At 55.5% G+C, this 57,671-nt stretch carries 52 protein-coding genes and 1 tRNA gene (1 of these 53 cut by a window edge); 25 read left to right on the forward strand and 28 right to left on the reverse strand.

What is annotated here, in order from left to right; genetic code table 11:
• Positions 1–99: 99 nt before the first annotated feature.
• Entirely contained in the window at positions 100–2,919 is a 2,820-nt protein-coding gene (polA, locus tag ACXAIA_RS01915; protein ID WP_475347852.1) for a DNA polymerase I, read from the reverse strand.
• Between the two features lie 302 nt (positions 2,920–3,221).
• Here polA and ACXAIA_RS01920 point away from each other — a divergent pair, with 302 nt between their 5' ends.
• Positions 3,222–3,983, forward strand: coding sequence for a hypothetical protein (locus tag ACXAIA_RS01920; protein WP_475347853.1), 762 nt, complete (start codon positions 3,222–3,224; stop codon positions 3,981–3,983).
• Positions 3,984–4,157: 174 nt separating this feature from the next.
• Here the strand turns inward: ACXAIA_RS01920 and ACXAIA_RS01925 are convergent, their stop codons facing one another.
• The 6 genes from ACXAIA_RS01925 to ACXAIA_RS01950 all read right to left on the reverse strand — a co-directional run bounded on the left by ACXAIA_RS01925 (position 4,158) and on the right by ACXAIA_RS01950 (position 10,593).
• Positions 4,158–5,810, reverse strand: coding sequence for a methyl-accepting chemotaxis protein (locus ACXAIA_RS01925; RefSeq protein ID WP_475347854.1), 1,653 nt, complete (start codon positions 5,808–5,810; stop codon positions 4,158–4,160).
• Positions 5,811–5,940: 130 nt separating this feature from the next.
• Positions 5,941–7,230, reverse strand: a complete 1,290-nt coding sequence (locus tag ACXAIA_RS01930) for a bifunctional folylpolyglutamate synthase/dihydrofolate synthase (RefSeq protein WP_475347855.1) — start codon at positions 7,228–7,230, stop codon at positions 5,941–5,943.
• Position 7,231: 1 nt separating this feature from the next.
• The gene (accD, locus tag ACXAIA_RS01935) at positions 7,232–8,158 is read right to left on the reverse strand and encodes an acetyl-CoA carboxylase, carboxyltransferase subunit beta (protein WP_475347856.1); all 927 of its coding nucleotides are present in this window, start codon (positions 8,156–8,158) and stop codon (positions 7,232–7,234) included.
• A 55-nt stretch (positions 8,159–8,213) separates the two neighbouring features.
• On the reverse strand, positions 8,214–9,062 hold the full coding sequence (trpA, locus tag ACXAIA_RS01940; protein ID WP_475347857.1) for a tryptophan synthase subunit alpha: 849 nt from the start codon (positions 9,060–9,062) through the stop codon (positions 8,214–8,216).
• Positions 9,059–10,276 carry a tryptophan synthase subunit beta gene (gene trpB / locus ACXAIA_RS01945; RefSeq protein ID WP_475347858.1) on the reverse strand — a complete coding sequence of 406 codons (1,218 nt, stop codon included), beginning with the start codon at positions 10,274–10,276 and terminating at the stop codon, positions 9,059–9,061. Before trpB ends, trpA begins: the two co-directional genes overlap by 4 nt.
• Positions 10,277–10,413: 137 nt before the next feature.
• The gene (locus ACXAIA_RS01950; RefSeq protein ID WP_062957346.1) at positions 10,414–10,593 is read right to left on the reverse strand and encodes a zinc-finger domain-containing protein; all 180 of its coding nucleotides are present in this window, start codon (positions 10,591–10,593) and stop codon (positions 10,414–10,416) included.
• Positions 10,594–10,788: 195 nt separating this feature from the next.
• Between ACXAIA_RS01950 and ACXAIA_RS01955 the strand changes: the two genes are divergently transcribed.
• The 4 genes from ACXAIA_RS01955 (at position 10,789) to ACXAIA_RS01970 (ending at position 15,424) form a co-directional block, all read left to right on the forward strand.
• On the forward strand, positions 10,789–11,751 hold the full coding sequence (locus ACXAIA_RS01955) for an ABC transporter ATP-binding protein (RefSeq protein ID WP_475347859.1): 963 nt from the start codon (positions 10,789–10,791) through the stop codon (positions 11,749–11,751).
• 103 nt (positions 11,752–11,854) lie between these two features.
• Complete coding sequence (locus ACXAIA_RS01960; protein ID WP_475347860.1) at positions 11,855–12,841, forward strand: lysophospholipase; 987 nt, start codon at positions 11,855–11,857, stop codon at positions 12,839–12,841.
• A gap of 147 nt (positions 12,842–12,988) precedes the next feature.
• Positions 12,989–14,725: an adenylate/guanylate cyclase domain-containing protein gene (locus tag ACXAIA_RS01965; protein ID WP_475347861.1), complete on the forward strand. Its 1,737-nt coding sequence runs from the start codon at positions 12,989–12,991 to the stop codon at positions 14,723–14,725.
• A 75-nt stretch (positions 14,726–14,800) separates the two neighbouring features.
• Entirely contained in the window at positions 14,801–15,424 is a 624-nt protein-coding gene (locus ACXAIA_RS01970) for a sulfotransferase (protein WP_475347862.1), read from the forward strand.
• Between the two features lie 16 nt (positions 15,425–15,440).
• Here the strand turns inward: ACXAIA_RS01970 and ACXAIA_RS01975 are convergent, their stop codons facing one another.
• A complete protein-coding gene (locus tag ACXAIA_RS01975) occupies positions 15,441–17,483 on the reverse strand; it encodes a hypothetical protein (protein WP_475347863.1) in 2,043 nt (680 codons plus the stop codon).
• Between the two features lie 248 nt (positions 17,484–17,731).
• Here ACXAIA_RS01975 and ACXAIA_RS01980 point away from each other — a divergent pair.
• Together ACXAIA_RS01980 and ACXAIA_RS01985 are read left to right on the forward strand one after the other, a co-directional pair.
• Positions 17,732–17,808 (forward strand) — tRNA-Arg (locus ACXAIA_RS01980).
• A gap of 92 nt (positions 17,809–17,900) precedes the next feature.
• The gene (locus ACXAIA_RS01985) at positions 17,901–18,548 is read left to right on the forward strand and encodes a 5'-methylthioadenosine/S-adenosylhomocysteine nucleosidase (RefSeq protein ID WP_475347864.1); all 648 of its coding nucleotides are present in this window, start codon (positions 17,901–17,903) and stop codon (positions 18,546–18,548) included.
• A gap of 36 nt (positions 18,549–18,584) precedes the next feature.
• On the opposite strand, the gene ACXAIA_RS01990 is transcribed toward ACXAIA_RS01985, so the two are convergent.
• The 5 genes from ACXAIA_RS01990 to ACXAIA_RS02010 form a co-directional block, all read right to left on the reverse strand.
• The gene (locus tag ACXAIA_RS01990) at positions 18,585–20,252 is read right to left on the reverse strand and encodes a thiamine pyrophosphate-binding protein (protein ID WP_475347865.1); all 1,668 of its coding nucleotides are present in this window, start codon (positions 20,250–20,252) and stop codon (positions 18,585–18,587) included.
• Positions 20,253–20,503: 251 nt separating this feature from the next.
• Positions 20,504–21,064: a polysaccharide biosynthesis/export family protein gene (locus tag ACXAIA_RS01995; protein ID WP_475347866.1), complete on the reverse strand. Its 561-nt coding sequence runs from the start codon at positions 21,062–21,064 to the stop codon at positions 20,504–20,506.
• Positions 21,065–22,267, reverse strand: a complete 1,203-nt coding sequence (locus ACXAIA_RS02000) for an outer membrane beta-barrel protein (RefSeq protein WP_475347867.1) — start codon at positions 22,265–22,267, stop codon at positions 21,065–21,067.
• Positions 22,267–22,914: a sugar transferase gene (locus ACXAIA_RS02005; protein WP_475347868.1), complete on the reverse strand. Its 648-nt coding sequence runs from the start codon at positions 22,912–22,914 to the stop codon at positions 22,267–22,269. Before ACXAIA_RS02005 ends, ACXAIA_RS02000 begins: the two co-directional genes overlap by 1 nt.
• A gap of 190 nt (positions 22,915–23,104) precedes the next feature.
• The gene (locus ACXAIA_RS02010) at positions 23,105–24,073 is read right to left on the reverse strand and encodes a DNA-binding response regulator (protein WP_475342947.1); all 969 of its coding nucleotides are present in this window, start codon (positions 24,071–24,073) and stop codon (positions 23,105–23,107) included.
• Positions 24,074–24,234: 161 nt separating this feature from the next.
• On the opposite strand from ACXAIA_RS02010, the gene ACXAIA_RS02015 reads away from it, so the two are divergent.
• From ACXAIA_RS02015 to ACXAIA_RS02025, 3 genes are all read left to right on the forward strand, one after another.
• Positions 24,235–25,419, forward strand: coding sequence for an EAL domain-containing response regulator (locus ACXAIA_RS02015; RefSeq protein ID WP_475347869.1), 1,185 nt, complete (start codon positions 24,235–24,237; stop codon positions 25,417–25,419).
• A gap of 89 nt (positions 25,420–25,508) precedes the next feature.
• The gene (locus tag ACXAIA_RS02020) at positions 25,509–25,988 is read left to right on the forward strand and encodes a putative pterin-binding protein (RefSeq protein WP_475347870.1); all 480 of its coding nucleotides are present in this window, start codon (positions 25,509–25,511) and stop codon (positions 25,986–25,988) included.
• A gap of 31 nt (positions 25,989–26,019) precedes the next feature.
• Complete coding sequence (locus tag ACXAIA_RS02025; protein ID WP_475347871.1) at positions 26,020–27,495, forward strand: sensor histidine kinase; 1,476 nt, start codon at positions 26,020–26,022, stop codon at positions 27,493–27,495.
• 63 nt (positions 27,496–27,558) lie between these two features.
• Here ACXAIA_RS02025 and ACXAIA_RS02030 read toward each other — a convergent pair whose 3' ends face one another.
• From ACXAIA_RS02030 to ACXAIA_RS02045, 4 genes are all read right to left on the reverse strand, one after another.
• Positions 27,559–28,809 carry a response regulator gene (locus ACXAIA_RS02030; protein WP_475347872.1) on the reverse strand — a complete coding sequence of 417 codons (1,251 nt, stop codon included), beginning with the start codon at positions 28,807–28,809 and terminating at the stop codon, positions 27,559–27,561.
• A gap of 15 nt (positions 28,810–28,824) precedes the next feature.
• Positions 28,825–29,298, reverse strand: a complete 474-nt coding sequence (locus ACXAIA_RS02035) for a response regulator (RefSeq protein ID WP_475347873.1) — start codon at positions 29,296–29,298, stop codon at positions 28,825–28,827.
• Between the two features lie 163 nt (positions 29,299–29,461).
• Positions 29,462–29,932, reverse strand: coding sequence for a DoxX family protein (locus ACXAIA_RS02040; RefSeq protein WP_475347874.1), 471 nt, complete (start codon positions 29,930–29,932; stop codon positions 29,462–29,464).
• 39 nt (positions 29,933–29,971) lie between these two features.
• A complete protein-coding gene (locus tag ACXAIA_RS02045) occupies positions 29,972–30,673 on the reverse strand; it encodes a pirin family protein (protein WP_475347875.1) in 702 nt (233 codons plus the stop codon).
• A gap of 246 nt (positions 30,674–30,919) precedes the next feature.
• Between ACXAIA_RS02045 and ACXAIA_RS02050 the strand changes: the two genes are divergently transcribed.
• A complete protein-coding gene (locus ACXAIA_RS02050; protein WP_475347876.1) occupies positions 30,920–31,720 on the forward strand; it encodes a CbiX/SirB N-terminal domain-containing protein in 801 nt (266 codons plus the stop codon).
• Between the two features lie 10 nt (positions 31,721–31,730).
• Here the strand turns inward: ACXAIA_RS02050 and ACXAIA_RS02055 are convergent, their stop codons facing one another.
• Both ACXAIA_RS02055 and ACXAIA_RS02060 read right to left on the reverse strand, forming a co-directional pair.
• Entirely contained in the window at positions 31,731–32,663 is a 933-nt protein-coding gene (locus ACXAIA_RS02055) for a LysR family transcriptional regulator (RefSeq protein WP_475347877.1), read from the reverse strand.
• A gap of 90 nt (positions 32,664–32,753) precedes the next feature.
• Complete coding sequence (locus ACXAIA_RS02060; RefSeq protein ID WP_475347878.1) at positions 32,754–32,930, reverse strand: hypothetical protein; 177 nt, start codon at positions 32,928–32,930, stop codon at positions 32,754–32,756.
• Positions 32,931–33,252: 322 nt separating this feature from the next.
• Here ACXAIA_RS02060 and ACXAIA_RS02065 point away from each other — a divergent pair, with 322 nt between their 5' ends.
• Positions 33,253–33,702 (forward strand): PaaI family thioesterase, encoded by a 450-nt coding sequence (locus ACXAIA_RS02065; protein ID WP_475347879.1) that lies wholly within the window; start codon positions 33,253–33,255, stop codon positions 33,700–33,702.
• A 76-nt stretch (positions 33,703–33,778) separates the two neighbouring features.
• Here the strand turns inward: ACXAIA_RS02065 and ACXAIA_RS02070 are convergent, their stop codons facing one another.
• Together ACXAIA_RS02070 and ACXAIA_RS02075 are read right to left on the reverse strand one after the other, a co-directional pair.
• Positions 33,779–35,356, reverse strand: a complete 1,578-nt coding sequence (locus tag ACXAIA_RS02070; protein ID WP_475347880.1) for an aldehyde dehydrogenase (NADP(+)) — start codon at positions 35,354–35,356, stop codon at positions 33,779–33,781.
• Positions 35,357–35,871: 515 nt separating this feature from the next.
• Positions 35,872–36,621, reverse strand: a complete 750-nt coding sequence (locus tag ACXAIA_RS02075; RefSeq protein ID WP_475342935.1) for a GntR family transcriptional regulator — start codon at positions 36,619–36,621, stop codon at positions 35,872–35,874.
• Between the two features lie 308 nt (positions 36,622–36,929).
• On the opposite strand from ACXAIA_RS02075, the gene ACXAIA_RS02080 reads away from it, so the two are divergent.
• The 5 genes from ACXAIA_RS02080 (at position 36,930) to ACXAIA_RS02100 (ending at position 41,958) form a co-directional block, all read left to right on the forward strand.
• Positions 36,930–38,015, forward strand: coding sequence for an ABC transporter ATP-binding protein (locus ACXAIA_RS02080; RefSeq protein WP_475347881.1), 1,086 nt, complete (start codon positions 36,930–36,932; stop codon positions 38,013–38,015).
• Positions 38,016–38,051: 36 nt separating this feature from the next.
• The gene (locus tag ACXAIA_RS02085) at positions 38,052–39,368 is read left to right on the forward strand and encodes an ABC transporter substrate-binding protein (RefSeq protein WP_475347882.1); all 1,317 of its coding nucleotides are present in this window, start codon (positions 38,052–38,054) and stop codon (positions 39,366–39,368) included.
• 138 nt (positions 39,369–39,506) lie between these two features.
• Positions 39,507–40,364, forward strand: coding sequence for an ABC transporter permease (locus ACXAIA_RS02090; protein ID WP_475342932.1), 858 nt, complete (start codon positions 39,507–39,509; stop codon positions 40,362–40,364).
• A 2-nt stretch (positions 40,365–40,366) separates the two neighbouring features.
• The gene (locus tag ACXAIA_RS02095) at positions 40,367–41,203 is read left to right on the forward strand and encodes an ABC transporter permease (RefSeq protein ID WP_475347883.1); all 837 of its coding nucleotides are present in this window, start codon (positions 40,367–40,369) and stop codon (positions 41,201–41,203) included.
• A complete protein-coding gene (locus ACXAIA_RS02100; RefSeq protein ID WP_475347884.1) occupies positions 41,200–41,958 on the forward strand; it encodes an aspartate/glutamate racemase family protein in 759 nt (252 codons plus the stop codon). The genes ACXAIA_RS02095 and ACXAIA_RS02100 overlap by 4 nt, the downstream gene beginning before the upstream one ends.
• Before the next feature lie 44 nt (positions 41,959–42,002).
• Here ACXAIA_RS02100 and ACXAIA_RS02105 read toward each other — a convergent pair whose 3' ends face one another.
• Together ACXAIA_RS02105 and ACXAIA_RS02110 are read right to left on the reverse strand one after the other, a co-directional pair.
• Positions 42,003–42,674 carry a FadR/GntR family transcriptional regulator gene (locus tag ACXAIA_RS02105; protein WP_475347885.1) on the reverse strand — a complete coding sequence of 224 codons (672 nt, stop codon included), beginning with the start codon at positions 42,672–42,674 and terminating at the stop codon, positions 42,003–42,005.
• 148 nt (positions 42,675–42,822) lie between these two features.
• Complete coding sequence (locus ACXAIA_RS02110; protein ID WP_475347886.1) at positions 42,823–43,635, reverse strand: sulfite exporter TauE/SafE family protein; 813 nt, start codon at positions 43,633–43,635, stop codon at positions 42,823–42,825.
• A gap of 231 nt (positions 43,636–43,866) precedes the next feature.
• Between ACXAIA_RS02110 and ACXAIA_RS02115 the strand changes: the two genes are divergently transcribed.
• The 4 genes from ACXAIA_RS02115 to ACXAIA_RS02130 are packed head-to-tail and all read left to right on the forward strand — an operon-like array spanning position 43,867 to position 48,512.
• The gene (locus tag ACXAIA_RS02115; protein WP_475347887.1) at positions 43,867–44,811 is read left to right on the forward strand and encodes a tripartite tricarboxylate transporter substrate binding protein; all 945 of its coding nucleotides are present in this window, start codon (positions 43,867–43,869) and stop codon (positions 44,809–44,811) included.
• Positions 44,808–45,359, forward strand: coding sequence for a tripartite tricarboxylate transporter TctB family protein (locus ACXAIA_RS02120; RefSeq protein ID WP_475347888.1), 552 nt, complete (start codon positions 44,808–44,810; stop codon positions 45,357–45,359). Before ACXAIA_RS02115 ends, ACXAIA_RS02120 begins: the two co-directional genes overlap by 4 nt.
• Before the next feature lie 15 nt (positions 45,360–45,374).
• Complete coding sequence (locus tag ACXAIA_RS02125; RefSeq protein WP_475347889.1) at positions 45,375–46,898, forward strand: tripartite tricarboxylate transporter permease; 1,524 nt, start codon at positions 45,375–45,377, stop codon at positions 46,896–46,898.
• A gap of 15 nt (positions 46,899–46,913) precedes the next feature.
• Positions 46,914–48,512, forward strand: a complete 1,599-nt coding sequence (locus ACXAIA_RS02130; protein WP_475347890.1) for a gamma-glutamyltransferase family protein — start codon at positions 46,914–46,916, stop codon at positions 48,510–48,512.
• A 135-nt stretch (positions 48,513–48,647) separates the two neighbouring features.
• Here ACXAIA_RS02130 and ACXAIA_RS02135 read toward each other — a convergent pair whose 3' ends face one another.
• Positions 48,648–49,187 carry a YHS domain-containing (seleno)protein gene (locus ACXAIA_RS02135; protein ID WP_475347891.1) on the reverse strand — a complete coding sequence of 180 codons (540 nt, stop codon included), beginning with the start codon at positions 49,185–49,187 and terminating at the stop codon, positions 48,648–48,650.
• Between the two features lie 118 nt (positions 49,188–49,305).
• On the opposite strand from ACXAIA_RS02135, the gene ACXAIA_RS02140 reads away from it, so the two are divergent.
• The 4 genes from ACXAIA_RS02140 (at position 49,306) to ACXAIA_RS02155 (ending at position 54,987) form a co-directional block, all read left to right on the forward strand.
• Complete coding sequence (locus ACXAIA_RS02140; RefSeq protein WP_475347892.1) at positions 49,306–50,199, forward strand: cupin domain-containing protein; 894 nt, start codon at positions 49,306–49,308, stop codon at positions 50,197–50,199.
• Between the two features lie 236 nt (positions 50,200–50,435).
• Positions 50,436–52,196, forward strand: coding sequence for an OpgD/OpgG family glucan biosynthesis protein (locus ACXAIA_RS02145; protein WP_475347893.1), 1,761 nt, complete (start codon positions 50,436–50,438; stop codon positions 52,194–52,196).
• A 56-nt stretch (positions 52,197–52,252) separates the two neighbouring features.
• On the forward strand, positions 52,253–54,370 hold the full coding sequence (mdoH, locus tag ACXAIA_RS02150; protein WP_475347894.1) for a glucans biosynthesis glucosyltransferase MdoH: 2,118 nt from the start codon (positions 52,253–52,255) through the stop codon (positions 54,368–54,370).
• A gap of 137 nt (positions 54,371–54,507) precedes the next feature.
• Entirely contained in the window at positions 54,508–54,987 is a 480-nt protein-coding gene (locus tag ACXAIA_RS02155; protein ID WP_475342919.1) for a hypothetical protein, read from the forward strand.
• Between the two features lie 285 nt (positions 54,988–55,272).
• On the opposite strand, the gene ACXAIA_RS02160 is transcribed toward ACXAIA_RS02155, so the two are convergent.
• The 4 genes in view from ACXAIA_RS02160 to ACXAIA_RS02175 are tightly spaced (at most 60 nt apart) and all read right to left on the reverse strand, a layout consistent with a single transcriptional unit that may run on beyond the window.
• Positions 55,273–56,166, reverse strand: coding sequence for an SDR family oxidoreductase (locus ACXAIA_RS02160; RefSeq protein ID WP_475347895.1), 894 nt, complete (start codon positions 56,164–56,166; stop codon positions 55,273–55,275).
• Between the two features lie 22 nt (positions 56,167–56,188).
• Positions 56,189–56,995 carry an enoyl-CoA hydratase/isomerase family protein gene (locus ACXAIA_RS02165; protein WP_475347896.1) on the reverse strand — a complete coding sequence of 269 codons (807 nt, stop codon included), beginning with the start codon at positions 56,993–56,995 and terminating at the stop codon, positions 56,189–56,191.
• Positions 56,996–57,055: 60 nt separating this feature from the next.
• Positions 57,056–57,586: an acyl-CoA thioesterase gene (locus tag ACXAIA_RS02170; protein WP_475347897.1), complete on the reverse strand. Its 531-nt coding sequence runs from the start codon at positions 57,584–57,586 to the stop codon at positions 57,056–57,058.
• Between the two features lie 55 nt (positions 57,587–57,641).
• Positions 57,642–57,671, reverse strand: partial view of an acyl-CoA dehydrogenase C-terminal domain-containing protein gene (locus tag ACXAIA_RS02175; RefSeq protein WP_475347898.1) — the 3' end only. The gene runs 1,755 nt beyond the window's last position; 30 of the gene's 1,785 nt are visible here — the last part of the coding sequence; its start codon lies off the right edge, out of view — the gene reads right to left on this strand; its stop codon occupies positions 57,642–57,644.

Genomic DNA, 57,671 nt, shown 5'->3' on the forward strand with positions numbered 1-57,671 from the left:
GAACCATTCAAACCAAATTAATAGGTCCTGAGCCTAATATAAGAAGACCCCGCTGCAAGGATCTGCAGCGGGGTCTTTTTTGCGTTCAGAAGCCTAAGATCAGTGCGCATCCGCCCAGCTGTCGCCAATGCCGGCATCGGCAATGAGCGGTACCGACAGGTGGGCCGCGTTTTCCATGACTTCGCGGATGGTCTTGATCGCCTTTTCGGTTTCGTCTTCCGGGGCTTCAAAGATCAATTCATCGTGGACCTGAAGCAGCATGCGGGTTTTAAGCCCGGCATCACGCAAGGCATCGGGCACGGCGATCATCGCACGTTTGATGATGTCAGCCGCCCCGCCCTGAATGGGCGCGTTGATGGCAGCACGCTCGCCAAAGCTTCGACGCATGCCGTTTTTGTCATTGATGCCGCTGATATGGATGTGACGGCCAAACAGGGTACGGACAAAGCCGTGCTTTTTGGCGAACTCCTTGGCCTCATCCATGTAATCGCGGATGCCGGGATAAATCTCGAAATAGGCTTCGATGAATTCCTTGGCTTCCTTCTGGGCAATGCCAAGCTGGTTGGCGAGCCCAAAGGCCGAGATGCCGTAAATGATGCCAAAGTTGATCGCCTTGGCCTTGCGACGGACCATCGGGTCCATGCCCTCGATCGGGACGCCAAAGACCTTTGATGCGGTCGCGGCGTGGATATCCTCGCCGTTCTTAAACGCATCGCGCAGCGCTTCGATCTCGGCGACGTGGGCGAGAAGACGCAGCTCAATCTGCGAATAGTCGGCAGAAATCAGCTTGTAACCCGGCTCGGCGACAAAGGCGGTGCGGATTTTGCGGCCTTCTTCGCTTCGGATCGGGATGTTTTGCAGGTTCGGGTCGTTCGATGACAAACGCCCGGTATTGACGTTGGTCTGACCGTAGCTGGTGTGCACCCGCCCGGTATTGGGATTGATGTGATGGGCTAGCGCATCTGTGTAGGTGCTTTTAAGCTTTGAAAGCTGGCGCCATTCCAGAAGCTTCGCCGGCAGGTCATGACCCTGGGCCGCAAGTGCTTCAAGCACATCCGCCCCGGTTTGCCAGGCGCCGGTTTTGGTCTTTTTACCTCCGGGCAGGCTCATTTTATCAAACAGGATTTCGCCCAGCTGCTTGGGACTGCCGAGATTGAAAGGCTCACCCGCCATTTCATGAATGGTTTCTTCAAGGGCGGCCATGCGTTTGGCGAAATCATCGGACAGGTTTTTAAGGATTTCGGCATCGACCTTGACGCCAAGGCCTTCCATTTCGGCCAGAACCGGGACTAGTGGACGGTCAAGCGTTTCATAGACGCTGGCCATATGTTCCTGGGCGATCCGGGGTTTGAGCAACCGATGCAGACGCAGAGTGATATCGGCATCCTCGGCCGCGTAATCCAGCGCCTTGTCGAGCGGCACCTGATCAAAGGTGATCTGGGTCTTGCCGCTGCCGCAGACCTCCTTGAAGGAGATCGGTTTGTAATCAAGGTGCAGTTCGGCCAATTCATCCATGCCGTGCCCGTGGCTGGTGCCATCAAGCACATAGGACAGTACCATGGTGTCATCCATGGGCGCGACCTTGATGCCATGGCGGGCCAGAACGATCATGTCGTATTTCAGGTTCTGACCGACCTTGAGCACACCCGGATCTTCGAGCAGCGGTTTAAGGAGCTCAATCGCGCGTTCAAGCTTGATCTGCTTGGGGGCGTCCTTGCTTTCTGCGGGACTGTCGCCGAAATCAAAGCCGCCCTGGGCCTCGCCGCTGACATGGCCGAGCGGGATGTAGCACCCATTGCCCGGCTCGGTCGAAAGTGAAACGCCGACCAGTTTGGCCGTATGGGCATCAAGCGATGTGGTTTCGGTATCCACTGCGACGGTGCCAAGGTATTCAGCCTCGGAAATCCAGTGCTTTAGACGCTCTTCATCCTGCACCAGTTCATATTCGGCCTTTTCGACCTTGATATCATTAACGCCAACACCGGCGGCCGTTGGGCTTTCAAACTCGACATCGCCACCGAATTTCGACTTTACTTTAGAAAGCAATGATTTAAAGCCGTGACTTGCCACAAAGCTTAAAAGAACTTCGGGATCAGGCTCGCGCAATTCGAAGTCACCGAGCGGTTCGACCACCGGGACATCGGTCTTGAGCGTCACCAGATCACGTGACACGCGGGCAAGTTCGGCATTTTCGATCAGTTTCTCGCGGCGCTTGGGCTGTTTGATTTCGCCAGCGCGCTCCAGTAGAGAATCAAGATCACCATATTCATCAATAAGTTGGGCGGCGGTTTTAACGCCAATGCCGGGCACACCGGGCACGTTATCAACGGAGTCACCGGCAAGCGCCTGAATATCAATGACCTTGTCCGGATTGACGCCGAATTTCTCAAGCACTTCGGCCGCGCCAATGGTGCGATTCTTCATCGCATCAAACATTTGCACCCGATCGGTGACAAGCTGCATGAGGTCCTTGTCCGAAGACACGATAATTACGTCAGAACCCTCCGCCTCCGCCTGGCGGGCATAGGTCGCGATCAGATCGTCGGCCTCATAGCCTTCAAGTTCGATCGAGGGCAGGTTGAAGGCGCGCGTCGCATCGCGGATCAGGCCAAACTGCGGGACCAGTTCTTCGGGGGGCGGCGGACGGTGTGCCTTGTATTCCGGGTAAAAATCGTTTCGGAACGACTTGCCCTTGGTGTCAAAGATCACCGCCATATGGTCGGGTTTGGTATCTTCGCGCAGCTTCATCAACATGGTGCAGAAGCCATAAACCGCATTGACCGGCGTGCCATCGGGGCTCGTCATCGGTGGCAGGGCGTGAAAAGCGCGGAAAATAAAGCCGGAACCGTCAACCAGAACGACGCGACGCGGGGCGTTGTCTGCGGACGAACCGGTATTGGACGGGGCGGAATCTGTCATGCGTCTCGTGCTCTTGTATGCGTTAAAATGATTGGCCCGAAGAATGCCCGATCCGGGCCCTTAAGTCGAGTACCGCCTGCCGATTTCGGGCAAAAACCACCAAGCCTCCTGACAGAAATGCGCATGTATTTAGTGGCCAAATCAAAGCAGGGATCGTTCATCGTTTCGATTTCGAAACATGAAGGATAAAGCCCTCATTTGCCGGGTTTTTTACCATCATTCTTCTTTGTGCTTATCAGCTTGCCCCGGGATTGCTATGGTAGCGGGTAAATTCATCCCAAGGGACATGGGAGATCGGGTTCGTGGCCCGGAAAACAAGCAAGCCGGAATTTATGCCAAAAGGCATCGGCGTGGAAACTGCAGGTCCGGCGCGTGAGCTTTCAGATGACATGAAGCTCGCCTCCCGGAAACGCAAACAGCAGCAAGACCGTCGCAAGGCGAACGGTTCAGGATGGCGCAGCTTTTTTAGCGTCAGCGTCTGGCTGCGCTTTATTCTGACCTTTGGCCTGTTTGGCCTGATCGTCCATGGTTTGTTTGTTGTCTTCGGGATTTACGAGCGCAATCAACGGCTTGCCAATTTTGATCACTTCATTTTGCTGATCAAACTCGTGGTGTTTGTCGCGCTGATGTATCTGTTCTATGCGATGCTGATGCATTACGGCCCGATCCGCCACAAGGTGCGCGGCATCTTCTTTTTGGCGCTCGCGCCCGTGGCGGCGCTTTGCATCTTCATGATCTATGGCGGTGGGCAGATTTTTGGCAGTTTCCTGCCGGTTTTGCAGTTCCTGACTCTGACCGTTGGGGTGGGTGGATTTCTGCTTTATGTGCTGGGTTATACCTGGCTCACCGGGCGCAAGGTTAAACGCGAGGCCGCCAAAAATGGTGACCCAGGCCTGACCAAAAACAATGCGGCAAATAAAGGCAGCAAAGGACTGCCGCCGCCGGTTCAGGGTGATCGTCGCCGCGTGCACAAGGCAGGCAATCTGCGCCTGCGCAGCACGGATGGCGGTGATGGGCCGTCAAATGGCACGCCACGTCGCAAGATCGAGTTGCCTGACGTCTGAGAACACTGTTGAAACATGATTTCAACAGCTTGCAGAAAATCCGTAACGTCAAATATTAGAATTATTGGATAATCACCTGCGAAGGCGGCGGGAGTTATGACCAGTCTTTATCGTAGGTGATTATCCGGATTTTGAAATCGAATATATATCAGTGTTTTATGATGTTTTCTTCATTCAGCTTTTCACCAATGCATCGAGCAGTCGAACAACTTCACGCGAGGCGGCTTCGACCTTGCCATAAAGTTCCAGTGCGCCTTCGACATCCCCGTCGTTATAGCGTTTGACGGCCTCGATCCCGCATTCATGCACGATCTTGTGCGGACCTTCGATTTCCTTATAGGCCGCAGAGTCAGCAAGCGCCTTGCCCTCGGGGCTGTAGTACCATTTGCCCAACCGGCAGCTCATATGGCTTGCCAATTCATCGGCATAAAGGGCCTGACGACCGGCAAGCATGTCTGCTAGACGTTTCTTCCATATAACGTGGTCAGACTTGGCAATGCGAATGGCCTTCTTGGGAATGTCAAATTCGGCCAATGCACCAATTTGCTGACCAACCTTGGTGACGACAGAGTCCGTCGCACTAATGCTGGTTTCGATACGTTTGACGTTATCGGCGGTATCGGCGGCGATATTTGCCACACGGTCTGAAACTTCTGCTGCGACCTGTTCCTGTTGTTCGAGAATAGCGGCGATGTCGCCCATGCGGTCGGTAACGTCTGATACCATGTCGCCAATGTCGTTCATCGAGCCGACGGCATCATTCATTGAGGCATCGCCAGCCTCGACAGCCTCGGCGCCAGTGCGCATTGCTTCGACAATGCCGCCAATTTCTTCGCGCAGCATGACGATATTGTCGCGGATATCGACCGTGGCCTTGGCCGTCTGGCTTGAAAGGTTTTTCACTTCACCGGCAACCACGGCAAAGCCTTTGCCCGCTTCACCGGCGCGCGCTGCCTCAATCGTGGCATTAAGCGCAAGCAGGTTGGTTTGCGATGCAATGTTTTCGATGGTTTCAACCATCGCACCGATCTTTTCGGAAGTTTCGGCAAGCGATTCGACGCGTTTGGTCGCGTCATTAACCGCATGTGCCACCCGGCGCATGTTTTCCGCCGTGTTGGAGATGGTTTCTGCACCATCTTGCGCTGTGTTGCGCGCGCTTTGTGATTTTTCGGCGATTTCGCGGGAATTCTCGCTGATGGTTGTAATGCCGGTCGCCATTTCTTCAACGGCAGCTGCGATGGACTGGGCCTGACCATCAATGTCAGCCATTTCCTTCATCAGGGTCGAGTTAATTACAGCCACTTCGTTGATCGACATAGATAGTTCAACGTTCTGATCAAGCATCTCGTCGGCAAACTTGTTGCTGGCGCTGTTTTGAATTTCGGCAAAGCGCTGCTGACACAGGGCATGTGTGAGGATTTCCTGTGACTGCAGAAATGCCGTTTGTGATGCGTTGATCATGGCTGCTGCCTGGCCAGGTTTCCAGCGGGATCCGGCAAGAAGGATCGCCGTGACTTTTTCAAGTGCTGCGGCATAGACATTGGCGATATCACTGCCGTCGATCTCGGACTTGAAGAAAGTTTCAGCAAGGCGATCGACCGCCAGGCTTTGATTAAACTCGCTGTCATAGCCAAGAACGGACATCCAATAGGGAAGCAGTTCGTGACTGTCTTCGTTGATACCAAACCGTCCGGAAAAGTCGCTGACAACTACAACAAGCGCCTTTTCAACGTTGGATTTGAAGGTCACAGGCAAAGACGCAGAAATAACTGCGACCGAGCCGGATGGCACATCAGTGTGCGCGCTTGTTTTGGCAAGAGTAGACATTCTTGGCGTTCCCTGTGCGTCGGTTTGAATTTGTACCGACTGATATATTGTTTTAGTTGAGTGATTACACTCCCCGAATGGGGAGGTTGTTAAAGTTAAAGGATAGTATCAATCCAAACCGTAGGATAATTCAGGAATGATTGTCCAGAACCAGACCGGCTAGATAAAGCGAGCCGAGAATAAGCACGCGCTTGGGGCGCGCGCAGGCATCCAGAAGCGGGGTAATGGCCGCTTCAAAGCCGTCAGACGAAAAGGCCGGGCTTATCCGGCAGGCAATTGCCGCATCACGGAGTGTCTCAGGCCGGTGGGCCTGATGTTCGCCGGGAATCGGCACACCGGCAAAGGCCGTGATGTGGGTTGCAAGCGGCTTCAGGAAGGCTTCGGCATCGCGGTTATCAAGCATGCCCATAATGACGACGGTATCGCCAGCCGGTTGGCGTGACAGCCAGTCGGCAATGGCTTCGGATGCGGCGATGTTGTGGCCGCCATCCAGAACGAGCTCACAGCCATCTGGCAGGGCCTCGCAGAGCGGCCCGGTGGTGAGCTTTTGCAACCTGGCAGGCCAGCTTGCGGTTTCAAGGCCACGGGCGAGGATATCCGTAACCATGCCGTCACAGCCGGGAATGCGGGCCTTGCGCACCGTGGCAATCGCGGTGGCGGCATTGGTGTATTGATGGCGTCCGGGCAGGGCCGGATGGGGCAGATCGATGTGATCGGTGCCAATGCGAATGGCAAAGCCGTCTTCGCGTTCCTCGGTGACCTCAAAATCATTGAAGATCGGGGCGGAAATGCGATTGGCGTAGCATGCCAGCTTGTTAAAGGCCTCAAGGCATTGCGGCGCGGTAATGCACGGCACGCCGGTTTTCATGATCCCGGCTTTCTCGAACGCGATCTTGGCGATTGTGTCGCCCAGGAAGCCCTGATGATCGAGCGAAATCGGCGTGATCACGGTTGCCGCCGGGGCATCAATGACATTGGACGCATCGACACGCCCGCCAAGCCCGGTTTCAAGCAGCAATACATCGGCCGGAACCCGCGAAAAGGCAAGGAATGCGGCAGCTTGCGTGATTTCGAAAAAGGTAATGGATTCCCCGCCATTGACCGCTTCGACTTCTTCAAGAAGGTCACACAGCGCGTCTTCGGAGATCATGTCCCCGGCAAGCGTGATGCGTTCATGGAAACGCACCAGATGTGGCGATGTGGAGCAATGGACCCGAAGGCCGGCCGCTTCATAGATCGCACGCAGATAGGCAATGGTCGATCCTTTGCCATTGGTGCCGGCAATATGAATGACAGGCGGAAGGGCAAGGTGCGGATTGCCCAGCTTTTCAAGCAGCCGGGTAATCCGCCCAAGCGAAAGGTCGATGACTTTCGGGTGCAGCTTGCCGAGGCGAGCAAGGATTGCGTCGCTGCCCGCCAAGTTATTTATCCGCACTCAGATCTTTGGATTTGGATGCCTTTGCCTTGGCGTCCTTGATCGGCACCACAGCCGCACCTGGTTTGGTGCGACGGATCATGTCGATCAGGCGGCCAAAGGTCTCGTTCAGTTCCGAACGCGCAACAACCATATCCACCATGCCGTGTTCCAGAAGGTATTCGGCCGTCTGGAAGTCATCTGGCAGTTTTTCGCGGATGGTGCTTTCGATCACGCGACGTCCGGCAAAGCCGATCTGTGCGCCCGGCTCGGCGATCTGAATGTCGCCCAGCATGGCAAAGGATGCCGAAACACCGCCAGTGGTCGGATCGGTCAGCAGTACGAAATAGGGCAGACCCTGTTCCTTGACCTTTTCAATCGCGGCCGTGGTGCGGGCCATCTGCATCAGGCTGAGAATGCCTTCCTGCATACGTGCGCCACCCGAAGCCGGAACGATGATCAGGGCCGCGTCCTGCACGCAGGCGAGCTCAGCCGCAGCAACGATGCCTTCGCCAACCGCAATGCCCATCGATCCACCCATGAAGGAGAAATCGAACACGGCGACAACGGTGGCATGACCGCCGACTTCGCCATGGGCCACTGCCAGCGCATCCTTGAAGGTTGCTTTGGCCTGTGCGGCCTTGAGGCGGTCGGTATATTTTTTCTGATCGCGGAATTTCAGCGGATCGACTGGAACATTCGGCAGTTCGATGGTCTGGTACTTGCCACCATCAAACAGGGTTTCGAGACGGTCCTTGGCGGAAATCCGCATGTGATGACCGCAATGCTGGCAAACATGATTGTTCTTTGCCAGATCGCGATGGAAGATCATCTGTTCGCAGGATTTGCATTTGTACCAGAGATTTTCAGGCACATCGGTGCGGCGAACAAGTTTCTGAATCTTTGGACGGACGAATTCAGTCAGCCACGACATATCGGATACTGATCCTTGGTTCTGTCTATATCGGTTCTTTCAAACGCAGCGCCAGCTATTTGCGCGCGTTTCGGACCCCGTTTGCAAGTTCACTTACAAGGCCGGTAACCATAGAGGCGGTCTTATCGGTGGCCTTGCCGTTTTCGTCAAGACTTTCGGCAATTTTTGATACGATTGCCGACCCGACCACTGCGGCGTCTGCCTGCTTTGCCACGTCGGCGGCCTGTTCGGCGGTCTTGATGCCAAACCCGACCGCAATCGGAAGGTCGGTATGGCGGCGCAAACGCCCCATGGCTTCGGTAATCTGTTCATTACTGGCCGAACCGGCACCGGTCACACCGGCAACCGAGACATAGTAAACAAAGCCCGAGGTATTCTGAACAAGTTTCGGAAGACGCTTGTCATCGGAGGTCGGTGTGGTCAGGCGAATGAATGACAGGCCCTTTTCCACGCTTGGAATGCACAGTTCCGGGTCTTCTTCGGGCGGCAGATCAACAACGATCAGGCCATCTACCCCGGCATTGCGCGCATCTTCAAGGAATTCGGCAACGCCATAGATATAGATCGGGTTGTAATAGCCCATCAGAATGATCGGCGTTTCATGATCCTGATCGCGGAAGCCACGCACAATCGACAGCGTCTTGCGCATGTGCATGCCGGCATCCAGGGCACGGATCGATGCTTCCTGAATGGCGGGGCCATCGGCCATCGGATCGGTGAAGGGCATGCCCAGTTCGATGATATCGGCACCGGCTTCCGGCAGTTTTTTGAGGATTTCAAACGAGGTTTCCGGATCCGGATCGCCCGCAGTGATAAAGGTCACCAGACCAGCACGGCCTTCTTCCTTGAGCTTGGCAAAGCGTTTGGCGATGCGGTCCTGGCCGCCGATGATAGCGTCGCTCACAATTCTACTCCCAGTGCTTCGGCCACGGTAAAGATGTCCTTGTCACCCCGGCCACTCAGACACATGAGGATGATCTGGTCCTTGCCCATTTTCGGGGCCTCTTTCATGATCTGCGCGATTGCGTGGCTGCATTCCAGCGCGGGAATGATGCCTTCGAGTTCCGAACAGAGTTTGAAGGCCTCCAGGGCCTCCTTGTCGGTGATCGGCTCGTAGCGCGCGCGACCGATATCCTTAAGCCAGCTATGCTCTGGCCCGATGCCCGGATAATCAAGACCGGCCGAAATCGAATCGGCTTCCTTGATCTGGCCGTCATCATCCATCAGCAAATAGGTACGGTTGCCATGCAGAACGCCCGGGCGACCGGCCGACAGACTGGCGGCATGGTTACCGGTATGCACGCCATGACCGGCGGCTTCGACACCGACCACATCAACGCCCTTGTCATCAAGGAACGGATGGAACAGGCCAATTGCGTTTGACCCGCCGCCAACCGATGCAATCACCTGATCAGGTAGGCGGCCTTCGGCTTCCATGATCTGTTCGCGGGCTTCACTGCCAATCACGGACTGGAAATCACGGACCATTTCCGGATAGGGGTGCGGGCCAGCAGCCGTGCCGATGATATAGAAGGTATCTTCAACATTGGTGACCCAGTCACGCAGGGCTTCGTTCATCGCATCCTTGAGCGAGTTTGAGCCCGATACCACCGGTTTCACCTCGGCACCCAGCAGCTTCATGCGGAACACGTTGGGCGACTGACGTTCGATATCCTTCGAGCCCATATAGACCGTGCAGGGCAGGCCAAAGCGTGCGCAGACGGTCGCGGTCGCAACGCCATGCTGACCGGCACCGGTTTCGGCGATGATACGGGTTTTGCCCATGCGCTTGGCCAACAGGATCTGGCCGATGCAGTTATTGATCTTGTGCGCGCCGGTGTGGTTGAGATCCTCGCGCTTGAAATAGATCTTTGCACCGCCAAGGTGATCAGACAGGCGTTCGGCAAAATAAAGCGGGTTTTCACGGCCAACATAGTGACGGAGATAGTAATCCATCTCCTTTTTGAAGGCGGGGTCTGCCTTGGCGTCCTTGTAGGCCTGCTCAAGATCAAGGATCAGCGGCATCAGGGTTTCGGCGACAAAGCGTCCACCAAAATTGCCAAAATGTCCGTCCGGATCGGGCAGGGCGCGAAAGCTGTTAGGTGCAGAAGACGTCATGGAAGTTCCCCGTGGATTGGCCGTGATGGCGCTCACGACAGCAAGGTCAGGTGACAATATATGGTCCGTCAGACAGCCTGCGCGCAAGGACCGGCAGGGCCCAACCCCATACTGTACCCGAGAAGGAGCGTTTTGGATTAGTGGGCTGCGTGCTCGGCCAAGGATTTGTCGAAGATGTATTTTTTCGAGCAATACGGGCAGACCACCTCACCCTTGTCCTCAAGATTGAGGTAAACGGTCGGGTGCCCAAGGTGACCTTTTCCGCCGTCACAGGCAACATTTAGCGTGCCGACTTTGATTTCTTCGGTGATCTTCATATATCCAGTTCCAAGTTTGCCATTTTCAGGCTTGTATGACCATCGGGATTGGCCACGCACTGTGGACAGCATTGACCCCGGTTTCCCGGGAATGATACCGATTGGGCATATTCAATCAATACTTCCGCGTGCTCATGGCGCCCCATGGTCTTAGCGCAAACAAGCGACGCGGAAAAGAGTGGAGATCACTGACATATGACTGCAATGCCCGACTATGCCATCGAAGTCGAGGGGCTGACCAAGGTCTATAAGGGTTCGAACGGCGAAAAACGTGCGCTTGATAACGTATCGCTCAAGATCCCGCGCGGCTCGTTTTTTGCCCTGCTGGGCCCGAACGGTGCCGGAAAATCTACGTTTATCAACATCCTGGCCGGTCTGGTGACCAAGACCAGCGGCACGGCGAAAATCTGGGACTATGATATCGAAGCCCAGATGAGGGCGGCCCGTTGCTCGATCGGGATCGTGCCCCAGGAACTCAATCTTGATGCATTTTTCACCCCGCGTCAGGTGATGGAATTGCAGGCGGGCCTCTATGGCGTGCCGAAATCCGAACGCCGCACGGACGAGATTCTGTCGGCCATTGGCCTGTCTGACAAGGCAGATTCGTATTCGCGTTCGCTTTCGGGTGGCATGCGTCGCCGTCTTCTGGTCGGCAAGGCAATGGTCCATACCCCGCCAGTACTGGTTCTTGATGAACCGACCGCAGGTGTCGATATCGAATTGCGTCAGCAGCTTTGGGCCTACGTCAAGGAACTGAATGCGGCCGGTGTCACCATCGTTCTGACGACGCACTATCTGGAAGAAGCCGAGGAACTGTGTGACGAGATCGCGATCATCAATCAGGGCAATGTCATTGCCCATGAAGACAAGCGCAGCCTGCTGCGCCGGATTGATGCCAAGACGCTGATTCTGACGGTGAATAACGAACTGAACGCTGTCCCTGATGCCCTTTCGCCCTGGGGGGCAGAGCTTAAATCGGAAAACCAGATCGCGCTTTCGTACCGCCCAAGCAACACGCAGATGGCGGAAATCCTTGAGGCAATCCACGGCTGTGGCCTTGCGATCAAGGACCTGTCGACCGAGGAAGGCGATCTTGAGGACATCTTCCTGAAGCTGACGCGCGACAACAACAAGGAACGCGCCGGCAAGGCTGCCTGATCTGACGCGTTTTTTGATGGTCTGCAAAACCCCGCAAATTCTTGCGGGGTTTTGTTTTATCGGCTTTAGTGACGTTCCACTCTCCGTGCTGATCCGGTGCCCTGTGTCCTTTGTTGGTGATTTCTCCAGAATTTTTCAGACACTGATCGCCCTTGCTCTGATCGGGCTGGTTGCGGCCTGCGCGCCGACGGTCCACCCGGCGGGGCCACCGGTTGCCCAAACCGTGCTTGGATCAGATGTTTTTACAGCCGCTGATGGCACTGAATTGCCGCTGCAAAGTTGGGGTGATCTTGAAAACCCGGATGCTGTGATCCTTGGCTTGCACGGGATGGGCGATTACGCCAATGCCTTCATGGAGTTGGGCGAACAGATCGGCCCAACCGGGATTGCGATCTATGCCTATGATCAGCGCGGCTTTGGCCGAAGCCCGTCACGCCCGTTCTGGGCCGGGGCGGCCAGCCTGGTCAATGATGCCAGCGATGTCCTGACATTGTTGCGTGCACGCTATCCCGATAAACCGATTTATCTTCTGGGCAATTCGATGGGCGGGGCCATCGCGATCATTGCGGCCGCTACGCGCAGCCATTTGATGGATGGTCTGGTGCTGGTGGCACCCGCTGTTTGGAATCGCGACATGATGCCGTGGTATCAGACCGCCCCGCTTTCGGTGATGTCGCACAGCCTGCCTTGGTTGCCCTTGACCGGGCGGGGGCTTGATATCTGGCCATCGGATAATATCGAGATGCTGCGCAGGTTATCGCGCGATCCATACATGATGTCATCAGTGCGCGTCGATCTGATTGCCGGGGTTGCCGATATCATGGATCTGGCGCGCATTCTGGCTGGTGATGTTTCCGTGCCGACCCTTTTGCTTTCGGGTGAGCAGGATCAGGTCATCCCGCCGGAGGCCGTTGAAGCCCTTGCACGCGCGCTATCCGCGCTCAGCTTGCCGGTCTATCACCGTTGCCTGTATCCGGGGGGCTATCACATGCTTTTGCGGGATCTGAACGGGCCGGTGGTGATTGAGGATATCCGGCGTTGGGTCATGGGCGGCCAAACCGATCAAAATTATTCCTGCATCATTAACTGATTGCGTTTTGACCAGTAATGCATGATCAGGTAGCCTTTTTTAAAGAGTTGCAATGCATTATGCGGGTTGTCGAACCGCTGTTTCGTTCCGATATGCCAAGCAGCGATTGACGGTGTAACATCACTTAACCGGAGGATCAGGACCGGCATGCTAAGGACCATTCGGGCAAAGTTCCTGGGTGTCGCGGCCTTTTTCGTCGTGTGGCTCGTCGTGGCCACCGGGTTCTCCGTGATCCAGTCCCTTGGCATCAATGGTGATCTTGAGGCGGTGTCGCGCTATGTCACACCGGTCAAAGACTCGCTTTCGGACGTACGTGCGCGCCAGCTTGAACAGATTTCGCTGATTGATCGCTATATGCGCGTGGTCGAAAGCGACGGGCCGCAGACATCGCTCTTGAATGGTATCGAGATCGAGATCGAGGCCAAACAGACCCAGATCGAACAGGCCTTCCGCAAATCCTTTACCTTTGCCGCCCTTGGGCGGGCGCAGGCATCCGCACATTTTGATGAGGGTGTGCTGCTTGATCTTGATGTGCGCATGCGGGAATTTGCCGATGTGTCCGCGCAATTTTCGCTGGGTGTCGAACGACTGCTTGATCAGGTGCGGGCGGGCAACTTGCCAGATGCCGGGGCGCAGGAAAAAACCGTGCGCGGCCTGCACCGGATTATCGTGCTTAACCTGCGCAATGAAATCCGGCTTCTGGAAGATTACGCCGCCGAGACGGTGGAAAACGTCTCCAAGCGGGAAGATTTCCTGATTCAGGCCGAATTCATCATGATGCTGGCAGCCGTGATTATCGGTATTTCGCTGGCCTATTACATGGCGCATGCGGTGGTGGTGGCCGTGCGCAAAACCACGAGTGCGCTGAATTCCATTCAGTCGGGCAAGCTCGATACGAAGCTTGAATTCAGCTCCAAGGGTGATTTTGGGCGTTTGGGTGATGCCTTTAACCGCATGACCCGTGAGTTGCGCGTACGGTTTCGGATGCGCGAACGGTTTGGCAAATATGTCGATCCGAAAGTCATCAATAATCTTATCAATCAGGAAACCGCGCTTGAGAATTCCGAAAAGCGCGTGATGACGGTCAGTGTCGTGAACCTGACCGGGTTTGACTGGCTGGCCGAACATACCCCGCCCGAAAAGCTTGTTGATTTCCTGAATGACTATCTGACGGCCATGACCGAACCGATCGCCAATCAAAGCGGGATTATCGACAACTTTGTTGGTGACCGGGTGATTGGCTTCTGGGGCCCGCCGTTTTGTGGCGAAGGCGCGCATGCCAAACATGCCTGTCAGGCCGCCCTTGAACAGGTCGCGCGCTTCCATGCGCTTAAGACCAAATATGCTGATCTGATCGGTGATCACGGTCTTGAAATCCGTGTAGGTATTGCGACCGGCGAAGTGGTTGTCGGTTCCATCGGCACGGACAAATCCCGCGCCTATACCGTGGTCGGTGATTGCGTGAACTATGCCAACCGGCTTGAAAAGGCCAACCGGGTCTATGGCACGCAAATCCTCGCATCGCACGAAACCGCCAGCATGGCGTCGGGCGAAGTTGAAATGCGCGATCTCGATCATGTCGTGCTGCTCGGCACCGAAAAGGTCGTCTTCCTCTATGAAGTCCTGGCCCCCGGTGGGCAGCTTTCCGAGGAGCGGCGCGATTGGCGGAGCAAATACGAAACCGCCATGGCGCATTACCGCGACGGCAATTTCGATGCCGCCCGCCCGCTTTATGAAGAAGTCATCGAATTTGATGATGCCGATTTTTCCGCCCAGCTGATGATGAACCGGATGGAACGCCTTGAACGCCGCGAACAGGACCGCGAATGGGACGGCACATGGGTGGTGCGCGATCCCTATGAACGCCGAGATGTCGAAAGTTAAGGTTAGATTTCTTTTTTCCTGATACGCAAGCTGTGAACGGTTTGGTGTCTTTTAAGTTCTTGGGGCCGCTGATTTATGTCTGACAAGATTTTCTATGTTTCTTTGCAACGAACAGGCACCAAGTCCTTTGGGCAGTTTTTTGCAAATAACGGTTATAAAGCTGTTAGCTGGTCTGTATCCCATGCCAAAAATTGGCCGCAACTTTCGATTGATGGAAACTTTCCGGCCATTTTGGCGAGTGAAGAATTCAAAAACGGTGAGATATTCGAGGATGGTCCCTGGTCACACGTAAACCTGGTGAAGTATCTCTACTGGGCTGTCCCGAATTCCTATTTTGTTTACTTTGATCGGCCGTTTGATGACTGGTTCGAGTCACTGATAAGCCATTCAAAAGGAACCAATCCGGGAAATGCGAAGCGGCACGCAACCGTCTATAATTGCCTTGATGACTACTATGGGTTGGTTGACCGTGGATTGCCCGCGAGACTTGATTTGCCTTCACGCAAAGAAGTTTATCGTCGCGCATTCATGAACCATCGTCTGCAAATCCGCGCGTTTTTTGAAGATAAAGATCCCAAACGCTTCTTCTGTGCCGACCTCTATGACAAAGAAAAGTACAAGAAGCTTGGTGCGTTTTGGGGACTTTCATTCCAGCACGATGACGACATACATATACACAAGTCAAACCCGAAGGCTTGACTTGTGTCGATACTCGTCAGGCGATCTGTGGTGCGTAGTGCTTCTTAAGAAATGCCAGCGTTGTTTTCGGGGTGATTTGTCCGATGGAGTCAAAATCACCTTCTTTCAGGAAGGCACGCACGCTTGATGCGCTAATGACCTGATCGCCGTTTGAGATTCTTGGAATGATATCCACCTCAATCCCGAAGGTTGGCAGTATTTCAGCCATTTTCGCATTGTATTTCTTGGTAAGCTGACACTTTGGCTCATCACCGAGAAAGATTTCGGTTATGCCGAGGCGCGGGGCGATGTATTCGCAGAAAAACCATGCTTCTACCGAGGCATCTGCAGGCACATCATTTTTGTCCTCTTTCGAAAAGTATTCCGGGAAAGTGACAGTCGTACAAATATACCGGCCCCCGTCGATCACCTTGACATTCTTGAGATGCGCAAGCCCGTCACGCACCATCTCTTTGCGGTGCTTGAACGGGAAGAATGACATATCCTCCTCGATGACAAACACATAAAGAAAATCAACCTGCTTTGCCGCATATTCAAGCAAGTGCAGATGGCCAAGTGTAAACGGGTTACAGTTTACAGCTACGCTGCCGTATTTTTTGTGTCCGGGCTCTCGGACTTCATCAAGATAGGCCACGTATGTGTCGAGACCTTGTGATTCGAACATTTTGCTGAATGTCCGGTACAGGGTGTATTTTTGCAGGCCAAGGGCATTGTGTGCACGTGCGTATTGCTGCTCCGTTATTGGCGCAGCATCCGGGTTCGCTGTCGCAGCGGGCTTAGAAAGCCTCTGAGCAATCCGTTTGCCGAAAAGCTTGTTGCCACGTGGGCCGACGTGAGAATGGTCAATGAATAATTCGCCATAATCATGTGGTCGACTGAGATTGATGTGTTCGTATTCAATCCCTGACTTTGAAACGAACTCTTCCGGCAATTCAAATGTCGACCAAACAATTACCACATCATCTTTTACCAGATGCTGGTGAAGGATATTGTTGAACCAGACAAGAACGGTTGAGCCGCGCAAGCCATGGTTTTCGACTTTGAATGTCTTGTTCCCATCTTTGCCGGATTTTTGGGTAAGATAGCTTTGCAGATAGCTGGCAATTGTGTGGCTATCTTCGGAGCCGTATCCAAAAACATCTGATGCACCAAACAGCATAACCCGGTTATCAGCGTGTTCAGGGTGCCCCACCGTATGACGGCAGCCTTGGCTTACATTGATGTAAGAAGATTCCATGTCCTGAAGAACAAGGCGTGTTGATTGGATGTGGCTTTGCGGGCCGTCAAAAACCTGGCTGAGATATTCAGGCGAGAAATGCGGGATGCCGTTGTAATGTTCTTCGATATGTGGCGGGCAGCCTCTAAGCCACTTTTCACGGACCCCCATATTCTGCCAAAGCTTCATGCCAAGAAGCATGTTTTCTGTCTCGCTACGATTTTTTACACGTAGCACATCGTCATTATAAAATACGATAAAGCGCGCACCTTGGCTCTGAACCTTTGCCTTCATATAGGCAAACAGGTCGTACATAACGCTTTCCTGAAGAGCTGGCCCGATGGACTGCAGCCAGCTGTTGGGCTTGCTTAAAAGGTGTTCAATAAAGAAAAGTTTGTCGAAATACTTGTCTAACGGCTGTTTAAACGCCTCAGACCCGACAAATGTTCTGAGTAGCAAAGAAAGGTTCTTCGGCTGGAAAAAGTTTGGGCTTAGTTGATCTTTTACCTGTTTGAACACATCAAGTGCGCCTTCAAGATCACTCATACGCAGCCGTAACTTACACTCAAGAAAGGTGGTCGCATCAGCAATGATGCCTCTCGATCGAATGTCAGTCAGCGTTTTGATCGCAGCGGTCAGGTTTTCTCGACTCTCGTAGAACCGAGCCAGTGCATATGCAATATCCGGACTATCCGGTGCGAGCTCAAATGCAGCTTGCAGGACAGGTTCTTTGCGTAGTGTCGAGTACTCAGAGGTCGCTTCGAACTCTTCCGGAATGGTGAAGAACTGATCGGCCATCTGAATGAGAGACTTGGCGATATCGTAGGCGTTTGACTGCTGCATTGGAATAACCACTATAAAGCCGATGTGAAGCGATATTATGCATGACTGTATTCAACTGATAGCAGAGAAAAATTTAGAGATTGGAAATTTTAAATTTTGAAATGCGTAATTTTGTCTGCGTTGGGGGAAAGAGGAAGCTTGAGTTTGTTTTGACTCCTTAAGCACTGCTGGCACGGGAGTTCGCCGTAAACCACACTGAAAATTCTTGCTTGCTGTTCTTAAAACCTGTATCACGCAATCCGCTAAAGGCACCCGTAGCTCAGCTGGATAGAGCGTCGCCCTCCGAAGGCGAAGGCCACAGGTTCGAATCCTGTCGGGTGCGCCAATTTCCCCTAAAATCCTAACCGTGTTTGTGCTGGTATTTTCGGCATGGGTGTTTAGTCTTCCCGAACTTATTCGAATTTCGGGATCTAGATCATGCGCGGCTACCTTCACAACCTTTCTGGTTATAACGTGCTGTTTTGTATGGCGGCGCCGGCGGAGTATGGGGAATTCCTCAAGGCGCGGTTTACGCCTTTGATGATCGGGGTTGGGCCGGTGGAGGCTGCGATCAATTTGACTGCCGCCTTGACCGAATTGAAGTTGGCTGGTGATTTGCCTGATCTTGTTGTGACCTTGGGGTCGGCCGGGTCGCGCACGTTGGAGCAGGCCGAGGTCTATCAGGCTGTTTCCGTGTCCTATCGCGATATGGATGCGTCGGTTCTGGGTTTTGAGAAGGGCTGCACGCCGTTTGTCGAGTTGCCAGCCGAGATCGAGATGCCGCATCGTATCCCCGGCATCCCCGAAGCACGTTTGTCGACCGGCGCCAATGTGGTGTCAGGCGCAGCTTATGACGTCATTGATGCCGATATGGTCGATATGGAAAGCTTTGCCATCCTGCGCGCCTGTCACAAGTTTGATGTGCCGCTGATCGGTTTGCGCGGCATTTCCGATGGCAAGGAAGAGCTTTTCAAGCTTTCCGACTGGACGGCTTATCTGCATGTGGTCGATGAAAAACTGGCTGTTGCCATTGATGCGTTGAAGGCTGGTCTTGAAAGCGGCGAGATCAGCATTCCCAAACGCTGATCCCTCTTGTTGCATTTTCGAAACAATCAGGAATTCTCAGGTGCCTGCGCGGATCTGATCAAGGGTTTTGACCGGGGTGAGCGCCTGTGGGTCGACCTGAATTTCGAGGATGGCGGGTTTGTTTGAGGCGATGGCGCGCTCAAAGGCCGGTCCGAAATCCTCTGTCCTGGTGACGGTTTCGCCGTAGCCGCCAAAGGCCTTGGCGTAGGCCGCGAAATCCGGGTTGTGCAGTTCGGTGCCCGAAACGCGACCGGGATAGTTGCGTTCCTGATGCATGCGGATGGTGCCAAACATGCCGTTATTGACCACCAGCGTGATGATATTGGCACCATATTGCACGGCGGTGGCAAATTCCTGCCCGTGCATCAAAATGCATCCGTCGCCGGCAAGGCAAACCACCGGGCGGTCCGGATGGGCCAGCTTGGCCGAGACCGAGGCCGGCAATCCGTAGCCCATCGAGCCCGATGTCGGGGCCAGTTCGGTGCGGTATTCCCGATAGCGGAAGAAGCGATGGAGGAAGGCGGCATAGTTGCCCGCCCCATTGGTGACAATCGCATTATCGGGCAGTTTTTCACGCAGTTCCGCCACCACATGGGCCATTTTGACATCGCCCGGGGTTTCGACCGGGGTGGAAAAGGCGATGTAATTGGCATGTGCGGTTTCAATCATCTCGTGGCGGGCCGATCCATCTACCGGCTCCATCATCGCAATCGCGCGCAGGAAGGAACGCTGCGATGCATTGATCGCGACATCCGGGCGATAGACCCGGCCCAATTCATCGGGCCCACTGTAAACATGCACCAGTTTCTGTTTCGGGCAGGGGATATCCAGCAGGCTATAGCCACTGCTGGTCATTTCCCCCATGCGTGAGCCAACCAAAATCACAAGATCGCTGTCCTTGATGAATTCGGCCAGCTTGGGATTGATGCCGATGCCGACATCGCCGATGAAGTGGCTGTGCGTGTTGGGGATATAGTCCTGACAGCGGAAGCTTGTCGCAATTGGCACATTGTTACGAAGTGCAAACGATTTAAGGTTTTCAGTCGCTTCACGGGTCCAACCGCCACCCCCGACGATCATCACCGGTTTTTCGGATTTCGAAAGCGCCTCGCGGAAACGGGCGACGTCTTCGGGGGCTGTTTTGGCCTCAATCGGGACATAGGGTTTGGCATCCGGTACGTCCGCACTTGAAGACAGCATGTCTTCGGGAAGCGCCAGAACCACCGGGCCGGGGCGGCCGGATGTCGCGATGTGGTAGGCGTGGCTGATATATTCCGGGATGCGGTTGATGTCATCGATCTGCCCGACCCACTTGGCCAAGGGTTCGAACATCTTGCGGTAATCGACTTCCTGAAACGCTTCGCGATCGACCATGTCACGCCCGATCTGGCCAACCAGCAGGATCATCGGTGTGCTGTCCTGATGGGCGACATGAACGCCGGCCGATGCGTTGGTCGCACCCGGGCCGCGCGTCACCATGCAGATGCCCGGCTTGTTGGTCAGCTTGCCATAGGCCTCTGCCATGATGGCAGCGCCACCTTCCTGACGGCAGATGATCGGTTCCATGTCGGGATGATCGACCAGGCCATCAAGCACGGCGAGGTAGCTTTCGCCCGGGACAAGAAAGACGCGTTCCGCCCCGTGCAGGGCCAGTTGATCGACCAGAATGCGTCCGCCATGGCGCGTTTCTGTTTTCCCGGACATGTTTTAAGAACTCCGTTGCGTGGGGCAAAATGGGCTTTTCAGGTTATCTGTTTGCCATCCGGGTTTTGACCCTGATGATGGCGTGATCGCGATTTCATCATGGAAAACGGGCAAAGGTAAAGACGTCTGATCGGCAAAACAGCGGAAAATCCGACGATATATGGAGCGGTTCTAAAACCCCTGCGTTTTTGCCAAAAAACGGCAGAGCATTATGCTGCAGTGCGGCCCATCCCCAGTGGATTCCCGTCAACTTAGAAGTACCTTTCGGCCACACGCACGATGTCGCCCGGCATGACGATGGTGGCAAGGGTTGCCGGGATGACGACGCGCGATGCGTCATGCCCGCGCAGGATTTCGATATCGTCCTCATCCCCGCGATAGGTCAGGCCCCCGCCGACCGCGATGGCATTGAGCACATTCATGCCAGGTACATAGTCATAGGATCCCGGTTGATTAACCTCACCCATGATGAAAAACGGGCGAAAGGCGATGATTTCAACCGCGATATCTGGATGGCGCAAATACCCATCAAGATAGGCGTCATGTATTTTCTGGCGTGCCTGATCCGGGGTGAGGTTGCGCGCATCAACCGGCCCGATCAGTGCCAGATTAAGCCGACCCATGGCATCGACCTTGAATTCGCCTGACAGGTCCGGCTCGCCAAACACCGTGACCCGCACCGTATCGCCACTATCCATGACATAGACGGTCTGGGCCTGTGTGCCGGGAGTGCTTAACAGGGTCAGGATGAGGACCATCAGGGCAAAAAGACGCCAGGGTGATACGCCGGATATCGGGTGTTTCGGGATCATTTACATCTCCAGCTTGAGGCGGATGTGGCTTTGCAGGCGGTCATAATCCTCGCCCGGACGGTTTGAATTTCGCTGGTCATAGGCAAGGCCGCCTTCGATTTTAGTCAAGCGATTAAGCCCATAGCGCAGGCCAAAGCCAAGGTGATGGGTGCGATCACGCCGTGTGGTTTGTTGATAGGTCTCAGAGCTGTAGGCAGCGTTAAGCGAAACAGTAAGCCCGCGACGCAGTTCATGCGAAATGCCGGTTCCAGCTTCAAAGGCCAGAATGCCACTGGCGCCGGTCTGGGTCGTTTCGCGTACGGTGCGTGCGGCGTTGAACGTGATGTTGGTCAGGCGTGTAATCGCCCAGTCAAAATCACCGCGCAGTGTGTAGTCGCCGATATCGCCAAAAGACGGGTCGGCATAGGACTGGCTCATCCAGCCGGCTGCCAGATCGGCCGTGATCAGATCGGTCAGGTCAAGGCGGATGCCGCCAAGCAGCTGATAGCCCGCGGAATCGCGAATGCGCCCGTCATCATCGGGCGTGCGGTTATATTGGCGTTGGTTAAAGCTGATCTCGCCATAGGCTTCGCGGCCAAGATCAAGCGGCATCAGAACACGCAGGGTTTCGCGCAGTTCAAGGCGATCGCGGTCATCATTGCGGATGCGTGATCCATTGCGTGCGGTACTGTCGTCAAAGGCGAGGCGCCGCAGGGAAAACAGTGATTCATAATCCAGGCCATTGGTGACATGGCGTCCGCCGATTTGCGCACTTACATCGCGGTAAATTACCGGCGCGGTGGCACTGGTTGAGACATCGTTACTGCCCCGTGGATCGTGGGTGCGCTTGATCTCAAACCCGCCGTCAAGCGAGGTCGCACCAAGCTCCAGACTGCCTGCCGCGCGCAGTTCAATGTCCTGATAATCATCGTCCGAAGAGTCGGCAAAAAAGCCGAGCTCGCCACCGGCCGAAAGATGCAGGTGAAAAATCCGCCAGTCGCCTTGCAGGGTCAGGCGCGGGGTCAGGGTTGTGATGACATCATCGGTCGGGTTGGCATCGCTTTGAAAAATGTTGCTGTCATAGCGCGTGCCGATATCAAGCGACGGGGTTGCCAGAAGCCGTCCGATCCGAATGCCGTTGGCCTCATCCGGTGCATCCATCGCCAGAGCTGCGCTTGGCGTGATGGCACAAATGAGTGCGATGGCCAGAAGGTATCCGCGCATCAAACCTGCCGCCGGTTACATTGAAGGCAGGGTTTCAGCCCGTGGCAGGGTCTGTGCCACGGTTTGGATGGCGCCAGTGTTTTGAAGGGCAATACAAGTGTGCGGATCAGAATGATCCCATCAAAGACAAGGCTTTGACGCCGGACATATTCAAGATCGCAGGCCGTGCGTGCACGCAAATGATCGTCGCCGCAAACCGGACCGCGCCAGCCCTGAATTTGCGCCCAGCCTGTCATGCCGGGTTTGATGGTTAGGCGGGCGCTGTAATCGGCGATGCGGGCAGAAAAGCCATGATGATCCGCAAGGCTGTGCGGGCGCGGACCAACCAGCGACATGTCGCCGCGCAGCACATTGAAAAGTTGCGGCAACTCGTCAAGGCCGGTGCGGCGTAAGGTCGCTGTGAAACGGTTCGATCGGCGCAGACTTGATGGGGAAGCGGGGTGACAGGTTCGATCCCGCAGGGTTCGAAACTTGAAAATGACAAAGGTCTGGCCGTTCTGGCCAACGCGTTTTTGAACGAAAAGTGGTTTGGTAAAGCCCAAGCCAAGCAGCAAGGCGGCAATGACGATCATGACCGGGAAAAGGATGACCAGGCCAATTCCGGCAAGGACAAGATCACAGCTACGTTTGACACATCCATTACGCACGGAAACCCGCCACGCCCTGGCCCGCATTGGTTCTGATGTGTCGGTATTCCCCATCAAGCCGGATGCCCACCCCAACATTCATGACCCTGATATTTCATAACTCAGGGTAGATGTATTGGGCGCGTTTTCAAGTTTTTATGACGTGGGTCTTTGGTCGGATTGCGCGATTTAAGCCCAAAGTTACAGGCTGTTAGCGCAAGGACGGGATGCTTGAAAGCACGGTCTTCATCAGCTGTGGCTGGCGGTTCACACCGGTCTTTGAAAAGATAGTCTTAAGGTATGTCCGTGCCGAAGAATGCGAAATTCCGACAAGTTCGGCTGCCTGATCTAGCGCCAGTCCCTCGGCCAGTTTCTGGGTCAGTTTTGCCTCGGACCGGGTCAGGCCGAACAGGTCCATCAGATCGTCAATCGCAGGCGGGCGTTGTTGCGCCGGATCGACCAAAATGATCATGAAGCTTTGCGTGCCATCGGCCTTTTTGGGGACACGCCGGATCAGAAGCGAAAGTTTTTCACCGTCGCGTTCAAGCGAGAAGCTTTGATGGCTGCGCGGCACGTTCTTGCCAGGTGGTGAGAGGAACCCGGCCAGCCCGTCCGGACTGGGATCAATGATCAGGCGTCCCTGGGATCCGGAGCGCACCAGCGAGGAGCGGCGCAATACATCAGCCCCCTGCGCATTCAAATGCAGGATGTTGAGGTCTTCATCGACCGCAATCACGCCCAGTTCAAACAGATCAAGAAATTCGGTCGGCAGGGTGTCTTCGCTTTGGCCAAGGCGGCTTTTGATTTCGGCCTCGATGTCATCAAGCATCGTCTCAAGCATGGTCGGCTTGGGATAAAAGCGAAACACACCGAGCTCATTCACCGCAAGCAGTGCTGATTGCAGATCGGCATAGCCCGTCAGCATCAAAATCAACAGGTCCTTGCGCACGGTGCGCAATTCGGCAGCCAGTTCAAGGCCGGTCATGCCGGGCATGTGGATATCAAGAATAACGGCCGAAATATCCGCGTCTGCCGTGATCGCATCGCGCGCGGCAATCGGGTCATTGAGAAAGACGCCCTCCCAGTCCGGACGCAGGCGGGAAAAATTGCGGCGATGTGACGACAGAAGGTTCTCGTCATCATCAACAAATGCAATTCGCACCGTCTTTTTGGCCGTCATCAAAAGCGCCCTCCACAAATGGGGATGTCCGAGAAAGGTAGTCTGACACTAATCTCCGAACCCTCAAAGTCCTGCTGTTCGTATAGCACGCATTTAAGGGCTTCTGTTCGAAAAGATAATCGCCCAAACCGTGCAAACCGCGCGAATGGAGATCTCCATTTATGGATCAGGTTGAAAAACAACGCCCCGTCATTTTGATGGTCGATGATGATGAAAAGCTGCTGGCGGCTGTGCGCCGGACCCTGTCGGGTTGCTTTGAATTCGTCACCCACACAGACGGGCAAAACGCACTGGACTGGCTCGCGCAGAACCGCGAGCGGACCGACCTGATCATTGCCGATCTGGTCATGCCCGAACTTGATGGTATTTCCTTCCTGAAGCAGTCGGCGCGCATGGCGCCAAATATCCACCGGATGCTGCTATCTGGTAACGTTTCAAGCCTGTCGCTGCGCGAAGCAATCAATCAGGCAATGGTAACGCGTGTTCTGGCCAAGCCGGTTTCGGTTGCGGTGCTCAAAGAGGCAATTGACCGCATCCTCAATACCGAAGCTGCGGTTAAAAAGGTCACCAGCGGCCCTTCGGCCCTGATGGTCAATAATGCGATTGATCGCGCGGACTTCCATACCGTCCTGCAACCGCGTTTCCGGGCAAGCGATCTGGGTCTGTGCGGGGCAGAGGTGCTGTGTCGCATGCCGACACTGGAGAAGGAATTTGGCATCGACGAGATCATCGAATCCTGTCAGGAAAACCCGGTGATCAACCGCCTGGGCAGCCAGATGATGGCGATCATGGTCGATCAGGCACCGCGCTATAGCGCGCTTCTGGGTGATCAGGCCAATCTGGCCGTCAATCTTTCGGCCTTCTCGCTCAAGACGCCGCAATTCTTCGAGCTGATCATTCGCTTCTATGAAAAGATGCGGATGCGCGGGGTCAAGGTGAGTTTTGAAATTCCCGAACGCCAACTGGCACCCAATGATCTTGAGATGCTGGCCAATGCGACCCGCCTGCGTGAACGCGGTATCGGGCTTTTGATTGATGATTTTGGTTCGGGGAACAATTCACTCGATCTTTTGCGTCAGGAAGTCTTTGCCGGGATCAAGCTTGATCGCGATCTGGTGCGCGGGACCATGAGCGATTTCCTCGATGATGCCTTTGTTGAATGGATCGCGCAGGTCTGTTCGAAAATGGGCCTGTCGATTTCTGCCAAGGGCATTGAAAGCGCCAAGGTCGCCGAAAAGCTGCAAGTCTACGGGATTAGCGAACTGCAGGGCTTCCACCTTGGCACACCGGTTTCCCTTGATAATTGGGAAGCAAGTGCGTCAACCTCGCTTGTGGCGACGGGCTAGGCACTGTCTTGGCAAATCTCCGGTTTCAGGCATTGAAAAACACGTGCCGGTGACCACTATCTATAGGCATGTGATGGAGCATGAAAACGATGATGCATAATGCACTTAAAGCGATCGCGATGGCGATCGCACTGCTTGGTTTCCTGGTCAGCCCGGCATTGGCTGGCGGCACGCTTTCCATGACCAAGGCCGATGGTGAAACGGTCCGTGTGTCCATGCAGGAACTGATGGATTTGCAGGCGACTGAAATCAACACTTCGACCCAGTGGACCGATGGTGTCCAGACGTTCCGTGGCGTGGCCTTTGACCTGCTGTTTGATACCTATGGTCTGGAAGCAGAGACCGTGCGTGTGTCTGCCCTAAATGATTATAACGTCATGGTGCCGGTTGACATCCTGCGCGAAGACGGTGCCATTCTGGCCTACCATCTGAACGACGCCGAGATGTCGGTGCGTGAAAAGGGGCCGTTCTGGGTGATTTTCCCCTATGACGCAGACGAGCGGTTTCAGACTGATACCTATTGGGCTTATTCCGTCTGGCAGGTAAAGTCGGTTGATGCAGCGAATTAAGTCATTCTTTTTCAAGACGACGGGCAGGGCCATGTTTATCGCATTGGTCCTGTTCGTTGCGTTGTATGGCATCCTGTCCACGGCCATTGTCCGCCAACTTGACGATGAGCGATTCACCTATCGCGAAAACTTCGTCTGGGCAGTCTTTCAGGTGCAGCGCCAGTTTCTGGTTCTTCAGCGCGATATCGAAGCTGCATTTGGCCGGGTTGGCCTTCGCGATGAAGTGGTCGATGACATTCTGCTGGAATACGAAATTCTGGTCAGTCGTGTCATCCTGTTGCGCGAAGGCGAAGGGTTCAGGGTTCTGTTCACCGTGCCCGAAGTTGCCGAGACGGTCGATCAGCTCGAAGTGCAGATCGATGAGATCGATGCCGCCATGGCAAGCATCACCGATCCCGCAGAAAAACTGAGCGAGCTTTATCGCCTGCTTGAGCCGATGAACGAGGCCTTGCAGCAGGCGGTGGTGCGGACTACCAATTTTGTCTCGGTCTATAACGCCAATAATATCTCGGTCGTGAAGACCGATATTCAGGTGCTGTCATATCTGTTCTTTGTCGGCGTTATCGTGATGGCGGTGCTGGGCGGGTTCATGTTGCGCCAGCGTCAGAAGATTTTTGCCGCCGATATCGCCACCCAAAAGGCGCGCCAGGAACAGGAAGTGATCGAAGAAGCCGCCGATTATGCCAAGATGCATGCGCTTGGCACCTTGGCTGGCGGGGTTGCCCATGAAATCAACACGCCGGCGCAATATATCCAGAACAATCTGGAATTCCTGTCTGACAGCTTTGCCGATATTGTCGGCGCGATCGAGCGCAAGGACCCCAAGGAACCGGCAAAGCTTAATCTTGATAACGACAAGATCGACTTCATCAGCGAAGAAGTGCCGATGGCAATCGATGAAAGCATTCAGGGCCTGAACCGGATTGCAGAAATCGTGCGCGGCATTCGCAAGTTTGCCCATCCGACGACCGATGCGGTGGAACTGATTTCGATTAACGAGGAAATTGATACCGCCGTGACGCTTACCCGGAACCAGGTCAAGCATATCGCCGATCTGGACGTTTCGATGCAAGCAGACGTCACCGAAGTCAGCGGCCGCAGAAACCATTTGTCGCAGGCATTGATCAATCTGATCGTCAACGCGTCCCAAGCCATTCGCGAAAGTGGTCAGCGACGTGGCAATATCGACCTGCTGGTGAGCTCAGATGACGACAATGTCTATATCCGCCTGCGCGATAATGGCGGCGGGGTGCCCGAAGAAATCCGTGAACGGATTTTCGATTACTTCTTTACCACCAAGGAACGCGGTGTCGGAACCGGCCAGGGCCTGCCGATTTGTCGCAAGCTTATTCAGGATGATTTCAACGGCGATCTGACCTTGTCGGCCGATTATACAGACGGGGCAGAATTCGTGATCCGCTTGCCAAAACCCGATCACGCCGCGATGGCCGATACCAACGCCGACCTTCTTGAAGGGCCGAGCGATCTGAACAGTCTTCTGAGATGATCTGCTGAATTAAAGCTACCCTTCCAGCAAGCAGGTTTAAACACCCTGCTTGGGGCGTTTGGCTTAGTGGGCGGTCTGGCTGACTGGCCCGTGCGCGGCGCGTTCCAGCGGAACGTGTTTTTCCAAACACGTCCGTTCCCAAACAGGCCACTCGGCCGCGGCCCCGCATTTGGTGATATAGCCGCTGGCGAGGTCGTATTTCTGTGCACGGGTTGCACCATCGACACCGGCCTTGCGGGCAAAATGCTGCGCGGCATAGACAATCAGCAGGCTTTCGGAATTGGCCGTTGGGGCCGATTCCGGTCGATGGTGAAATGCGATGTTTTCAATGATCTGATGGGGAAAGCCCCAGCAAGCACAGATGCAGGCAGACACCGCCGGGTGGGCAAAGCCCATCTCGCTGATTTCGGCGGAAACGATATCGCAGTTATCGGCATCCGCGCGGTGGCGGCTGGCGGCAAGTTGTTCGGGCAGGACATTGGCGATGATGATTTCGCCGATGTGACACAGAAGGGCGGCGGCCCGGATCTGATCAACTGTATCGGGGGCAAGATTGCGCAGGCGCGCGATATTGGCGGCCATCTGCCCCAGGACAAGCGGGCGATGCAGGGCGATATTGATCCGGCTGCCATCAAAATTGCTTGGCTGGCCAAGTTCGCACCACAAGATACACAAGGCCTTGATGGTCTCGATCCCGAGAACTTTCAAAAGTCCGACAAAGTCGGGCTGTGCATCCGCCGGGACAAGCTCTTCACGCTGGGCCAGCTCAGCCGCAAGTGCGGTTAAGGCCGGGTGATCATGGGCGAAGTCATTAAGCTCGGTATGGCTGCTGGGGCCGCTGAACTGCAAGATGGTGTGCAGGCGCCGGAAGGTCGACGGCCACATCAGATCCGCCGGAACGCGAGACAGCAGATCAACCAGCAACGGATCGCGCAAATACCCGTTCAGGATCAAACCGCGTTCGGCGGCATGAATGATGTCATTGTCGCTGCATGGCTTGGTCAGGAAGTGATGTGTGGCGGCAGCACCATTCTGAATGGCGATTTCATCGGCATAGCCCGATAACAGAATGCGCGATGTTTGCGGCGATCGTTTTGCCACGATGCGCAGGAATTCTGCGCCGTCCATCGAAGGCATGCGCATATCGGAAATGACCACGTCGGCGGGGTATTCTTCAAGTCCGATCAGGGCCTGTTCGGCACTTTCGAAAAACCGCAAATTCCAATTTGGTCGCTTTGAAACCATACGGCGACGCAACCCGCGCAGGACATTGGGGTCATCATCGACAAATATGATCGAAGCATTTTGCTGCATTTCTTTGCGCGATACCTACGAGATTGCGGCAGAAAGACTGGCGGCATCACATGGTTTGCTGAGCACAATTGATGCGCCAACAGATTTGGCTTCGGCGTTGACCTTGGCGTCATAAAAGCCGGTCAGCATGATCTTGCGCGTGCCTTCGGCATTCTTGATGTCGCGGCGCTCGATTTCATAAAGCATTTCGATCCCCGACATGCCCGGCATCATATAGTCCATGATGACCACGTCATAGGGGTTCTGTTTGCGACCGGCCTGAGCGAGCATCTGCAAGGCGGTTTCGCCGTTTTCCGCAACGTCGATCTGGGTGGCCCCGGCACTGCGCAAGACACGCCGGACAGAGAAGCGGACCTCGATACTGTCATCGACGAGCAGGAAACGCTTTTCGTTGTTCTGCTTGCCATAGGCGTTGTCGCCTTTGCACCGGCGCAGACCGTCGGCGATTTCGATATCATTCTGACTGCTTCTGGGCGTTGCGACATTCATGACGGGGTACCGGCTTTTTCTGGAGTGGGTAATTCGTTTGCTTGATGTCCATTTTTGCTGTTTTCCGCCCATTTCAATATCCCCATATGGGGACACAGATGAAAAAAACGGGCTGCAAAAAAAATGCAGCCCGTTGAAAACGAAGCGTGAAATGGCGAGATGATCAGAATTCGCGGCCGACTTTGTGATCAATCGAGAATTTGCCGCCACCCTGAATAAGGGTCGCCAAGGCAAGAAGCCCCCACATCAGCGGTGTTTCAAAACCGCCATCAATCCAGAAATAGCCCGCCGGAATATGGGTCAGAACGGCCACGGTCATGAAAACAAGAACCGCAGCAGCCACCGGACGGGTCAGAAGGCCCACGGTCAGCAGCAAGCCGCCAAAGAACTCAAGCAGGCCGATGGCAAGCGCAAACAGCAGGCCCGGCGCAAAGCCGATGCTTTCAAGCCAGCCAGCGGTACCTTCAAGCCCATAGCCGCCAAAGGCGCCAAAAAGCTTCTGCGCCCCATGCGGGACCATAAGAAGGCCGGTCGCCACACGGATGATAACAGGCGAAAGCGGTTTAAGGGCCGACCAAAGATTGCCAAGGGCAGGGATGATCGGGCGGGTTTGTGGGGTATCAAGGGTCGTCATGACAGTTCTCCTGTTCATGGGGCACGCGGGTTTCGCGTTCTATGCCGCCATATCAAATAAAAGGGCTTCGGCACCGTTGGCATTGGCAAAGACGATCTCGTCTTCATCCTTGATCGCCACACCGTCACCGGCTGTAAGGGTTTCGCCGTTCAGCGTCACGGTGCCGCGTGCAACCTGCACCCAGGCAACCCGGCCTTTTGCGATTTTGTGTGTTGCTGTTTCGCCGTCATTGAGATGGGCGACATAAAGATCGACATTCTGATGAATGGTGACCGAGTCTTCGCGACCATCGCGGCTGCCAATCAGGGTCAGGCCGGAACCGGTATCGCGACGTGCGATTTCCTTTTCCTCATAGCCCGGCTCAAGACCGGCGGCCTCGGGGATGATCCAGATTTGCAGGAAATGCACCGGATCGGTTTTCGAATGGTTGTATTCCGAATGGCGAATGCCGGTGCCCGCCGTCATGCGTTGCAGCCGGCCCGGGCGGATGACCGACCCGTTGCCAATGCTGTCTTTGTGTTCAAGGGCACCTTCCAGAACATAGGAAATGATTTCCATGTCCTTGTGGCCATGGGTATCGAACCCGGCACCGGGAATGACCCGGTCTTCGTTAATGACGCGCAGCGGGCCCCAGCCCATACGGTTCGGATCGTAATAATGGCCGAACGAAAAGGTATGGTTGGAATCAAGCCAACCAAACTGGGCGCGACCGCGGGTATCTGCATCTACTTTGATAAGCATGTCTACCTCCACGAGGGTATCTGTTCCGTTGTTGAAAATAGAATACCTTTTTCCCGTAAGGGTACAATTCACCCAATTATCGCCAATGTGTTGCGAAATTCGCAACAATCGGGCTGGGCGCGATGCGGATCGCTGCCCTCGGTCCACCAAGCAAACTCATGGTATTTTGAGCCCTGCTAAGATCCAGATGGTTGCGTGGCGCGTATGACAAACTACGCTCTGAAGTATGCAACGATGGTGACTGGCATGACTGATTTTGAAATGCCGACACTGATGATGGTGTCCCATGGCAACAGTGGTAATGGCGGCGACCCGGCAGGCGATCTTGCCCGCTCAATTGCGCCTGACTGGAATGGCCCGCTTAGCCACGGCTACATGCGAAGCAAACCTGCACTCAGTGATCAGCTTGAGAAGCTCAAGTCCTCCGGTGATGCCGATCGCCTGATTGTTTTCCCGCTGTTCTTTAGCGAAGGCTATTTGGTGTTTGAAGAACTGCCCGCTAAACTGCATCAGGCGGGACTGAGTGACACTGTCATCCTGCCGCCTGCGATCAATCTGCCCGGTTTTGGTGAAATGATTGCCGCGCGTATTCATGCATCCGCGCGCAAGCGGGACTGGGATCTTTCGCAGACATCTGTGTTTCTTGTGCCGCATGGCTTGAAAACATTGACGCAACCCTTGCCGGAAACCGTGCGACTGGCTGATCGCCTGAGCCGGATTTGCGTTGGCGCGGAAATCTGTATTGGCAATATCGAAGGATCGCCGTCGCTTTCTGACTGGCGCGATATCGGATCACACAAACAGGCGATCATCGTGCCGATGCTGGCCGGGGGTGGCACGCATGCGCGCGAAGATCTGCCGGAAATGATTGATGCCAAATCAGGTGAGAGGATCGAGGTCCTGCCGCCCATCGGGCAGTGGGAAGAATTGCCGGGACTTATTCTGGGTGAAGCCGAACGTCATGTTGCGCGCTTTGGCGGCATGGCGGTTCCGCTTGGCCCGACCGGGCAGGATCTGTGGGCGGAGCGGGTTCAGCGATCTGCCTGAATGCTGGTGATCAGCCCAGCACCGGTTTGAAGCGGGTTTCGGCCGATTTCCGCAACAGATAATCCCGAAACAGGCGCGCGGCACTGGTCAGGTTGGCATCGCCTTCATGGGCGATCAGCAATTGGCGCTTGGCCCAGTCATCGGCAATCGGGGCGCCGGCGATATTCATATGGCCAAGATATCCTGCGACCGAGCTTTTGCGCAAAAAGCCGATGCCAAGACCGGCCGCAATCATTTGCCGCAAGGACCCGAAACGCACCACGCGGATATGCGGGTGCATGTCGAGTTTGATTTTGGCTGCGGCTTCGGAAATCAGATCATCAATCACCCCACCTTCAAACAGCGAGATGATGTCGTATTTCGCGGCCTCAGAAAACTTCACCGGTTTTGGATTGTCGGCATTGGGGATCAATGGGTGGCCTTTTGGCGTCACGACCCAGATCGGATCATCACAAAAGACATCATGGGCCAGACTGCCAAGCGGACTGTTATCAGCCAGAATGGCGAGGTCAGCACGGCCTTCGCGAATGGCTTCCGCACTTTCGCGCGAGGTCAGTTCACGGACATCGACCGATATATGGGGGAAATCGCGTTCAAAATCGGCCAGAAAACTGGGCAGGCCGGTCAGGATCGCCGAGGTAACGGCCGCAAGATAGATCTTGCCCTTCTCACCGGCGTTGAAATCACGCAATTCATTGGAAAGATGGTTCAGGTCGCCCAGAAGCTTTTCGCCGTAGCGGGCAAAGATCGCGCCTTCTTCGGTCGGTTCGACCCCGCGGGGCAGGCGGCGCAGGAGTTTGACACCCAGCATGGCTTCAAGTTCGCCGATACGGCGCGAAACGGCCGATGTCGCGATATGTTCGCGCCGGGCGGCTTCATTGATGCTTCCGGCGCGCACGATGGCGACAAACAGCCGGATGGTGACGATGTCAAACTTTTGCATGGAACCGTTGTCGGTGGTTCAACCCGAAGCGTCAAGGGCTTTGCATCTTCAAGCGCGTGCAGATCATTGCAAATTGCAGGGCCGGGGAAATTAACCCTGAACCTGACGCATCGCCTTGTTCCAGTCCGCCGTCAGTTCTGCGTGGTTTTTCGCCTGGGACGCTTTCATGATGACTGCAACACGAAGGGCCTGAACAAAGGCCGTGAACCAGCCGATGCGGACTTCGCGTTCAATGCTGGTGGCGTCTTTATAAGCAATCGTGGTCATGGCTCTGATCCTTGTAGATCGTCTGTGTCTAAGGTGATTTCAGGTATACCCAGACCCTGCTAAAACAACTATTCTCGTTTCACCGCCATCCCGTTCTTGTTTGGAGAACGGTATATTCAATCCATTGATTTTGAATGGTTATTCCATGTTGCGATGCGCAACATAGGCGCGGTATCGAGGCGTTTGACACTGGTTTGACACTGGTTTGACGCTGGTTTGACGGGTGTCTGGGCTGGGTGCTTCTGGCGACTCAACGCGGTTTTCGCGTTGGGCGTCTTTCTGTTATAGCTTGATGAATACGTGATCACAGGGGTGCCCGAAAATGACCGGTTCGAACGATAATCTTGCCTATGAACAGGCCCATGGCAGTGGACTTCAGGATCATCTGGGTTACCGGTTGGTGGAATGGGCTGAGGACCATGCGGTGATCGAACTCGATGTGCAAAACCATCACTGCAACCGGGCCGGTATCCTGCATGGCGGGGTTCTGACCACCCTGATGGATACGGCGTCTGGCTATGCGGTATGTTTCTGCCCTGTGCCGGGCAATGTGCGCAGATCCCTGACCCTGTCGCTGACCACCAATTTCCTTGGCATGGCAAAAGAGGGTGTTGTGCGTGTGGTGGGCCGCAAGCAGGGCGGTGGCCGCACGGTGGTGTTTACCGAGGCAACCGCCTATGACGCGGCAGGTACTGTGATTGGCACATCAACAGGCACGTTCAAATATCACCGTGGCAGTGATGATCCCAATGGCGTGCCGCGCGATGCCTGAATTCTAAGCCAGATCGCCAATGAAAAAGGGACGCAACCGGTTGGCTGCGTCCCTTTGTTTTTCGAATATGCGGTGGTTAGCCCGGCATCTGCCATTTGCCATTGACCAGCCGCGGGATATTCAGCGGGTTGGCATCCTTGATCGGGGCTGGCAGCAACGCATCCGGGAAGGCCTGATAGGAGACCGGACGGACAAAGCGTTTGATGGCAAGCGACCCGACCGAGGTCGAGCGTGAATCCGTACTTGCCGGATAAGGACCGCCGTGCACCATGGAATGGCAGACCTCGACACCGGTCGGCCAGCCATTAATCAGGATGCGACCGGCACATTTTTCAAGCGCCGGACGCAGGGCATTGGCCAGATCGGCATCGCCATCGACCATGTGGATAGTCGCGGTCAGCTGACCGATCAGGGTGGTCGACAGGGCAATCATGTCTTCAACGCAGTCGCATTCGACAATGATGCCGGCCGGGCCAAACATTTCCTCGGCCAGTTCCGGGTTGGCTTTCCAGTCGGCTGCTGTGGTGCGGAAGATCGCCGGGCTGCCTTCGAATTTGCCATCAGAGTCGCGACGTTTCAGTGCGCAATTGACCTTGCCATGTTTGGTCATGGCGTCGGTAACATCGTGATAGGCGCTTGAAACCCGATCGGTCAGCATGGCAGTGCCGCCAATCTGGCCAAGCTCGCTTGCGGCCGTATCGACAAAGGTATCGAGATCCGCACCCTTGAGCGCGATCAGAAGACCCGGATTGGTGCAGAACTGGCCAACACCCATGGTGAGTGACGCAACCCAGCCCTTGGCAATGTCGGCGGCCTTGTCACCCATTGCCTGGGGCAGCAGGAAGACCGGGTTGTTTGAACCGAGCTCACCATAGAACGGGATCGGTTCCGGGCGGGATACGGCAATATCAAACAGGGCACGGCCACCACCGGTCGAGCCGGTAAAGCCAACCGCCTTGATCAGCGGATGCGTCACCAGGGCCTGACCAACCTTGCGTGTACCGCCATGGATCAGGCTGAACACGCCTTTGGGCATGCCGGTTTTTTGAACCGCTGCCTCAATCGCCTTGGCGACTATTTCCGAGGTGCCGGGATGGGCGGCATGGCCCTTGAAGACAACCGGGCAACCGGCCGCAAGTGCTGATGCCGTATCACCGCCGGCGGTCGAAAAGGCCAGCGGGAAGTTTGATGCGCCAAACACACCGACCGGACCAAGCGCCTTGTTCATCACGCGGATGTCGGGTTTCGGCAGGGGCTGACGATCAGGCTGCGCGGTTTCAATGCGGGCTTCAAACCATGACCCTTCTTCGATCCAGTCGGCAAAGAAGCGCAACTGGCCGACAGTCCGGCCGCGCTCGCCGGTCAGGCGTGCAGCAGGCAGGGCAGATTCAAGCGTGCCGATTTCAGTGATTTCATCGCCGCGTGCGTCAATCTCGTCGGCAATGGCGCGCAGGAATTCTGCACGCTTGGCCGGCAGCATGGATGCGAAATCTTCGGCACAGGCCTGGGCTGCGACAACCGCCTGATCAACGATTTCCTCGGTACCATGCTGGAATTTGGTCGGGAGCTTGTCGCCTGTTGCCGGATTGTCAGCCTGAAAGACATCCGGGCCATCCATCCATTCGCCTGCGACATAGTGCTTTCCACTGAACATGTGGGAGTCTCCTGTGGGGTTAAGTCCTGTACCTGACGGGACTGCGCGCATCAATCCGGCCTGACACCACACACCCGAAATGCGGGCGGGATCGGGCCGGGTAGCGCAATCTGATAAACTGAGCGCAGCTTAGATTTTCGCACCGCCGATGTAAACATCATACAATATGATAATAACGTGACCGGGGCCAAAAACCTGTTGGTGCGGACCATAACAAAGGATCGTTGGTGAGTTCGAATATTTTAAACAAAATGGTCAATCAGATTGAAATCGGCAGGTTTTCAAGAGGAAAAGTCGGTGCTGGTGCCGGTAAAGATTGGCAAGGTAGCTGTTGGTACGCGGGAAGGAATAGCCTGAGGCGGCATCACTTCTGTTGTCGCTTCGGCGTGCAGACATGCCAGATCCCGCGAGGCAGAGCGCCTTTACCACGCCGGTGTGCTCAAATGTGAGGAATGCTCACAAAGCCTGTAAAAGGTTGGTTGGTTTGCTTTGGGATGGCTGTCTTCGCCGCGTGCTCAGCTGGCTTCGGAGGTCGGGACGCGGCCAAAGATGCTGGCGAAGTCGGTTTTGGCAGGTTTGGGGCGCTGCAGTTGCAGGCGATCGCGGATGGCATCAAGGTGGCGCGACATTTCGGCAGCCGCGACATCGGGATCACCGCTGAGAAGGGCATTGAGCAGCTGGTCATGTTCGCTGTGGGAGCAATCAACCGGCTGCGGGCTTTCATACATGGCAATGATCAGGGACGTGCGCAGGATCAGGCGTTCGAGGAATTCCTCGATCACGAGATTGCCGCTCAGGCGCGCCAACAACAGATGAAATTCGCCGGACAGGATGATGGCCGCACGATGGTCGCCGCGATGATGGGCGTCATGTTCGCGATCCAAATGCGCTTTGATCTGGGCGGCGCGTTCGTCGGTCATGCTGGTGGCGACCTTGCGGGCAACGCCATCCTCGATCATGCGGCGTGCCGAAAAGACTTCGATGGCTTCGTCGATGGTCGGCTCTGAGACAAAGGCGCCGCGGTTGGGCACCAGATTGATCAGTTTGTCATGGGCGAGCTGCAGGAAAGTGGCGCGAATGCGCGCTCGGCTGACGCCAAAGGTCTTGGCAAGATCTTCCTCTACGAGCTTCATGCCCGGCTCCAGACGGCGATCAAGAATCGCGTCGAGCATTTCGTGATAGATCATTTCCTCCGGGCGCAGCTTTTCGCTGCCTTTATAGCTGCCGGTTGGCTCGGCCTTGGCCATCGTGACGATACTTTCCATCGTTCATGGTTATTGGGTCGTCGTACATTTCTACAAAATTGTTGACGATTTGCACAACAGAAAACTGGCCCTGCATTATCCCGAGTCACGCGAAGATGATTATAATTTTCGCACATGAATTATTTTGACTAATAAAAAGGCATAAAGTGAGCATAAAACGGGCAGACTGGTGCTCTGCACAAACGCTCAGGTTTTGGCTGTTTGGTGAGACTCGCTGAAAAACTGCCAATAAAAACAAGTGGCACGCATCTTGCCTTGGATCGCTGACATGATTGTTAACAATTTTGCATGCAGCGACGGGTGAGCGGATGACGGGTAACGGGGCCATTGAATTGATTGCTGTCAGTAAATTCTATGGCAGCACACAGGCAGTGAAATCGATTGATCTGCAAATTCCGGCAGGGGCGTATTGCTGCTTGATCGGCCCGTCCGGGTGCGGCAAGTCAACCACGCTGCGCATGATCGCCGGTCACGAAGTGATCAGCGAAGGCGATCTTCTGATCGGGGATCGCAATGTGACCGAACTGCCGCCGGTCAAACGTGGCACGGCGATGATGTTTCAGAATTACGCGCTTTTCCCGCACATGACCTGTGCGGAGAACGTCGCCTTTGGCCTCAAGATGCAAGGTGTCTCCCCATCGGATCGTAAAGATCGGGCCAAAGAGATGCTGGCCCGAGTCCATATGGAGCAATTTGCGGATCGCAAGCCCGACCAGCTCTCTGGCGGGCAGCAGCAGCGTATCGCACTTGCGCGTTCCCTGATTACCGAGCCGTCTGTTCTGCTGCTTGATGAGCCGCTTTCAGCCCTTGATCCGTTCCTGCGTGCTCGCATGCGCGATGAATTGCGCCGCCTGCAGCAGGAGCTGGGCATCACGTTTGTCCACGTTACCCACGCCCAGGACGAGGCATTGGCGCTTTCGGACATGGTTGTCGTGATGGAAGACGGGATCATTCGCCAGAAAGGCAGCCCGCATGAAATCTTTAACCAGCCCAAATCGCGCTTCATCGCCAACTTCATGGGCGGTCAGAACATTTTCAAAGGCACGGTTTCGGAAGCGGGTCCTGCAGGCACGTTGCTCGCACGCGGTCCGGACAGTTTCCTTCTGCCCGGTTTTGCCGATGGCAAGGCGGGCGAAGAACTTGAATTCACCATTCGTACCGACCTGATCGGTCTGGACGAAACGCCACCCGAAGACTGCAAGAACGGGCAAATCCCTGTCGAGATCACAACGGTCGAATATCTCGGCCTGTGGGTGCGCATTGTCGCCACCACGGCCGATGGCAAGGAATTAACCCTAATGAAGACCGAAAGCGAATTTCGGCAGGCACCGGTCAGGCGACTGGACAAATTCATCGCCTATTGGAAGCCGGAACATGCACATGTTCTGGCCTGAATGAAATAAACCAACAAGCTATCAGGAGTGCTTCACATGACGATCGAAAAGAAAATTTCGAAGACATCAATCGAGACGGAAAGCGGCGTTTCGCGCCGTGGTTTCGTCAAGGGTGCAGCGGCTGTTACCGGTGCTGCCATCGGTTCGGGTGCTATCACCGGCTTCCCGACCATCTGGGCGCAGAACATCAAGGACGTTACCCTGCGTCAGTTCGGTACCGGCGTTTCGAACATCAACGCCGTTGCGGACAAGGTCAAAGAAGATCTTGGCTTTACGCTTCAGATGACCGCCCTTGATTCCGATGCGGTCGCCCAGCGCGCCGTCACCCAGCCGAACTCGTTTGATATTGCCGATATCGAATACTGGATCTGTAAGAAGGTCTTCCCGGCCGGCACCATGCAGCCGATGGATACCACCAAGCTCAAAAACTATGAGTACATCTCCAAGCTGTTCATTGATGGCAAGCTGACCCCGGATTCCGAAATTGCCCAGGGTACCGCGCCGCATACCGTCGGCTTCGTTGAAGGTGCCGACAGCGTCGAATTCGCATCCGCGCCGACCCAGTGGATGACCCTGATCCCGACCATCTATAATGCTGATACGCTTGGCATTCGCCCGGACCTGATTGATCGTGAAATCACCAGCTGGGCCGATCTGCTTGATCCGGCATTCAAGGGCAAGGCATCGATCCTCAACATTCCGTCGATCGGCATCATGGATGCGGCGATGGTGTGCGAAGCCATGGGCGAAGTGACCTATGGTGATAAAGGCAACATGACCCAGGAAGAAATCGACGCGACCATCGCGGTCATGATTGATGCCAAGAAAGCCGGTCAGTTCCGTGCCTTCTGGAAGAGCTTCGATGAGTCGGTCAACCTGATGGCATCTGGCGAAGTTGTTATTCAGTCCATGTGGTCGCCGGCCGTTGCAGCGGTTCGTTCCAAAGGCATCGCATGTAAGTACCAGCCGCTTAAGGAAGGCTACCGTGCATGGGGTGGCGGCATCGGTCTTGCCAAGCACCTGTCGGGTCTCGAGCTTGAAGCAGCTTACGAATATATCGACTGGTACCTGTCGGGCTGGGTTGGTGCGTATCTTAACCGTCAGGGTTACTACAGCGCTGCACCGGCAACCGCGAAGAAGTTCATGTCCGAAGACGAATGGGGCTTCTGGATGGAAGGCAAAGCCGCCGAAGGCGACATCCTTTCCCCGGATGGCAAGGTCATGGAAAAAGCTGGCGCTGTTCGCGATGGTGGTTCCTACGAAGAGCGTATGGGCTCGGTCGCGTGCTGGAACTCCGTCATGGACGAGAACAAGCACATGGTCCGCAAATGGAACGAATTCATCGCAGCATAATCTGCGACGGATTTTGGGTGGGTGCGGCTTTGGCCGCGCCCGTCACCCCGGCTTGATAATGCCATTTTATTTTCCGGTGCCGGGTTTGTTTATTCGTTTTGACTTTTTGGTTTTCTGGCAGGGTTTCAAGGACAGAGCATGGCTTCTGATACATCAAAAAGATCGTCCTATTTCCTGATCACGCCGATGGCGCTGATCTTTGCGGTATTTCTTGTTATCCCGCTTCTGACCATTGTTGTGGTCAGTTTCTGGGACTATGACGAATACCGCATCCTGCCGGACTTCATTTTCGAGAATTACAATTATCTGCTGGGCTCCTCGGTCACCTGGAGCATCTATCTCAACACTTTGAAATATGCCGCCCTGACCTGGTTCTTTACCCTGATCATCGGGTTTACGGTGGCTTATTTCCTGGCGTTTCATGTGCGCAGTCTGACCTGGCAGATCGTGTTCTTTATGCTATGCACCATCCCGTTCTGGACCTCGAACATCATCCGCATGATTTCGTGGATCCCGTTCCTCGGGCGTAACGGGCTTTTGAACTCTGCCCTGATCAATCTGGGGATTGTCGACCAGCCGCTTGAATTCCTGCTGTTTTCCGACTTCGCAGTCGTTCTGGCAGATGTGCATCTTTATGCGCTGTTCATGGTGGTGCCGATCTTCAATTCCATGATGCGCATTGACCGTTCCTTGGTTGAGGCCGCGCGCGATGCCGGGGCCAGCGGGTTCGAAACCCTTAAATCCGTTATCGTGCCGCTGTCCAAGCCGGGCATTGCCATCGGATCGATCTTTGTCATTACGGTGGTGATGGGCGATTTCATCACGGTGCGTTTGATGAGTGGCGGACAGAGTGCCTCGGTCGGTTTGCAGATTTCCAACGAAATCGGCCTTCTGCAATATCCCGCGGCCGCCGCCAGTGCGGTGGTGCTGTTGATCACGGTGTTGCTGATTGTGACCGCACTTCTTCGTCTTGTTGATATCCGCAAGGAGTTGTGATCATGGCATTATTCACCAAAACCCGTGAACGCCGCCCGACCAGTTTCTATTTCCTTGCGGCATTCTTTGCGTTGTTCGTGCTGTTTCTGTATGGCCCGATGCTGACGATTTTCATTCTGTCGTTCCAGGGCGAGAATGGTGGTCTGACCTTCCCGATGAACGGGTTCTCGTTCCACTGGTTTGGCAATCTGTTTGAACAGCAGGCGGTGGGTGACTTTGGCGGATCGTTTAGCCGGTCGCTTAAGCTTGGCCTGATCGTCATGGTGGTCACAGTTGTTGTGTCCTTTATGGCTGGTCTTGCCTTCCGCAAGCGGTTCCGCGGCGACAGTGTGATTTTCTATCTGGCGATTGCCAGCCTGATCGTGCCGTCGATCCTGATTTCGCTGGGGATTGGTTTGCTGTTCAACATCGTTGAATGGCAGCCGCAATGGTTTACCTCGGCCCTTGGTGCGCATCTGACATGGACCTTCCCGTTCGGGCTTCTGATCATGTTTGCGGTGTTTAACCGGTTTGATCCGTCCTTTGAGGAAGCCGCACGCGATTTGGGTGCCAGCAACTGGCAAACCATTCAATATGTTGTTTTGCCGATGGTGGGCCCAAGCCTGATCGGCGTTGCGATGTTCTCGTTCACCCTGTCTTACGATGAATTTGCCCGCACCCTGATGACGGCCGGCGCGCTTAACACCCTGCCGCTTGAGATCTATGGCATGACGACCAATGTCACCACACCAGTGCTTTATGCGCTGGGGACTGTAACCACCGGGTTCTCCTTCCTGGTGATTGCCTTGGCATTAGGCACGGTTGCGATCATGCGCCGCCGCAAGGGGCAAAAAGCATGAGCCGCATCGCTGTCATCAACCCCAACCTGTCGACCGGCTTTACCAAGAAGATCGGGTTACAGGCCGAAAATATTGTGGGGGCATCCACCAAGGTTCTCGCCCTTAACCCGACATTCGGGCCCGACAGCATCGAAGGCTATTATGACGAGGCCTTCGCCAGTGTCGGGTTGCTGTCGGTCATTCGCGAACTTGAAGCCGCCCCGGAGCAGGAAGCCGATCCCATCGGTGGCTATGTGGTGGCGTGCTTTGATGATACCGGGGTCGATGCCGCGCGGTGTCTGACCGGTGCGCCGGTTCTTGGGCTTTGCGAGGCCGCGATGCGGATGGCCGCTGCCGTGTCATCGCGCTTTGCGATTGTGACCCCGATGCCGGTGTCTGTCCGCCCGCTTGAACATCTGGTGTCGAAATACGGCGCGTCTTCACAGTGTGTGGTTCGGGCGGCTGGTGTAAGGACGCTGGATTTCGAAGGCAGTAACGCCAAGGCGGCTTATGCAGCGCTTAAAAAGCAGGCCGAGTTGTGCCTGTCTGATGATTATGCCGAGGCGATTGTGCTGGGCTGTGCGGGCATGACCGATATTGCCGATCGCTTACAGCAAGAGTTGGGCGTGCCGGTGATTGACGGCGTCAGTGCGGCGGTCAAGATGATCGAGGCGATGGCGTTTCTGGGGCTTCGCACCAGCAAGGCAGGGGCCTATGCCAATCCGCCGCTTAAGGCCTATCACGGGATGTTTGCGGAATTTGCGCCGCAAGGGTGATCGGGGCTGTTGCGGGGCCACCCGCAAAGGCCAGCTTTCCCAGATCAGGTTTGTTTTAGTGCGTGTTCCACCTCGGACAGGTGGCGGCGCATGGCGTTTTCGGCGCGTTTGGGATCGCGCTGCTCGATCGCGTTGATGATGTCGCGATGCTGATTGCTTAATTCTTCAATCAAGGTATCTGAATGGCTGCTTTCGCGCAGGCGGGCCCAGGCGGCCTCGCGGCGAACGGCATTGACGGCCTCGAACACCGCCAGAAACAGTGTGTTTTTAACGGATTCGGCCAAGCGTTGATGAAAGGCCGCATCCCATTTTTCGTACTCGGCCTGCGTGGTCGCGCTGGCGGCCTTTTCGATCATGCCGCGCATGGCATCAATGTCGCCCTGTGAGGCGCGAAGGGCGGCGAACCGGGCCATGGACGGTTCGATTTCCTGACGGACTTCCATGATTTCAAACGGGCTGGTTTTGGTGGCCAACCCTTCGAGCTTCCGCAGACGCGGGGTTGGCGGGGTGCCAACAAAGGTGCCTTGACCCTGACGGCGCCAGATCAAGCCTTCGGATTCAAGCTGATCAAGGGCCTTGCGCAGTGCGCGGCGACCGACATCAAGCTGCTCGGCAAGAGTGCGCTCGGCAATCACGCGCCCGTCCTTGACAAAGGCCCCCTGTGCGAAACCGGTCTTGAGCTTTTCTGCCAGCGTCTGAGTGGCAAATTCAGTCATGGTTGTTGTTCATTTTTAATGACGTTTCTGTTGACGTTTCCGACGTTCCCTCGCGCGAACCAATGCGCACCTATTATTGTAAGCCATTGGTTTATCAAAGAACAAGCCCGCACTATTTCTGTTTGCAACCAGATGCTTGGGCGGTTGTTCAGCTTAGCAGGTCATAGAACATGCGCGCTGACGTGATCGCCAAAAACAGGCCAAAGCACATGCGCAGCGCACGGCGCGGAATGGTGTGCGCGATTCGCGCGCCGATCGGGGCGCAGAGCACCGTCATCGGGATCAGAAGGGCCGCGGCCAAAACGTTTACATATCCCAGCGAAAAGGGCGGACGGCCATCTACGCCGACACCGGACAGGGCATAGCCGATGGTGCCGGGAAGGGCGATGATCAAGCCGATTGCCGCCGAGGTGCCCACCGCACGACGGATGTCGTAACCGAGGAAACTCAAAACCGGCACACAGATCGTGCCGCCGCCAATCCCCATCATCGCCGACAGGCTGCCGGCAATCACGCCAAGCAACGCCCAAACGGATTTTGGCGGGTTCTTGGTCGCGTCGGTTTCGCGGTCTTTCACCAGGATCATGTTGCCGGCAACCAGAAGGGCGACAACCGCAAAGACGATGGTCAGAACCCGACCATCGGCCAGGCCGCCAATGGTGGTGCCAAGGATCACGCCAACAATGATGGCCGGACCCCAATGTTTGAGAAGGGAGGTGTCAACCGATCCCTTTTTATAATGGCTGCGGGTCGATGAAATCGCCGTGGCAATGATTGTGGTCAGCGAGGTGGCAACAGCGACCTGCATGCGCAAGCTTTCATCCACGCCCATGGTGGTCAGAAAATGATACAGCACCGGGACAATCACAATCCCGCCGCCAACACCAAGAAGCCCGGCCATGATCCCGCCAAGGACGCCCGCAAACAGCATGGCGGCACCCCACACGAGATAGAGGCTCATGGCGCTATCCATTTCAAACATTCGAACCAATCCGTACCAATTATGATATCAATTTATAAGTGGTACTATCCATCTTTAGCGGAAATGTGCAACATAATCCTTATTTATAGGCATATATTATTTTGCGCTTGCGAAATTGGTTTGTTGCTGCCAACAATGCGTCGACAAAGAGATTGAACCAAAGTATTAATGGTTCACATATTGCAGGCGACATATCAGGAGGCAAGACACATGTTCCGCAAGATTGCAGTTGCTGCCGGTTTGCTGGCCGCGGCCATCGCAGGTCCGGCACAGGCGCAGGACTATCCAGAAAAACCGATCGAATTCATCGTGCCATGGGGCCCGGGTGGTGGCAGTGACACGCTGATGCGTATCGTTGCCCAGGGGTTGGCTGATGAAACCGGCAAAGCCGTCCCGGTCATCAACATGCCCGGCGTTGGTGGTAATTTGGGTCTGGCTGAATTCGCCAAGCGTTCGGCCGATGGCTATACCGTTTCGCAGATTCACGAAGGTCTTCTGATTTCCAACGGGACGGGTATTACCGACCTGAACTGGGACAGCTTCATGCCGATCGCGCTGGTGACCTCGTCACCTCAGTATCTTACGCTTTCGAAAAACGATAATTTCTCGAACTTTGAGGAAATGGTTGCCTATGCCAAGGAGAACCCGGGTGCCGTGCGTGCCGGTGTGACCCTTGCAGGCGTGCCGCATCTTCATATGGCGATGATTGAAGACGCCTTTGATATTGAGTTCTCCTATGTTGGGTATGAAGGTACCGGTCAGCGTATCCGTGCGCTGGTTGGCGGCAATATCGACGTTGCCATCGGTGACGTTTCCTCGGCTGGTCAGTTTGTTGCGAATGGTGATTTGGTCTTTGCCGCGGTTGGTATGCCCGAGCGCACCGACGAAGCCCCGGACGTTCCGACCTTTGGCGAGCTGGGTCACGATCTTGATCTGGCGGTAACCCGTGGTGTTGTTCTGCCGAAGGGAACGCCGCAGAAAATTGCAGATGTCCTTGAAGCGCATCTCGAAAAGGTCATGCAGCGAGAAGACGTACGTAGCAAGGTCACCAATGTCGGTTCTGCGCCGATGTTCCTTGGCCAGGAAGAATACAAGACCTATCTCGGCAAGTTGTCCGACACGGTCAACCGTCTGGTTGGTAAGCTCGAAGGATGACGGCCCCGAACGGGAAATCAGCAGCAGCGGATGCATCGGCATCCGCTGCTTTGCGTGCAAAAACCGAAGTCGCGCGGCTGATTTCATATATCGTTTTCGGACTTGGATCAGTTTATCTGTCGATCCGGGCGGGTGAATTGCCGACGTCACGGTGGGAGCCGCTGGGCGCAGGATCGTTCCCGAAGCTGGTGTTTGCGGTTCTGGCTGTCTTGTGCCTGATTGCATCTGTGCGTGCGGTTCTTGATATCCGGAAGGCTGGTCATCTTGATGGCCTTCCACATGCATTCGGTCAGTGGGTCCAAGCACGACGCATTTCATTTGCGATGTTTGGCTTGCTGGTTGTCTATCTGCTTGTGCTGCCGGTTGCCGGGTTCTCGTTGGCAACTTTTGTCTTCCTGTTGGTTACCCAGCTTCTGATTGCCGGTATTTCGAAAAAGACCCTCGTACAGTCGATCATCGCCGCCCTGATTTTCTCGGTTGGTTTGAACATCCTGTTTGCCGAGGTCTTTAACGTGTTTCTTCCGCGCGGTGTACTGTTCGCGGCCTAAGTAAAGTTTACGATCATGTTGGACGCATTTATTTCCGGTGCCCATCAGGTGTTCGTCTTTGACACCTTGATCTACATGCTGATCGGTTCAATTGCCGGGATCGTGGCAGCTGCCATTCCGGGCTTTACCGTAACAATGGCGATTATCCTGACATTGCCGCTGACCTTTGCGATGGATCCATTGCAAGGTGTTTCGGTGATGTTGTCGGTTTATGTCGGCGGTTATACCGGCGGGCTGATCAGTGCAGCCCTTCTGGGGATTCCCGGTACACCAAGTTCAGTCGCAACCACGTTTGATGCCTATCCGATGGCGCGCGGTGGAGAACCAGGACGTGCGCTTTCGCTTGGTGTGTGGTCATCGTTCTTCGGGACGGTCATTTCCACCATTGTTCTGATTGTCGCTGCTCCACCGCTGGCGCTTTTGGCGGTCAAACTGGGGCCCTGGGAATATTTCTCTTTGATCGTGTTTGCGCTGACCATTGTCGCAAGCCTTGTGGGCAATTCGCTGATGCGCGGTTTGATTGCCGGGGTGATTGGTTTGGGCCTTGCTACCATCGGCCCGGATCCGATGATGGGACGCCCGCGTCTGACCTTTGACAGTGATCTTTTGATGCCGGGTTTGCCGTTTCTTGTTGTCCTGATCGGTATTTTTGCCATTAGCCAGTTGATGAGCGAGGTTGAGGACCACGGCAAAGGCAAGGGCAGTGATGCGCTTATTCCCGATGTCATCGAATTCAAGACATGGGCTGTCATGCGCGAAGTCCTGATGCGTCCGGTCAATCTTGTGCGTTCTTCGCTGATTGGTGTGTTCATCGGTGCCCTTCCGGGTGCGGGGGGATCAATCGCCAACCTTCTGGCGTATGATCAAGCCAAGCGCAGCTCCAAAAAGCCCGAGGAATTTGGCAAAGGCAACCCGAATGGCGTGATCGCGTCCGAGGCCGGGAACTCTGCCACAGCCGGGGGTGGTCTTATTCCGATGATTGCACTTGGCATTCCGGGATCGGCGGTGGATGCCATCCTGATGGCGGCCCTTATGGTGCATGGCATTTCGGTGGGTCCGCGCCTGATCATGGATAATGCCGATCTGGCCTATGGCATGTTTGTTGCCATGGTTGTCGCGTCGCTGATGATGCTGGTTGTCTGTGTCTTGTCGATGCGCCTGTTCCTGCGCGTGACGGACATTCCCAAACAGTTCATCGTGCCGACCGTGATGATCTGTTGCGTGATCGGGGCGTTTGCGCTCAACAACCGGGTGACCGATCTTTATCTGCTCGGCGCGATTGGCCTTGTCGGCTATGGATTGAAGTCGCTTGATTATCCGCTGGCGCCGTTGGTGCTGGGTGTCATTCTGGGCCCGATTGCCGAGACCAACCTGCGCCGCGCGCTGATGAGCGATGGCGACTGGACGGTCTTCTTTACCCGTCCGATTTCTGCCGTTCTGTTGGCGGCTGCCCTTCTTTCGGTCGTCTTCAGTGTCCGTTCGGTCCTGAAGATGCGTAAAAAAGACCGTCCTGCCACCGATGAACAAGACGGCGATTAGGATTAGGAGACTTCCATGAAACTTCGTCACGACGCGCTTTATGCCTCACGCCGGTCGCCGGTTCTGGCGCGCAATATGGTTTCAACATCCCAGCCGCTTGCCGCCCAGGCCGGTTTGCGCATGTTGCTTTCGGGCGGCAATGCCGCCGATGCGGCACTGGCTTCTGCCATTGCGCTGACTGTGGTTGAGCCGACCGGTAACGGTCTTGGCTCGGACGCCTATGCCATCATCTGGGATGGCAAGGAACTGCATGGCCTGAATGCATCGGGCCGCGCACCGGCCGATTGGACCCCGGAACGCTTCGCCGGGGCGGACACCATGCCACAGCGTGGCTGGGAAGCCGTTACGACACCGGGTGCGGTTTCTGCATGGCGTGAAATTTCCGACAAGTTTGGTAAATTGCCGTTCGAAAAACTGTTCGAGCCTGCCATTGAGTATGCCACCCGTGGCTTTGCCGTATCGCCGATCATTGCGACCCTTTGGGAAAAGGGTGGCGATTTGCTGGGCAAACAGCCGGGCTTTGCCGAGGCGTTCCTGCCCGGTGGTAAGGCCCCGAAGGCCGGCGAGCTGTTTGTTAACAAGGCCGCGGCTGAAAGCCTGATCGACATTGCCGAAACCAAGGGCGAGAGCTTCTATCGCGGCAAGCTGGCCGGCAAGATTGCCGCCTTTGCCAAGGAACATGGTGCAGCACTTTCCGAAGAGGATCTTGGCAATCACAAGGCGGATTGGGTGGGTACGATTTCGCAGGCATTTGGCGATGTGAAGCTGCATGAAATTCCGCCAAACGGGCAGGGCATTTCAGCGCTGATCGCGCTCGGGATCCTGCGCCATACCAACATCACCGATTATGAACCGGATTCGGTCGAGGCGCTTCATCTTGAGATCGAGGCGATGAAACTGGCCTTTGCCGATATGCGCGAATATGTCGCCGATCTCGATTACATGACCGATGTCACGGTCGAGCATCTGCTGTCTGATGATTATCTGAAATCGCGTGCGGCCGTGATTGATGCCAACAAGGCCCAGGATTTCAAGGCCGGTGCGCCCAAACATGGGGGCACTGTCTATGTCAGTGCGGCCGATGAAAACGGCATGATGGTGTCGTTCATTCAGTCGAACTATATGGGCTTTGGCTCTGGCGTTGTGGTGCCGGGCACCTCGATCAGCCTGCAGAACCGTGGTCACGGCTTTAGCCTGAAAGACGGTCACCCCAACCTGGTCAAGGGTGGCAAGCGTCCGTTCCAGACGATCATTCCGGCCTTCCTGATGGGCCTTGATGGTAATCCGGTCATGAGCTTTGGCGTTATGGGCGGTCCGATGCAGGCCCAAGGCCATCTGCAAATGACACTGCGCACCCAGCTTTGGGGGCAGGATCCGCAAACCGCGGCCGATGCACCGCGCTGGCAGGCGCTTTCGGGGCTTAATGTTGCGGTGGAAACCTCGGTCGGGGTGGATGTGATTGAGGCGCTAAAGGCCAAGGGTCATGTGATCAAGGTCGAAACGCCTGACAGCACCAATTTCGGTTTTGGCGGCGCGCAGCTGATTGCCAATACCGATGCCGGCTATGTTGCCGGTTCGGATCCGCGCAAGGATGGTTGTGCGGTCGGATATTGACGGGTTTGCTTTCAGATCGGCATTCGCAGTCATCTGAAACAAGATATGGCCGGCCCACTTTTGTGGACCGGCCATTTTCTTACCGGGTAACAGGGAGCCAGAGAGGAACCCGGATAGAATAACCCTGGGGCCAGGTTATTGTGCGCCGATGGTCAGGCCTTCGGGCGCCATTTTTTCGTCGGCCAGTTTGGCGTCTTCGATCGTCTCGATGATGTCCCAGTTGTGGTCCGCACCGCGGATGAAGCCCGGGATGTCAGCAACCCAGCGTTTCTGGATTTCCTTGTTCAGGTTCAGATAAAGCTTGTCGTCAACGATGCGCCATGCCTGCGGATCGGCACCGAATTTACGACCCATGGCCGCACCAAAGGCGCAGAACCCGCCATATTGCGGCGCGTATTTTTCCGGGTTGGCGTTAAACAGATCGCGGTTTTCTGCACTGGCAAAGCGATAGGTCGCGCCACCATGTTCGGCCTTGAATTCGGAGTTGCCCGGGGTCGGGGCACCAACGGTGAAGTAGGCAACCGGGTCAAAACCCTGCAGGGCGTAGCCGTCGACAATGTTGACTTCCTGTGCGGCGTTTGCCGGTGCGGTGGTGGCGATAATGCTGCCGACTGCGGAAATACCCAGGACAGCAGCCAAGGCAGCGGAACGCAAGAAGCTAGAACGTTTGGTCATCTTTTCATCTCCTTCACGGGGTGATCACTTGGTGTTTACTGGCAGGCGATCACGGAACTGGTTCATCAAGAGGTCGTCTTGAAATCTGAAAACAGCCTATCGTCGGAGAAGTGACTTGTTGTCTGAGGAAGCACGCAATTCGTCTGAGAAGGATGTCCTGTCTGATCTGTTCGCCGGAAATCACCCGCGCGGCGATGTGATCTTTGCCGGAACCCATTGCGGCAGCAGTCATCATCAGGGGCGATCTGATTTGCCATCGCAACAGCAAGGCATGCTGCATGTCCTGCAACGCGGGGCCATGCGCGTTCTGTTTGACGGGCGTGAACAGGTTCTTCTCGATCGGCCGGGTGTTGTTTTATTCGGCAGTACCGTACCGCACGACATTGATACACCTGAACGGGGTTCGGAGGTTGTCTGTGCCAATCTCGATTTCCCCGATACGGGCTTGAGCCCGGCAAAGCTTGGCCTGCCGGAATATCTGGTTTTGCCGTTTGACGAGACTCCGAGCCTTGAGGCCATCACGGATCAGCTGTTTTCGGAATCACAAGGCGCCCAGCCCGGACAGCGCACCGCGATCAATCTTCTGGTCGATCTGTTGTTGCTGATGGTGTTGCGCCATTGTCAGGCCAACAACCTTGTTCGGCCGGGTATTCTGGCTGCCCTGCGGGATCCGCGAATTGCGCGTGTGGTGGGTGAACTTCATCAGAAGCCCGGCGAAAACTGGTCTGTCGAACGCCAGGCGGAAACCGCAGGCATGTCACGGGCGAGCTTTGCCGCGCGGTTTCGTGATTTGCTGGGCACATCGCCCGGTGATTTCCTGCAAACCATCCGTCTTGATCTGGCGTTTGGGTTGCTTCGCGACGGCAAACGATTGCAGGCGGTGGCAAGTCAGGTCGGTTATCGCAGTACGACCGCACTGGCGCGCGCCATCCAGCAGCGCCACAACATGACACCGCGTGAATTGCATGCCGATTCCAGCGCGGAAAACGGCGCGTTTCAATCAGCAGTTTGACAACCGGTTTGGCGTTTCCGTCAAGCGGTTCTTCGCAGCGTTTTTGCGTTGCTGCCCATGCAAAAATGACGCTTTGCCAATGACATGTCCGGGATTAAAGCAATCCTTTCGGGCAGCATGGCACATGCGCGTTTTGCGGATTCTTACCCTGATCACGACACATTCCTGCCCTGTTTCCTGTGCACAAAAGCAACCAATAAATTCGAAAAATCCAACGGTTGGTAGCATATACGAGCATGACGCAACATTTTCAGCAGCATATGAAGCTGCCCCTCAGGCGTGTTCTTTTGGGTGCTGTGGCATCCTCGCTGATTATGATTGGCGGGGCGGTGCGCCTCCATGCACAGGAAAATGATCCGACACCGGCGACTGAGAGTGCCGAGACGGCTGCACCAGAATCTGCGCCTGCGACTGTCACACCGGCTGAGCAAACGGCGCCAAGCGAACAGGCAGAAGATAACCAGGCTCCGTCAGAAGACGTGACCGTGGATGCTGCACCCGCTGATCAGACTGATACGCCCAAGCAGCCCGTGGTTTCCAAGCCCGTGATGTTTGATCCGGCGATGGTGACCGACCTTGCGCGCAATCTCGCCACCCAACCGTTTGAAAACCCGCATCGCGAACTGCCCGAAGCGCTTTCGGGGCTGAGCGCCGAAGAATACGCACAGATCCGCTTCAAGTCGCAGCGTGCCTTCTTCAATCCGGCCGAGACCGATTTCAGTCTGGAGCTGTTCCATCCGGGCACCATGTATGATGTGCCGGTGACCATCAATCTGGTGCGTGACGGCGAGGTGCAGATCATTCCGTTTTCGGCCGGGCTGTTTGATTTCGGCAAGACCGGCCTGTCGGGCAATGATTTTTCCACCCAGAACTATGCCGGGTTCCGCCTGCGCTATCCGCTGTCAGACGTGACCAGCCATGATGAACTGACCCGTTTCCTTGGCGCGTCCTATTTCCGTCTGCAGGGGCAGGGCCAGTCGATTGGCCAGATGGCGCGTGGCCTTGCCGTCGATCTTGCCGGCCCGACGGGTGAGGAAATCCCGGTTTTCCGTGAATTCTGGATTGTCGAACCGACCGATGGTAGCGAGACCATCACGGTTTATGCCCTGCTTGATAGTGCGCGGGTTACAGGCGCCTATCAGTTTGACATTACGCCGGGTACGCGCAGTCAGGCCGACATCAAGGCGCATCTGTTCTTCCGCGATCGCGTGGAAAAGATCGGCATTGCACCGCTCAATGGCATGTTCCTGTTTGGCGAACAGCGCCGCCGGTTCTTTGATGATTATCGTGGCGAAGTCCATTCCAGTGACGGGCTTTTGATCAATAACGGCCGCGGTGAATGGCTGTGGCGTCCGCTCGATAATCCCGAAAACCTGCAGACGAGCTCGTTCTTGGATGAAAACCCCATCGGGTTCGGGCTTTTGCAACGTGATCGCAATTTCGATCATTATCAGGATCTTGAAAAACGCTTTGATCAGCAGCCGGGCTATTGGGTGACGCCGAAGGGCAAATGGGGCAAGGGCCATATCGAACTGGTCGAAATCCCAAGTCCGTCGGAAACCAACGACAATATCGTGGCTTATTGGGTGCCTGAAACCAAACCGGCCGCCGGTGGGGAAATGCAGGTCGCCTATAGTGTCACCGCGACGCGCGATGGCACCGGATTGCACGGTTTGGCACAGGCCACCGATACCCGTATTCAACGACTGGCCGCCCAGGGCGATGAAGATCAGGCCGGAACCCGGTTTGTTCTGAACTTTGCCGGTGGTGATCTGGATTATTTCACCAAGGATGCCAAAAACCTGCGGGCCGATATCAGCGCGTCCGAGGGCGAGGTTCGCACCATTCGCATTTTGCCGGATCCGGAAAATGGTGGCGTGCGGGTGATCTTTGATCTGGTCAATACCAGTGATGCCACTTCAAGCAACCTTCGCGCCTTTATCCTCTATCAGGACAAGGTCCTGAGCGAGACCTGGACCATGCCGTGGGCCTTCTGATCCCTTGGGATCAAGTGCCAGCGATTGCCAGAAACAGATAACCCTGGACAAGCCAGATGACAGAAGCCACCAACACCGAAGCCAAAGGGACCGCCCCCGCAGACGGGTTTGATGACACCTTGTGTGATCCGACGGTCAAGTTGCGCGGACCCGGCGTCGGATCGCGGCGGTTTTTCCTGTTCGGGGCATCGATTGCGGCAACCGCTTATGCGGCGTGGCTGATGACCGATGTTTTGGGTGCGGATCAGCTGACCATCATGGAAATGGTGGTGGTGGCGTTCTTTACGATTAACTTTGCCTGGATTTCGCTGTCCTTCTTTACGGGCATTGTCGGGCTGATTTTGCGTGGGCTGAAACTGGATGCGATCACGCTCAAACGCCTGAAGCCGATTGCGCGCAAAGGTCGTCTGCGGTCCAAAAACGTCGTGGTGATCCCGGTCTATAACGAGGACCCCAACCGCGTTTTTGCCGGGTTACGTGCAAGCTATGAAAGTCTGGCCGTGACCGGTGAGCTTGATGCGTTTCATTTCTTTGTGCTGTCTGATACCCGCGATCCCGACATCTGGATTGCCGAGGAAATGGCATGGGCCAAGGCATGTTCGGATTTAAATGCGCGCGGCAAGATCTTCTTCCGCCGCCGGGCAGAAAACACCGAACGCAAGTCCGGCAACCTCAAGGAATTCTGCGAGACCTATGCGGCGAATTACGATCACATGATCGTCTTTGACGCCGATAGCGTCATGTCGGGTGAGGCCATGGTCAATATGGCCTATCTGATGGAAAACAACCCGGATACCGGCATCATTCAAAGCCCGCCACAGCCAACCGGTCGTCAGACCCTGTTTGCCCGCATCCTGCAGTTCATTTCGCGGGTGCATGGCCCGACCATGTCGGCGGGTCTTTCATTCTGGTGTATGGGCAGTTCGAACTATTGGGGCCATAACGCGATCATTCGCACCAAGGCGTTTATCGAATGCTGCGGCCTGCCGGTCTTGTCGGGCAAGCCGCCAATGGGTGGCCATATCCTGAGCCACGATTTCGTCGAGGCCGCCTTTATGCGCAAGGCAGGTTGGCGGTGCTGGCTGATCCCGCAGCTTGAAGGCAGCTGGGAAGAATTGCCGCCCAACCTGATTGATTTTGCCATCCGGGATCGTCGCTGGTGTCAGGGCAATATGCAGCATGCGCGTTTGATGGTGGTACCCGGCTTCAAACCTCTGAGCCGTCTGCATTTCTTTATGGGGGTGATGAGCTTTGTGTCATCGCCGTTGTGGCTTTTGCTGTTGCTGAGCTCGACGATTGCGACCCTTCAGAACACCCAGTTGACCTATAGCTTCTTCCCCGGGCAGTTCACCATGTTCCCGCAATGGCCGGTCGACCGGTCGTTTGAAATGCTGGTGCTGCTGGTCTTTACCATCGGGATGCTGGTTCTGCCCAAGATCATCTCGATCCTGATGGTCTGTCTGGGCCGCGATCGCAAGCAGTATGGCGGGGTGATGGTGCTGGCCAGTGGTCTGCTTGAAACCCTGTATTCGGCCCTGCAGGCCCCGATCATGATGCTGCTGCATTCGCAGTTCGTGTTGTCGGTTCTGACCGGTAATCAGGTTGGCTGGGATGCGCAGGAACGTGATGATGCCGGCGTGCCGTTCAAGGCCGCACTTAAAACCCATCGCGCCATTATCGTGCTAGGTCTGGTCTGGGGGGCGATTGCCGTGTTTGTTGATACGGCATTCTTCTGGTGGTTATCACCCATTCTGGCGGGGCTTATTCTGTCGCCGTGGCTGACCCATTATTCCAGTAGCCTCGCCATCGGAAAGGCCGCACGTCGGATGAAGCTTTTCGTAACCCCCGAAGAATATGACAGCCCAGATGAGCTCCGCGCACTTTCGCGGATTACGGTCGAAAGTGGGGGTGAGGATGTCAAAGACGGGTTGCTGCGCCTGATCGAAGATCCGTATGCCAATGCGCTTCATTCGGCCTTGTTGCCGGTGCGCAAACCCGATGCCCGGACCGCGATCGAGATCGGAATCATTTATGAAAAGCTTGCCCGGTTGGGTGTCGAAAGCCTGACGCGCGATGAAAAACTTCTGATCCTGTCATGGCCGGTCAAACCGCTAGATCAGATCATGGCAGGCCGTGATCACGTGGCGGTTGATGGGATAAAACCAGCCAGCTAGTGGTTTGTTTTACAAAGATTTTGCGCGCCACAAAAACGCCCTGATTCGAGCAAATTATCCCGCGTTTTTTCAGCGATCCTCATCCTTAACAACACGTTAAATATTGCTGATTGTTCACCGCCCGGAGGGCCAAACGAATGACTGACATGAGCGTTGCAAAACAGGGTTTCACCTATGCTGCATTTGAATCGGCCGCGATGACGCGCCTGATCGAAGATGCGGCCCATGCATGGCTGCGTTCGTTTGGTGTCAGTGCCCCGCAGGCCAGTCAGCGCATGATTAACGCACTTCGTGATGCGCTCGCCGAAGACAGCATTGCCGCCAATGACCGGGCCAGCATGCAGGACATTCTTGATCAGGCCGCCCATGATGCGATTGCCGGTTGGCTTGCACAGGTAACCGGTGAGCATGATTGTCATGGTTCTGGGCGTTTTTCGATGCTGCGCTGTGCGTTTCTCTCAGCCAACCGTGATGGCATCTGGTCGGAACATTTCCTTGATACCAAACGCGATCATCGCGATCTTGGCATGGCGCTTTCGGTGCAGATGATGTTGCCGACACCAAGCCTTGTCGCCTGTGAAATGCCGCGTCAGACTCTGGAACGCCGCGCTTCCTGACTCCCGTTAAATACCTATTCCTTCGCTTCACGCTTTTTCATCATATCCCTCAACGTTTCCCTCGACGTTTGGCGTTTTATAGCGAAGGCGGCACCGCCATTCTCCCCTGTGGCGGTGCCTTTATATGTGCGGCATCCATGATGTTCGGGCAAAAAAGAACCCGCCACAAAGGGCGGGTTGAGTTCAGCGGGCGAGTGAGCCCGATTTCCAGTGCAGATCATCCACAGCCGTAAAATCAGGCCCCTACCAGACGCCGAGGCACACACTTCCCCGGCGCCATGACGGTCAGGCTGCTTTGTGAAAGCGGCCCAGTTTCGTAAGCAGTTTTGCAACTTGCGCGTCGTTCTTGCCGTTGCGATCAAGCTCAAGGAAGAAGTCCGGATAGGGCGGTTTGCCCGGTGTCAGGTTGTAGTGTTCGAAATCGGTTACGCCGATGGCCTCCAACACGCTTTCATCGGTAAAGAAGCCACCTGTAATCCCGCGCGCAGGGGCGGTCAGGATCGCATGCGCCGCATCGGCAATGATTTGCGGGGTGCGTGCCCGGCCCTGCTCTAGGCCCGGGATCATGTTTAGCGCTGCGGTTTCAATTACCGTGACCGGCCAAAGCGAATTGACAGCAACCCCTTCGTCGGCAAATTCGGCCGCCAGACCAAGGGTGATCAGGCTCATGCCGTATTTTGAAATCGTATAGGCGGTGTGATTGGCAAACCATTGTGGCGACAGGTTTGGCGGTGGCGACATCGTCAGGATGTGCGGATTGTCCGATTTTAAAAGATGGGGCAGGCAGGCCTGGGCACAGGCAAAGCTTGCGCGCGTATTGACCTGATGCATCAGATCAAACCGCTTCATCGGGGTGTCCAGCGTCGGGGTCAAATTGATCGCGCTGGCATTGTTAATCAGGATATCGATCCCGCCGAACGTCTCGACAGTCTTGGCGACAGCCTCGGCAATCTGATCTTCATCACGGATGTCGGTCTTAAGGGCCAGTGCCTTGCCGCCGACTTCCTCAATCTCGGCCGCGGCACTATGGATGGTGCCGGGCAGTTTGGGATGGGGTTCATCGGTTTTGGCAATGATCGCGACATTGGCGCCATCGCGGGCCGCACGCAGGGCGATTTCCTTGCCAATGCCACGCGATGCGCCGGTGATGAACAGTGTTTTGCCTTTAAGACTCGTCATCAAATTCTTCCCTGAATTCTTTTTATGATTTGCCAAAACGCGCAGTGCGCTTTTCGACAAAGGCGGTCACACCTTCGCGGAAATCGGCACTTGTCGCGCAATCGCCAAATGATTTGGCCTCGGCCTTCAGCTGGGTCTGCAGATCGGCATTGGGGGCGGCATTGAGCAACGCCTTGGTGCGTGCAATCGCATCGCGCGGGCCGGTTGCGAGACGGGTGGCGTATTTGGCGGTGACGGATGGCAACAGATCGGTCGGGACAACCTTGTTGATCAGGCCGCAATCATGGGCTGCATCGACGCCAATCCGGCCGCCCAGCAGAGCGATTTCCTTGGCCTTTTTCATGCCGACCAACCGGGTCAGCGAATGGGTTGCCCCGCCATCGGGGGATGTGCCGATATGGATATAGGCCAATGTGAAAACGGTTTCCTCAGCCGCGATGGCAAGGTCGCAGGCATTCATCAGGCTGACACCAAATCCGGCAACCGCGCCTTCGAGCTTGGCAATCACCGGGCGGGGCAGGGCATTGATGCGCAAAACAATGTCATGAACCCGATCAATCAATGCTTCGATCAGGGAGCGGGCGTCTTCGACCGGACCTTTTGAGACCTGATGGAAGAACTTCACATCGCCACCGGCCATGAATGTGCCGCCCGATCCTTCGATGATGACCGCCCCGATATCGGAAATGCCGGCTTCGATCTTGTCCATGGCGGCGGACAGTCCGCTGACCATCGCCTGATCAAGGGCGTTCATGCGGTCCGGGCGGTTTAGCGTGATGGTCGCGACCCCGTCGGTGATGTTGAGCAATACGGCGTCATCAGATGCCATGGTGTTTCCTCCTGCGCGGGTTTTCCGCATGCGTCCCGGTTTGCCGGTTGTTGGTGTGTGTTAAATCGCCAGTCGTGCTTCGATCGCGGTTTCCATGTCAGGCCACCCCGAAAGCCAGTCGGGCATGGAAGGCGATGTTTCATCCGCACCGACCATCCGACAGACATCTTCGGGGGCCACAATGCCATCCGGGCCAACAAAGACGGCCTTTACGACACCGAGAGCCAGTGTCTTGCCATTCGCGACAAAGCGTTGTTCAAGATAGAACCCCTTGTCGTCCCAATAGAGCGCCTGGGTTTCGAGTGCGAATTTCTGAAACGGTTTGATGGCGCGTTTGAACCGCATGGTCGATCCCGACACCACCGGCTGCCATTTGCGTTTGAACATCTGCTTGGCAATGCCGTTGCGCACGATCAGCTCCGTTCGGCCCAGATCCATCAGCGCGAAATAGCGTGAATTGGTCATATGCACATTGATATCAAGATCCAGCGGCCATGCCCGGAAATGCAGGGTCGATGGATCAAGCGGGTGCAGGCGGGGCCGCAACAAGGACAGGATCACCACACGGATCAGTCGGAAAATCAGGTTCACGACAACGCTCCGTTCACGGGTGTTCGGTCTTGATGCATGCGGCCCACAGCCATGATCAGAACAGCTCCTCGTCAAGCGCCATCAT

This window comes from Thalassospira sp. ABL2_045 (genome assembly GCF_056161285.1).

Bases quoted from the DNA above. Each gene is read 5' to 3' on its own strand.
- polA (WP_475347852.1), bottom strand. From the start codon at position 2,919: ATGACAGATTCCGCCCCGTCCAATACCGGTTCGTCCGCAGACAACGCC.
- ACXAIA_RS01925 (WP_475347854.1), bottom strand. From the start codon at position 5,810: ATGTCTACTCTTGCCAAAACAAGCGCGCACACTGATGTGCCATCCGGC.
- accD (WP_475347856.1), bottom strand. From the start codon at position 8,158: ATGTCGTGGCTGACTGAATTCGTCCGTCCAAAGATTCAGAAACTTGTT.
- trpB (WP_475347858.1), bottom strand. From the start codon at position 10,276: ATGACGTCTTCTGCACCTAACAGCTTTCGCGCCCTGCCCGATCCGGAC.
- ACXAIA_RS01950 (WP_062957346.1), bottom strand. From the start codon at position 10,593: ATGAAGATCACCGAAGAAATCAAAGTCGGCACGCTAAATGTTGCCTGT.
- ACXAIA_RS01955 (WP_475347859.1), top strand. From the start codon at position 10,789: ATGACTGCAATGCCCGACTATGCCATCGAAGTCGAGGGGCTGACCAAG.
- ACXAIA_RS01965 (WP_475347861.1), top strand. From the start codon at position 12,989: ATGCTAAGGACCATTCGGGCAAAGTTCCTGGGTGTCGCGGCCTTTTTC.
- ACXAIA_RS01970 (WP_475347862.1), top strand. From the start codon at position 14,801: ATGTCTGACAAGATTTTCTATGTTTCTTTGCAACGAACAGGCACCAAG.
- ACXAIA_RS01975 (WP_475347863.1), bottom strand. From the start codon at position 17,483: ATGCAGCAGTCAAACGCCTACGATATCGCCAAGTCTCTCATTCAGATG.
- ACXAIA_RS01985 (WP_475347864.1), top strand. From the start codon at position 17,901: ATGCGCGGCTACCTTCACAACCTTTCTGGTTATAACGTGCTGTTTTGT.
- ACXAIA_RS01990 (WP_475347865.1), bottom strand. From the start codon at position 20,252: ATGTCCGGGAAAACAGAAACGCGCCATGGCGGACGCATTCTGGTCGAT.
- ACXAIA_RS01995 (WP_475347866.1), bottom strand. From the start codon at position 21,064: ATGATCCCGAAACACCCGATATCCGGCGTATCACCCTGGCGTCTTTTT.
- ACXAIA_RS02000 (WP_475347867.1), bottom strand. From the start codon at position 22,267: ATGCGCGGATACCTTCTGGCCATCGCACTCATTTGTGCCATCACGCCA.
- ACXAIA_RS02010 (WP_475342947.1), bottom strand. From the start codon at position 24,073: ATGACGGCCAAAAAGACGGTGCGAATTGCATTTGTTGATGATGACGAG.
- ACXAIA_RS02015 (WP_475347869.1), top strand. From the start codon at position 24,235: ATGGATCAGGTTGAAAAACAACGCCCCGTCATTTTGATGGTCGATGAT.
- ACXAIA_RS02020 (WP_475347870.1), top strand. From the start codon at position 25,509: ATGATGCATAATGCACTTAAAGCGATCGCGATGGCGATCGCACTGCTT.
- ACXAIA_RS02025 (WP_475347871.1), top strand. From the start codon at position 26,020: ATGTTTATCGCATTGGTCCTGTTCGTTGCGTTGTATGGCATCCTGTCC.
- ACXAIA_RS02030 (WP_475347872.1), bottom strand. From the start codon at position 28,809: ATGCAGCAAAATGCTTCGATCATATTTGTCGATGATGACCCCAATGTC.
- ACXAIA_RS02035 (WP_475347873.1), bottom strand. From the start codon at position 29,298: ATGAATGTCGCAACGCCCAGAAGCAGTCAGAATGATATCGAAATCGCC.
- ACXAIA_RS02040 (WP_475347874.1), bottom strand. From the start codon at position 29,932: ATGACGACCCTTGATACCCCACAAACCCGCCCGATCATCCCTGCCCTT.
- ACXAIA_RS02045 (WP_475347875.1), bottom strand. From the start codon at position 30,673: ATGCTTATCAAAGTAGATGCAGATACCCGCGGTCGCGCCCAGTTTGGT.
- ACXAIA_RS02050 (WP_475347876.1), top strand. From the start codon at position 30,920: ATGACTGATTTTGAAATGCCGACACTGATGATGGTGTCCCATGGCAAC.
- ACXAIA_RS02055 (WP_475347877.1), bottom strand. From the start codon at position 32,663: ATGCAAAAGTTTGACATCGTCACCATCCGGCTGTTTGTCGCCATCGTG.
- ACXAIA_RS02060 (WP_475347878.1), bottom strand. From the start codon at position 32,930: ATGACCACGATTGCTTATAAAGACGCCACCAGCATTGAACGCGAAGTC.
- ACXAIA_RS02065 (WP_475347879.1), top strand. From the start codon at position 33,253: ATGACCGGTTCGAACGATAATCTTGCCTATGAACAGGCCCATGGCAGT.
- ACXAIA_RS02070 (WP_475347880.1), bottom strand. From the start codon at position 35,356: ATGTTCAGTGGAAAGCACTATGTCGCAGGCGAATGGATGGATGGCCCG.
- ACXAIA_RS02075 (WP_475342935.1), bottom strand. From the start codon at position 36,621: ATGGAAAGTATCGTCACGATGGCCAAGGCCGAGCCAACCGGCAGCTAT.
- ACXAIA_RS02080 (WP_475347881.1), top strand. From the start codon at position 36,930: ATGACGGGTAACGGGGCCATTGAATTGATTGCTGTCAGTAAATTCTAT.
- ACXAIA_RS02085 (WP_475347882.1), top strand. From the start codon at position 38,052: ATGACGATCGAAAAGAAAATTTCGAAGACATCAATCGAGACGGAAAGC.
- ACXAIA_RS02090 (WP_475342932.1), top strand. From the start codon at position 39,507: ATGGCTTCTGATACATCAAAAAGATCGTCCTATTTCCTGATCACGCCG.
- ACXAIA_RS02095 (WP_475347883.1), top strand. From the start codon at position 40,367: ATGGCATTATTCACCAAAACCCGTGAACGCCGCCCGACCAGTTTCTAT.
- ACXAIA_RS02100 (WP_475347884.1), top strand. From the start codon at position 41,200: ATGAGCCGCATCGCTGTCATCAACCCCAACCTGTCGACCGGCTTTACC.
- ACXAIA_RS02105 (WP_475347885.1), bottom strand. From the start codon at position 42,674: ATGACTGAATTTGCCACTCAGACGCTGGCAGAAAAGCTCAAGACCGGT.
- ACXAIA_RS02110 (WP_475347886.1), bottom strand. From the start codon at position 43,635: ATGAGCCTCTATCTCGTGTGGGGTGCCGCCATGCTGTTTGCGGGCGTC.
- ACXAIA_RS02115 (WP_475347887.1), top strand. From the start codon at position 43,867: ATGTTCCGCAAGATTGCAGTTGCTGCCGGTTTGCTGGCCGCGGCCATC.
- ACXAIA_RS02120 (WP_475347888.1), top strand. From the start codon at position 44,808: ATGACGGCCCCGAACGGGAAATCAGCAGCAGCGGATGCATCGGCATCC.
- ACXAIA_RS02125 (WP_475347889.1), top strand. From the start codon at position 45,375: ATGTTGGACGCATTTATTTCCGGTGCCCATCAGGTGTTCGTCTTTGAC.
- ACXAIA_RS02130 (WP_475347890.1), top strand. From the start codon at position 46,914: ATGAAACTTCGTCACGACGCGCTTTATGCCTCACGCCGGTCGCCGGTT.
- ACXAIA_RS02135 (WP_475347891.1), bottom strand. From the start codon at position 49,187: ATGACCAAACGTTCTAGCTTCTTGCGTTCCGCTGCCTTGGCTGCTGTC.
- ACXAIA_RS02145 (WP_475347893.1), top strand. From the start codon at position 50,436: ATGACGCAACATTTTCAGCAGCATATGAAGCTGCCCCTCAGGCGTGTT.
- mdoH (WP_475347894.1), top strand. From the start codon at position 52,253: ATGACAGAAGCCACCAACACCGAAGCCAAAGGGACCGCCCCCGCAGAC.
- ACXAIA_RS02155 (WP_475342919.1), top strand. From the start codon at position 54,508: ATGACTGACATGAGCGTTGCAAAACAGGGTTTCACCTATGCTGCATTT.
- ACXAIA_RS02160 (WP_475347895.1), bottom strand. From the start codon at position 56,166: ATGACGAGTCTTAAAGGCAAAACACTGTTCATCACCGGCGCATCGCGT.
- ACXAIA_RS02165 (WP_475347896.1), bottom strand. From the start codon at position 56,995: ATGGCATCTGATGACGCCGTATTGCTCAACATCACCGACGGGGTCGCG.